The following is a 55684-nucleotide window of genomic DNA, read 5'->3' as shown; positions in this document are numbered from 1 at the left end:
TGCCGTCCTTCGAAGGATCGGCCGCACCCGCTTTCGCCGAGCGCGCGCAGGCCGCCTTCGACGTCGGTGCGCCCAGCGCGGACGTGCGGTTCGAGACGCAACCGGTCGCTGACCTCATCGATCGTCCGCTTGGCGCCGCGCGCACGCAGATCCACGAGACCTATATCGTCTCGCAGACCCGCGACGGATTGATCATCGTCGACCAGCATGCCGCGCATGAGCGCATTGTCTATGAGCGGCTGAAGGCCTCGCTGGCGGCGAACGGCGTGCAGCGGCAGATCCTCCTCATTCCCGAGATCGTCGAGATGGACGAGGCGACGGTGGAGCGCCTCCTGGAGCGCAGCGAGGAGCTCGCCTCGTTCGGCCTCGCCATCGAATCCTTCGGCCCCGGTGCGGTCGCGGTGCGCGAGACGCCCTCGCTCCTCGGCAAGACCAATGCCGGCGGCCTCTTGCGCGATCTCTCGGAGCACATGGCCGAGTGGGACGAGGCGCTGCCGCTCGAGCGCCGCCTGATGCATGTCGCGGCGACCATGGCCTGCCACGGCTCGGTGCGCGCCGGCCGAAGGCTGCGGCCGGAAGAGATGAACGCCCTGCTCCGCGAGATGGAGGAAACCCCGAACTCCGGCCAGTGCAACCACGGCCGGCCGACCTATGTCGAGCTGAAGCTCAGCGATGTGGAGAAGCTGTTCGGGCGAAGGTGACGGTGCCGTGGTGAAGGTGCCGTAGGGTGGGCAAAGGCGCAAAGCGCCGTGCCCACGATCTGCGCATGATCGAGACAGGTGGTGGGCACGCTCCGCTTTGCCCACCCTACGGCAGTAAGGCTGTTCGGCGCGATGAGCTTCGTAGGGCGGGTTAGCGTAGCGTAACCCGCCGCCTTTACCCCCGCGGAACGAGCCGACGGCGGATTACGCTTCGCTAATCCGCCCTACGCAAAAACACGAACTCCGTGTCGTCATACGCCCGCCGCTCCAATTCCTCGTATCCTTCCGGCGCCGCGAACTGCGCGGCCTTCGCCTCTTCCACCACCAGCAGCGCGCCGGGCGTGAGCCAGCCGCCATCGCGCAAGCTTGCCAGCGCCTTCTCGGCAAAGCCCTTGCCGTAGGGCGGATCGAGGAACGCGAGCGAGAACGGCTCGACGGGATGCGCCGGGCCAAGATCGGTCGCATCGCGGCGATACACTTTGGTCACGCCGCCGAGGCCGAGCGACTCGACGTTATTGCGCAGCAGCGCCCGCGCCTCGGCGCCATTGTCGACGAACAGCGTGAACTTCGCGCCGCGCGACGACGCCTCGATGCCGAGCGCCCCGGTACCGGCGAAGAGATCGAGCACGCGCGCGTCCGCAATCGGATCGTCATAGGCGTGCACGAGGATGTTGAAGACGGACTCGCGCAAGCGGTCCGCCGTGGGGCGGATGTCGCGCGAGGACGGTGAGGCGAGATTGCGCCCCTTCAGCCTGCCGCCGACGACGCGCAAGCTAGTCCTCCCGCGGCGTCAGGTCGCGCTTGCCGTGATAGCCGCGCTTGGGACGGCGCGGCGGGCCGTAGCCGTTGGCCTCTTCCTCGTTGCGCTCGCGCGCCTCCTCGCTGCCGGTGCGCTGCACCAGCACGCGGCGGCCCTTGCGGTCGTTGATGACGGCACGCTTGCTGGTGGGCTTCTTCTCGTCATCACCTGCAGAAGATTTCTGCGGCACGTCGAACTGCGCACCCGACTTCTCGATCACCTTGTCGCCGAGCTGGTCGCGCAGCACGCGCGAGCGGATCTCCTCGACCTGACCTTCGGGCACCTCGCCGAGCTGGAACGGACCGTAGGAGACCCGGATCAGCCGATTCACCTCGAGCCCGAGATGAGCGCAGACATTGCGCACCTCGCGGTTCTTGCCTTCGCGGATCGCGAACACCAGCCAGACATTGGCGCCCTGATCGCGCTCCAGCGTCGCTTCGATCGGACCGTATTTGACGCCCTCGACCTCGATGCCGTTCTTGAGCTCGTCGAGCTGCGCCTGGGTGACGTCGCCATGGGCGCGAACGCGATAGCGGCGCAGCCAGCCGGTGTCGGGCAGCTCGAGCGTGCGCGCGAGGCCGCCGTCGTTGGTCAGCAGCAGCAGGCCTTCGGTGTTGAAATCGAGCCGGCCGATCGAGATCAGGCGCGGCAGGCCTTCGGGCAGGTTGTCGAACACGGTCGGACGACCCTCGGGGTCGTCATGCGTGGTCATCAGTCCGCGCGGCTTGTGATACAGGAACAGCCGCGTGCGCTCGCGCTCCGGCAACGGCTTGCCATCGACCAGGACGACGTCGTTCTTTGTGATGTCGAGCGCCGGCGAGTTGATCACCCGGCCGTTGACGGTGACGCGGCCCTGCGTGACCATCTCCTCGGCATCGCGGCGCGAGGCAAGGCCCGCGCGGGCCAGCGCTTTCGCGATGCGCTCGCCGGCCTTCTTCGGCTTCGGCTCTTCCTCCCGGCGGGGCCGGCGGTCGAAATCGCGGTCCCGCTCGCGATAGGCGCCGCGGCCGCCGAAGGCGGGGCGTTTCTCGAAGATCCTGCTGTCGTCCTCATTGTCACGGCGCGGGCGATCGCCGAAACGGCCTTCGCTGCGCGGATGCTCGTGCCAATCGGAACGGCCTTCCGACCGCTCGCGCGGACGGTTGAATTTCGGCCGGTCGCCGCCGCGCCCGCCGCGGTCGCCATCGCCGTCGCGACGGGGCCGATCGAACTTTGGACGATCCTCGCGGGGCCGATCGAATTTGGGCCGCTCGCGGAACGGACGATCACCCGATGCGCGATCGTCGCGCGAGCGCGAGAAGCGCGGACGGTCCTCGCCGCCTTCGCGCTTTTGCCAGGGCTTGTCCTCGCCGCGATCACGGCCGCCGAAATCCTTGCGCGGGCCTTTGCCAAAATCCTTGCGCGGCGGACGATCGCCACGCGGACGGTCGTCGCGCTTCTGCCACGGCTTGGAATCACCGCGCTCGCCGCGGTCGCGATCAGGACCGCCCCGCGAAAACTTCCGCTCGCTGTCGAACTTGCGTTCCGGACGATCGCCACGCGGCGCGTAGGGCCGCTTGTCACCGAATTTCTTGTCGCCGAACCGGCCGGCGGGACGGGAATCGGCACGGTCCCGGCTGCGCGGCGGACGGTCGTCGCGGCCATAGGACGGACGATCACCACGCGGCTTGAATGGGCGCTTCTCGCCATCACGCGAAGAGCGATCGGAAAACGGACGGTCGCCGCGCGGCTTGAAGCTGCGCTCGCCACGACCCTCACCGCCGCGGTCATCGCGCTTGAAGCGGGGACGGTCGGAAAAATCGCGGCGCGGGGCATCGCCCTCCTCGCGGCGGCGGAACGGTTTACCCTCGCGGGGCGGGCGGCTGTCGCGATCGCCCCTGCCCTCGCTCTTGCCCTCAAAACCGCGCTTGGCGAACTTCTTCTCGGGGCCGCGCGCCTTGCCGGAACGGCCGCCTTTGGGCGGGCCTCGCCGGCCGCGGGAATCGTTGTCTTTGTCGCTGTCGCGAGGCATGAATGATCTCACTCAAGGGGGTGGCCGTTGAGCATTGTGCGCGCTCGTTCGGAGCCGCATGCCCAGGCAAAACCGGTAAGCACTTCTGCTGAAGGCGCAGCTACTAGCAGGTTTCTTCGGATGATACGAGGCTTGAAAGCCCCCTCTTTCATGGATTTGGCGCTTCTGGCGGCCGAAAATGCCGGAAAAGCGGGCGAAGTTCCGATCGGCTGCGTGGTGGTCCGCAATGACGAGGTCATTGCCACCGCCGCCAATCGGACGCTGACCGACCGCGACCCCACCGGCCATGCCGAAATCGTTGCGCTGCGCGAGGCGGCCAGGAAGACCGGCAGCGAGCGCCTCGTGGACTGCGACCTCTACGTGACGCTGGAGCCCTGCACCATGTGTGCGGGCGCGATCTCGTTTGCAAGGGTGAGGCGCCTCTATTACGGCGCTGCCGACCCCAAGGGCGGCGCGGTGGAATCAGGCGTGCGGTTCTTCGCCTCGCCGACCTGCCATCACGCGCCGGACGTCTATTCCGGGGTCGGCGAGAGCGAGGCGGCGCGGCTGCTCAAGGAGTTCTTTCGGGAGCGAAGGTAGGGCAGTCGTAGCCCGGATGGAGCGAAGCGCAATCCGGGACAGTGTCGCGGCGTTGACAGACCCGGATTTCGCTTCGCTCCATCCGGGCTACAAGATCGTCAGCCCGAAAAGAACTCGCGCAGCGCCTCTGCCGTCACGTCGGGATTCTCCTCGGTCAGGAAGTGCCCGGAATCCACCGGCATGCCCACCACGTTCGTCGCCCATTGCTGCCAGGTGTCGAGCGGCGTCGCCGCGGCCTGGGCCACGCCGGCATTGCCCCACAGCGCCAGCATCGGAATGGTGATCTTCTTGCCGGCTTCGAAATCGGCCTTGTCGAGGTCGTAGTCGAAATAGGCGCCGGCGCGGTAGTCCTCGCACATCGCATGCACGCGGGCGGGATCGCGGAACGGGGCGAGGTAATGTTCGAGCGCGCGCGGGTCGATGGCCTCCAGCGTCCTCGACTTGGTCTGGCTCGCCATCTTGAAGCGCAGGAAGAACTCGCCATTGCCAGAGATCAGCGTCTCCGGCAGTGGATAGGGCTGCGCCAGGAAGGTCCAGTGGTAGATCTTCAGCGCGTAGGCGCGGTTCATCCGCTCCCAGTAATTATAGGTCGGCAGGATATCGAGCACCGCGAGCTTCGACAGCCGGCCGGGATGGTCGAGCGCAAGGCGGTAGGAGACGCGGCCGCCGCGGTCGTGGCCGGCCAGCGCGAAGTGCACGTGACCGAGCCGCTCCATCACTTCCACCATCGCCTTGGCCATGGCGCGCTTGCTGTAGGGGATGTGCAGCGCATCGCTCTCGGGCATGTCGGACCAGCCGTAGCCCGGCAAATCGGCGATGATCAGCGTGAAGTGCCTGGCCAGCTCAGGCGCGACCTGGTGCCACATCACATGGGTCTCGGAGAAGCCGTGCAGGAGCAGCAGCGGCGGCCCGCTGCCGCCGACGCGGGCGAAGATGCGGCCGAAGGAGGTATTGATCCATTCGGCGGCAAAATCCGGATAGAGGTCGGCGAGATCGGACATCTTTCTGCATCCTTTAAAGGGTCAGTCGGGGCCGGCCCCGACACCTAAAATTGCGAAAACAACCCCATGCACAGTAGCGGTATCATCGGCGGGGCTATTAACCCCAACAGCTGATTGCACATTCTGGAATGTCGATATGGCGGCGCGGTGACACAAGCCCTCGAGATTCTCGGATTGGCGCGCTTTGAGCGCCGTCCGGGATCGTGAGCCGGTTCTTGTCAGCTGCTTCTCAGCCCTTGGCCTTCTCCGCCTCCACCGCCTGCCAGCCGATGTCGCGGCGGCAGAAGCCCTCGGGCCAGTTGATGCGGTCGATGGCCTGATAGGCACGGCTCTGCGCCTCCGTCACGGTCTTGCCGAGCGCGCAGACATTGAGCACACGGCCGCCATTGGCGAGGATCGCGCCGTCCTTCTCGACCGTGCCGGCGTGGAAGATCTCGACGGTGTCCACCTTCGCGGCGTCATCGAGCCCGTCGATCCGCGTGCCCTTCTGGTAGTCGCCGGGATAACCCTTCGCCGCCATCACCACCGTGAGCGCGGAGTCCGGATGCCAGCGCAGATCGAAATTCTTCAGCTGGCCGTCGCAGGCGGCGAGGAAGGCCGGCACGATGTCCGACATCATGCGCAGCATCAGCACCTGGCACTCGGGATCGCCGAAGCGGACGTTGAACTCGAACAGCTTTGGCCCCTGCGTCGTCAGCATGATGCCGGCGTAGAGGACGCCGCGGAACGGCGTGCCGCGCTGCTTCATGCCTGATACCGTCGGCAAGATGATCTTCGCCATGATCGCGTCGTGGATCGCGGGCGTCACCAAAGGCGTCGGCGAATAGGCGCCCATGCCGCCGGTGTTCGGTCCGACGTCGTGGTCGAATACGCGCTTGTGGTCCTGCGCGGAGGCCAGCGGAATGGCGGTCTCGCCGTCGCACAGCGCAAAGAAGCTGATCTCGCGGCCCGGCAAGAACTCCTCGATCACGACCTCAGCGCCGGCCTCGCCGAACGCGCCCTCGAACATCATGGCGATGGCGTCTTCGGCCTCGCGCACGGTCTTGGCGACGACGACGCCCTTGCCGGCGGCAAGGCCGTCGGCCTTCACGACGATCGGCGCGCCCTGGCTCTGGACGTAGTCGCGCGCGTCCTTGGCGTTGGTGAAGCGCTTGTAGGCGCCGGTCGGAATGCCGAATTCGGTGCACAGCGCCTTGGTAAAACCCTTGGAGCTTTCGAGCTGGGCCGGGATCTTGCTCGGGCCGAACGCCTTGATGCCGGCGGCGGTGAGGTCGTCGACGATGCCGGCGGCCAGCGGCGTCTCCGGCCCGACCACCACGAGCTCGACCTTGTTCGTCTTGCAGAACTCGATCACCGCCGCATGGTCGGCGACGTCGAGCGCCACGCATTCCGCCTCCCGCGCGATGCCGGCATTGCCGGGCGCGCACCAGAACTTGGTCACCAGGGGGGAGGCTGCGATCTTCCACGCCAGGGCATGTTCGCGACCGCCGGAACCGAGCAGGAGAATGTGCATCGAAGGCTCAGAATAAGGGGTTTGCTGGGGGCCGGAGGTCGCACGAATCGGGGCGGTTCTCAAGGGGGATGCCCAACACTCCCCGTCATTCCTATGCGCCTGCCGCTGTCGCTTCTCCCGCGAGGAAGCACGGGCTTCTATTGACGACGTTCAACTACTCGGTTGTAGTCGCGTTCCATTTCGCGTGACCATTCCAATTGTGGAGCCCAGAGTGCCAAACGTTCAGTGGAACAAGTTCATTGATACGCATAAGACACGTTTCTGCGTGACCATTTACTTCAGTGATTACCTCGAACTGCGTAAGCGCGTGAAGGGGCCGATCATGACTAAGGATGGAAAGGAATTTCCCACACCGAACGCGGTGACGAAGGCAATGGCGAAGGCCATCAAGTGTGATTACACGATCAAGAGCGGCGGGGCCGAGCAGATCGTTATGATCGCGGAAAAGGAAGAAGCAGCCGCGTTTGCCAAAGCTGTGGGGGCCAAAAGGTGGATGCAAAGTGACGGAAAACCGTGCTTAGCCACTAACAGCGCAAGGATCAGCCACGAAGTCATGGTTGGCTTGGCGAAGACGGCCAGGCTTATGTGAGCCTGTAAGCGACGCCCTCTTGCCACGACGAATCACTACATCGCGACGGCGCGCGGCATTTCGTCGAACGTGCGGCCGCGATAGTGCCTGCCGGTGCTCTTTTTGCGAACGCCGCCCCACTGCTTGAAGAAAAAGGCCGTCCGCGCCTTGCGACATGCCGCCTCAATCTCCGCGACCCACTGCTCGGCCATCGGACGGGAACGCGGTCCGCTCTCGCCACCGACTATGGCCCACTGAATGCCTTTTAGATCGGCATTAGCCACCGAACCGAGTAAGGGTTCAAATGAGACAAACCTGACGGCAGCACGGACCTTGCGAAGTTCGTCAAGGCGCCCGAGATAGTCTGCGCTCTCGACGCTCGTACCGAGCCATACGTTTGGCAGTACCGGCAATGATGCGGTGATGACGGCCATCCGATCCGGCCGTTTGGTAAGAATTTGATACGTGTGCTGCGGCGTCGCCTGCATCGTGTGCCAGACAGCCGCAACGAACTCCGGCGGCACGCCATCGTGAAACATGTCCGACATCGAGTTCACGAAAATCCGGCGCGGCTTCTTCCACCCTGCCGGGATGCCAAGCGCGGCGCGATCAAGCCTGACCCTGCCGGTCCAGACGGCGCGCTTGCCGCTCTTGCGCGTGAGACCTTGATACTTCGGCATGCCCATCGCATCCAGCCGCGCCGCCATGCGCATCGCGTAGCAGTTCGTGCATCCGGGCGAGAGCACCGTGCAGCCAGCGACTGGATTCCACGTCGCGTCGGTCCACTCGATTGAGGTGTCAGCCATCACAAATCCATCGTTGTCTGCCGCATCGGGTCGCGGATCGCCTCCCACAGCTTTCGACCAAGGCTGTGTCCGCTGACGAACACAAGCCAGTATAGCCGCTGCCGCTTTGAACCAACGATCAACTCTACGCCCTTTGCAGGCGTCGTGCCGAGCTTGCAGATTTCGTCGATCCAGTACTTCATCAGCGCCGCCCTGAACGACGCTATCGCCTGTTTTTGGTTGACGTGTCCCTTCCACCCCGGCGCAAACGTGTCAAACACGCCACCCTGTTTGCTGTATTCATCAAGGTTGCGCTGGAGGTCCTGCACGCTAACGTGAATGAGCATGTCCACCTTCAGCTTCGAGAGCTTCCTGATGATCTCGAAAGACAGGCCTTCGAGGTTGTACGGGTCCAAGAAGGCAAAGTGCAGTCCGCTCGGGTTCAGCGCTGCGACGATCTTGTCAACTGCGACATCGGCTGGGGCGCTATAGCAAACAGGTTCCCCGCGGAGTGCACGAAGGCGCTTTTCCACGGCAGCAGAGTTGCTTGGGTCGAGATCGTTGAGATGCATCTCAGTGAAGGGCACTGTCTGCTGCGCTGCCCTGTAGGCGACAAGCGGGCTCCCGTCGATGATGCGTTTGGTGCCGTTGATTAGCGAACGACCGGGGCCGGAGAACAGTTCGATGTATGCGGCCCCAGCGTGCCAGGCGGGCGGCGGGATGTACTTCTTCCGCGTCGCACTCGAAATCTCAATGTACTGCCGCACCCGTGCATGCTTTTCCGTAGCCCATGGGCCGACCTCGCTGACATTGAGCCCGTCGTCAGGATCGAGTTTGACTTCCTTTTTTGCCATGCAGTCAGCTCCCCCGCCGAACTACTAACACACCGCCAAAGGTTGAGGGTTAACGCGATAGCACTTTCTCGCAGGTTGCCTCCCGGCTCAGATCAGAGGGTAATCGGCATCGCAGGCGCTACGCCTGCTTCCCCGCAATAATCTCCTGCAACGTCGCCACATGCCGCGCGAACGCCCTGCGGCCGGCGGCGGTGGCTGTCACCGTCGTCTGCGGCTTCTTGCCCACGAACGCCTTCTCCACCGACACATAGCCCGCCTTCGCCAGGGTCTCGATGTGCGCGCCGAGATTGCCGTCGGTGGCGCCGGTCAGCTTCTTCAGACGCGCGAACTCCAGCCCCGCGGTCGCAGGCAGCGCGTTCAGCGCCGCCATGATCTTCAGCCGCAGTGGCTGGTGGATGATGTCGTCGAGCTCCGCCACGCCTAGCCCCGCCGCATCCAGAGGGTCCCCGCGACCAGCGCGCCGCCATTGACGGCTGCCATCCACGGCAACAGCGGTACACCCGGGATATAAAAATATCCGATCAGCGTCAGCGCGATGATGGTCGCGCCGAGCGGTGCAAAGGCGTAGCCGAACCGAAGCCCCGCCGTCAGGTAGACCAGCGTGATGTAGACCTGCCAAAACACCGTTTGCTGGCGCGGCGAGAACCTGCCGAAGTAGCAGCAGACGAGGCCAAAGGCGGCGATCAGCAGGAGCGCCAGCAGAGTGCGCCTGTCGAACAGGCGGATGCCGTTTCTCGAAAGATGATAGGCGCCGAGAACAACGAGGCCGAGAGCCGAGACGACGTAGAGTGCAAACCAGAAATACAGCCCGTCATTCACCACGAACCAGCTGTTCCAATAATAGGCCCCGTAGCGCGGCCAGAACCACATCAGGACATCGTCGGCAAACGGCATCACGGCCCATATCAGCAGGACGAGACCCGCGACCAGGTAGACCTGCGACCGCTGCCCACGACGAACGGCATGCTCATTGGCGTTCAGTGCTTCAGGAGACTGATGGCTGTCGATCACGGGCGCGCTCCTTCCTGGGTATTGGCTGCCGGCTGGGGAATGATGTCGTCGAGCCCGGGCATGCGCTAGATCCGCCGCATCCAGAGGCCGCCGAGGATCAGGCCACCGCCATTGACGAAGGCCATCCAGAGCGGGAACGCCTCGCCGATGTAGAAGAAGCCGAACAGCGTCAGCGCCGTGATGCCGAGGCCGATCGCCACGAAGGCGTAGCCGAACCACAGCCCAGCGAGTGTGTAGAACAGCATGAAATAGATCGGCCAGAACGTCCCCAACTGGCGCGGACCAAAATGACCGACGACGCTGGTGACGAAATAACCGAAAGCGAAGAACAGGGCGAATACCAGGAACAACCTGATGCCGACGCCGGCGCCAAAGGGGTGGCTTTTCGGATCGAGCACGCGAAGTGCAATCAGGCCGCCGACGCCGAAAACATCCGCGGCAACCCAGGCGTAGACCGCGTAGATCGGCCAAAGCCAGGTCACGAGATTGGCTGCGAACACCAAGACGCCCCACCAGACCGCGGCGAGGCTCGCCAGCTCATAGAGCTGCGATTGCTTCAGGCGCTGGACGATGTCGTCGATGTCGGCGAGGGACTCCGCAGCTTGCTTGCTATCGATCATATCGGTCCCCATCAACCCGGCATCATCGCAGCGTATGGTGAGCACAACGCAGCGGCATCGGCACTGGGCTCCCTCTCCCGCTTGCGGGAGAGGGTTGGGGAGAGGGTGCCTCCGCAACGGGACAATCCCCGGGAGGAAAGAACCGCGCAGGGACGTACTCGGTAAATTCTCGACAACCCCAACGCGGAAAAACCCTCTCCCCAACCCTCCCCCGCAAGCGGGGGAGGGAGCGCAGTGCCAATGCGGCGGCATCGTGCTCCATATGCGATTGCCCTGCCACCTGCGAGCCGCATCATGACTGACCGCCCCCGCGCGTTGCCACGTCCTCGGCGATCACCGAAATCGCCTTCGGATGGGTGACGATGCCCATATGATTGATGCCGTCAATGACCTTGACGTCGACCGACGGCTTCACCGCCTGCACGGTCTGCGCATATTTCTCCGAGATCATCATCTCGTCATCAGTGCCGCCGAAGATGGTGACCGGACGCGTGGTTGCCGGCAGATCGAGGCGATAGCCGCGCGTCGCGAAATTGCGCGTCAGGCGATCGGAATAAATGGAGACGAGGTACTTCGCCGAGCTCGGCGGCACCGCCAGGGCCAGCACCGGAAGCTGCGAACAGCAGTCGATGCCGAGCTTGCGCAGCGCCGTCAGACCGAAGAAGCGCGGGACATTGAAACTGGCCCAGCCGCCTGCGTTCGGCCGGTTGGTCGGTGCGTCATAGCCGAGATAGGGCGCGAGCAGCACGGTGCGCACGAACATGTCCTGCATGATCGGCGTCGCGGCGACGCGCAGCGAGAAACCGGCGCCGGCGGAATGGCCGATCAGAGTGAGCGGCAGATCCGGCGCGGTCTTGCGAACTTCGGCAACGAAATCGACGAGGTCGTCCTCGAGCTGGCCGACATAGCCGATATCGCCGCGGGTGCCGGAGCCGCCATGGCCGCGGATGTCGAGCGCCCAGGTCTCCACCCCGCGCGCGGCGATCGCGTGGGTCAGCGCGTGGTTGACGGTGCCGCTGGAGCCGGACGAGCCATGGATGAAGATCGCGCCGCGGCTTGCCGCCGGGCCCCCGGAGCCATTTCCGTTCCGATGGGATCGGGCTCCAGATTCTTGTTTTGACGCGTTTTCTTCACGCGAACCGGCTTCCACTTCGCTTGAAAGCGCTTTGGCCGCGTAATGGCGATAGCCGATCCAGGTGCCGTCGCGGGCCTGGAAGCGCTCCAGCGGCGGCAGGGTGGACCAGTCGATCCCCTTGGCGGAGTCGGAGACCGACCGCATCTCGGGCGGCCGCTCCAGCGGCGTTGCGATCATCGCGGTCAGGATCAGCGCCACGCCGCCGACCGCACACAGGGCCCATTTCAGGCCGCTCAAGACGCCGCGCAGCAACCGGATCGCCATGGCTCACCTCCCTCAAACTCATCAATCAACAGAGAACTCTATAATACAGAGTACTCTCCAGATCAATCCCCGGATTGGCGCCGCGCGGCGAAAATCCTTAACGTCGGGTCTGACCCCAACATGCCGAATCGCTTGCTAGATGCCGCCTGCGGAACAACTGAACAACGCGTTTGAATTCACCGTCTCCGAGCTCTCCCAATCCCTGAAGCGGACGGTGGAGGACACCTACGGCCATGTCCGGGTCCGCGGTGAGATCTCGGGGTTCCGCGGCGCCCACTCCTCCGGCCATTGCTATTTCGCACTCAAGGACGAGAGCGCCAAGATCGAGGCGGTGATCTGGAAGGGCGTGCACGGCCGGATGCGCTTCAAGCCCCAGGAAGGGCTCGAGGTCATCGCCACCGGCAAGCTCACGACCTATCCGGGCTCCTCGAAGTACCAGATCGTGATCGAGGCGCTGGAGCCGGCCGGCATCGGCGCGCTGATGGCGCTGATGGAGGAGCGCAAGAAGAAGCTCGCCGCGGAAGGGTTGTTCGACGAAGCGCGCAAGCAGCTGCTGCCGTGGTTGCCGGAGGTGATCGGCGTCGTGACATCACCGACCGGCGCGGTGATCCGCGACATCCTGCACCGGCTGGAGGACCGTTTTCCCCGCCGCGTGCTGGTGTGGCCGGTGAAAGTTCAGGGCGACGGCTCGGCCGAGCAGGTCGCGGCCGCCATCCGCGGCTTCAACGCACTGCCCGAGGGCGGCAAGATTCCGCGGCCCGACGTGCTGATCGTCGCGCGCGGTGGCGGCTCGCTGGAGGATCTCTGGTCGTTCAACGAGGAGATCGTGGTGCGGGCGGCAGCCGAGAGCATGATCCCGCTGATCTCGGCGGTGGGGCACGAGACCGACATCACGCTGATCGATTTCGTCGCCGACAAGCGCGCGCCGACGCCGACGGCGGCGGCCGAGATGGCGGTGCCGGTGCGCAGCGAATTGTTCGTCGAGGTCGCCGACCTCGGACGCCGCACCCGCGCCTATTGGCAGCGCGCCCAGGAAAGCCGTCGCAGCGAGCTGCGCGCCGCCGCCCGCGCGCTGCCGGCGGCGGGCGATCTGCTCGCCATTCCCAGGCAGCGGCTGGATTCGGCGGGCGCGTCCCTGCCCCGCTGCCTCAAGGCCAACACGCATGCGCATTTCCGCCGGTTTACCGCCGCAAGCTCAAAGCTGACGCTGCGGGTGCTGCACGGCCAGATCTCTCAGGCCGACCACCGCCTCACCGTGTGCGGCGAACGGCTTGGCCTGTCCGCGCGCTCGTTGCTGCGGCGTCGGCGCGACCGCTTTGCCGGGCTCGAGGTTCGCTTGCGTGCCTCAAAACTCTCCAATGCGCAGGCACAGCGCAACACGATCGCCCGCCAGCGCGAGCGCACGCAGCGCCTCAGCGAGCGCGCCGGCCGCGCGCTCGTCACGTTGCTGCAGCGGCTAGAGGCTCGCGTCGAGAACAGCGGCAAGCTGCTGTCCGCACTGTCCTACCGCAGCGTGCTCGCGCGCGGCTTCGCGCTGGTGCGGGACGAGGCGGGGCATCCCGTGCATGCGGCCGACAGCATCGGGCCGAATGCGCGGCTCGAGATCGAGTTTGCCGATGGGCGCGTGGGCGCAACCGCGGACGCGGATCGCCCGGCGCCAACGACGAAGCGCACGCCCGCGCAGCCAAAGTCGGCTGCGGCGGACACAAAGCCCGCGCCGAAGCGTGTGGCCAAGCCGGTGGATCAGGGCAGCTTGTTCTGAGGTGTGAGACGCCTCTGCGATCGCAGCACTCCCAATGCCAACCCGTCATCCTGAGGTGCGAGGTTTGCGATGCGGACGCATCGCAAGGTGAGCCTCGAAGGGTGTACGGCCGCGATGCAGCCGGGCCGCCGCCCTTCGAGGGCCGCTGAAGAAGCGGCCGCCTCAGGGTGACGGTGTTGGACTGATGTACTTCACCGGCACGACAATCCCGCGTCGATCGTGGTCCAGAAGCCGCAATGCTCCGGTGCGCGCTGTGGGGCGCCGGCGTGGGCTTCGTAGAGGAAGATCGCGACGGTGAAGACGGCCAGTGCGGAGGCGAAGAGGACGATACGCATGAGGACTGCGTTTAGTCGACATCGTGGTCGAACTAAGGCGCCCTCACGTGCTGAAACCGGCGCCGCGTGCGATCCGTAGATTCCGGGTCGGCCATCAAGTCCGTGCAGGGCGGTGGTCGATGCGGGGCTGTCCGCCTGAATTTGTTCCTCGGACGGCCCCGCTTTGGAAGACCCGTAGCCCGGATGGAGCGAAAGCGTAATCCGGGTTCGTGCCACGCGCTGCGCTGTCCCGGATTGCGCTGCGCTCCATCCGGGCTACGGGACTTCCTTTACCGCGCCAGCCACTGCGCGACGTCCTTTTGCGACTCCGCGCGCGCCTCGGCATCCGTGCCGAGATGGCCGCGCTCGGGCACGGCGGCATCGTTGCTGCCGCCAGCGGCGTGCAGCGGTGTGTTGGCGCGGTCGAAATCGTGATAGGCGTCGGGATAGACCACGATGCGTGCAAGCGCGCTGCGGCCATGCGCGCCCTCGACCATCTGGCGGCAGGCCGGCGGCGAGGAGACGTCGTCATTGGCGCCGATCAGCACCAGGGTCGGCACCCGCGTGCTCCAGCCGAGACCGGCGGAGATCCGGCAGTCCGGATAGAACGCGATCGCGGCGCGGAAATCCGGCCCCAGATCACGCGCCGCGCTCTGCGGCCGCACGGCCCACAGCAGCGCGCTCGCGCCGTTGGCCCAACCCATCAGGCTGACGCGATCGCGCGCCACCCAGGACTGCTTCATCAGCCAGGCGCGCGATGCTGCGACGTCGGTGACGCGCTCACGTCGCGCCTTGACGTGCATCTCCTTGACGCGGCATTGCGGCCCGAGCTCACGCGAGCCGTAGCTGTCGGGCAGCAGCACGGCATTGCCTGCCCTGAGCAAGCGCTCGGCCCAATCGCGGTAGCGCGGCAGCACGGAATCGGAATGGCTGCTGAGGCCGTCGCAACCGTGCAGCGCGATCACGGCCGGAAACGGCCCCGCCCCTTCAGGCTTGTAGAGCTGCGCATGCAGCACGCCGGACGCCAGCGGAATGTCGACCGGCTGCGGCGCCGGCGCGGCATGCGCGGCGGACATCAGCAGCGTCAGAAACAGGGCGGTCAGTCGAAGGCGCATCGGACTCTGCCACAGGAGATGCCGGAACCAGCGATCCTTCGCCCAAGCACTATCACGCGGAAACGGCGGCAAAACATCACAAACCGGTGGGTTTACCGGGCGGACAAGCCGCCCTATCTATGCTACATCCCGTCCAACACATCGCCCTCCAGGGTTTCCACGGAGCGGCCTTCCACGGAGACTTTCGACCGTGCTGAACAAGTTCGGCCCCTCGGGCCATGGCGAAGCGCAAGTGCAATATCTCGACGGCGACTTCCGCGTGATCTCGCCGGGGACCTTCGTGCGCTGTGCCATCACCGACACGCGGATTCCGCTCGACGAGCTGAAGTACTGGAGCGTGGATTTGCAGGAGGCCTACGCCACACCCGCCGCCGTGCTGCAGCGGCATTTCCCGGGCGCGCCGAAACCGCAGCAATGAGCTTTCCGCTCTCGTAACTCTCGTAGGGTGGGCAAAGCGAAGCGTGCCCACGTTGTTCGTCTTGATTGCGACGAGACCGTGGGCACGGCGCTTTGCGCCTTTGCCCACCCTACGAGACCGAACGCTTGGCGTCGTTCTGCTATTGCTGCTCGGGACCATCCGCACCCACACAAGTCTTGATCGCGCTCTTCCTGGCTTCGCCGACGACCTTCTGATCGATCGCCTGCTTCAGGCAATCGAGCCGCGCCTGCGCCATGCAGAGCTGCAGCTGGTCGCGCTTGTCCTGCCCTTTCAGGCTCGCGGTCGTCGCAAGGCACGTCACGCGCTTGGTCGCAGGAACCGGCACGGTGACGGTCGGGCTTGCTGTCGGCGCGGGAGTTTGCGCGAAGACGGGCGCAACGATCAGACACACAAGGCTGGCGGCAACGGTCGCAGACGGCAGTTTCATCGAATTCTCCTGATCGTCGGGAACCGATAGGCGTTTTGCGATGAATGTCGCCTGAATGGCAGGCTGCTGCGGGTTAGGCAAAGCGCAGCCGTGTGGCGTGGCACGAGCGGTGCAGCTTTTTTTCGCGTCATGGGATGGAGACGATGTTCGCATGCCCCTGAACCGCGAGTCTCACGGAGAAAAGATCTCCGTGGTGCCGATCCGCGTTGCATCGAAGAATACTTGCACTCCGTAGTTAGTCATTTCGCGTTGTGGTTGGATTCTTTGTTGCAATCCGGCGCCCTTAAGTTGTTTGACGAAGTCTTGTTGAAACAGAGAGCTGCTACAGTGTTCGTTAGGTAATTGGCCCTGTTCCTTTTATCGCACAGACAATCAAGTCAACCAAACAGCCATCGAGCTTTGGAATTGGCGCAGTCTGTGAACGGGCTCATATCGAAAGAGCCATCCGACGGGCTACGATCACCTCGAAAACTTGCGGTGGAATATCTGTAAATCGAGAGTCAAACGATGGGGGTGATCATGCCCACCATATTGGACTTGCTCTATCGTGAATATTGTCGCGCCCGTCTCGCTGAAATGCGCAAACAGCTTCTGATCGCAGCTGAACGCTCCGAAGCTCTCGAAGCGCTTCGTCATCCTGCGGATCAGGTTGACGACGAGAGGACGGACGCACATCGCAAGACCGTTCACGGCCTGCAGCATTGAAGTGGCCCGCGACCGGCGATCTCTCCCGCGTAGCAATTACCAAGCAATTGGCAACAGTTTGGGAGTGAGCAATGAATACACCCGAATGCTATACCGTCGCGGTAGCCTGCGTCTCGTGCCTGACCATTATTGGATTAATGGCCGTCGGGGCGTGGTGAGCACGACTGATTGCTGAATTGCGATACCGGTACGCGTGAAGACGACGCGCCAAGAACGGGAATCCAGAGCTCCGGTTCTGCTTCAATCAGAACCGAAGCTCTAAAGCATGATCCGGAAAAGTGCGCAGCGGTTTTCCGAAAAGATCATGCTTAAACAACAACCTAAAGCGCGATGACGATTCATCCTCATCGCATCGCGCTTCAGATCCTGATGTCAGCTTCCGGGCGGGGTATACGAAGAACGCAGCTTCGCCGCGTTCTGGCGGACCTGCTTGATCTCGTCCTGCGTGAACAACCTGGTCAGTTTCACATTCTGCAGGGTGCCTGCGGTGACGGTCAGGCCGGAAATGGCCGGCGCCGCACCCGGATCAGGCACATCGAAAATCACCAAAACGCCCGGGCCGTCGGCCGCAACGCTGTACATCGAAAGCAGCTTTCCGCCGGCCGCTTCGATGAGCTTTCGTGCCGCCTCCTGGCGATCGGTGGTGGGATTCTCCAAAATGGCATTGAGAGCGCGTGGGGTGTACTGTCCGGTGAGGCAAAAATGCATGGCATGTTCTCCTCTGGTTTTTGGCAATGATTTTCCCTGCCGTTCCGAACTGATCGTTACGGCCGCTGCATCTGAAGTGATGAAGGTACTGCCCGCCGTGGGCATAAACGCCGTCGATGATTTCCGGGAGGTCGGCACGTCCCGGTGACGGCTCTCATCGAAGGCTACATCAACTCCCGAACGTGCGGAAGAGAATTCATCAGCCGCGAGATGTCGCCCGATCAGTTGTCGAATACCGCATGGCGATGGATGAATTGTTTTTCCATCCTCCGCTCTTTGGCTGCGGCGGACTAGCTTACCCACCAAACGAGATCATCGCCTGCTGAACCGCCGCTCGCGCGCCTTGTAGAGATGATCGCTGATCAATTGCCGGAGCGCTGTCGGATCATCGAATTCGAGCTGCACAGCGAACGGCACGATGCTAGCAGGCAGGCCCTCGCGGCCGCGGAGGCGCGCGAGATCCTTTTCCGTCGTCACCAGCGTGTGCTGCTCGCGCTGCGCCTCCGCTGCGAGCGCTGCGATCTCGTCGTTTGAAAACATATGATGATCGGCGAAGGCGCGCGTGCGCGCGACCTCGATGCCACAGGCGCGCAAGCTGCGGAAGAATCGTTCGGGATCGCCAATGCCCGCGAACGCGAACACCGGCTTGCCCAACAGTCTTGCGACCGACCCGGCGTCCGGCCTCAGACGCGCGCGCAGCTCCGGCTTGTCGCGCTTGGCAAGCTCGGCCGCGACATCGTTGGCGGCACGGCCGTCGCCAATCAGCACCAGCGCATCGGTGCGCGCGAGCTGCGTCTTCAGCGGCGCGCGCAGCGGGCCGGCCGGAAACACCTTGCCATTGCCGAGGCCACGTTCGCTATCGATCACGATCAGCGAAGTGTCCTTGACCAGGCGCGGGTTCTGGAAACCGTCGTCCATCAGGATGACGGTGGCGCCTTGCGACTTCGCCAGCGCGATACCCTCGAGGCGATCCCGCGCGACCGCGACCGGGACGTCGCGCGACATCATCAAGGGCTCATCGCCGATGTCGGACGCGGTGTGGCGCGCGCGGTCGACCATGACCGGGCCCTGCAGACGTCCGCCATAGCCGCGACTGAGCACCACCGGGGTCTCGCCGAGCTCGCGCAGCAGCTTGGTCAGCGCCAACACGGTCGGTGTCTTGCCGGCGCCGCCGACATGATAATTGCCGACGCAGATCACGGGGATGCCGGCATCCACGCCCTTGCGCAGCATGCGCCGTTCGGTGATTGCGCCGTAGAGCGCTCCGAGCGGCCATAACACGTACGACTGGAGAGAACGTGGCCGGTACCAGAAGGCCGGCTCACGCATTGGCGGCTCCCATCTCGATCCGTAGCTGCAGCAGATACGGCTCGAGCGCGATCATGGTGCGATCGAGCGCGCCGCCGAGCTCCTCGACCACGCCGCTGCCCGCGCGCTGCATCTTGTCGCGCAAGGCGGGATCGGCCAGCAGCTGGCCGAGCTGCTTGACCAGCGCTTCCTGCGTGTCGGCCTGGCGCGCACCGCCGCTGCCGTCGAGCGCCTCATAGACATCGGCGAAGTTGAAGACGTGCGGGCCATGGACGATCGCGGCACCGAGCTTGATCGCCTCGATCGGGTTCTGCCCGCCATGGCGGATCAGCGATCCGCCCATGAACACGATCGGCGACAGCCGGTAGAACAGGCCGAGCTCGCCCATGGTGTCGGCGACATAGATGTCGGTGGTCGCGGTCGGCAGCTCCTCGCGCGAGCGCAATGCCGGCTTCAGGCCCGAGGCGGTGATCAAGCCAGCGATCGAGGAGCCGCGATCGGGATGGCGCGGCACGATCACGGTGAGGAGCTGCGGGAAGAAGCCGGCGAGGCCGCGATGCGCCGCGACCAGCATCTCGTCCTCGCCCGGGTGGGTCGAGGCCGCGACGATGATGGGGCGCCCGCGCGTCATCGCCATCAGCCGTTCGAGCTTGGCGGGATCGGCCGGCGGCGCCGGCACGTCGAGCTTGAGATTGCCTGTCGTGACGACGTCGCGGCCGCCGAGCGCGGAGAAACGCTCGGCATCGGTCTTCGACTGCGCCAGGCAAATGTCGAACCGCGACAGCAGCGCCGAGATGGTGCCGTGCATGCGGCGCCAGCGCGGGAAGGAGCGCGGCGACATCCGCCCGTTGATCAGCACCATCGGCACCCGGCGGCTAGCGCCCGCCAGGATCAGGTTCGGCCACAGATCGGATTCGATGAACAGCGCCAGCGACGGCTTCCAATGATCGAGGAAGCGCGCGACATAGCGCGGGGAATCATACGGCACGTATTGATGGATGACGTCGGGCGGAAACCGCTTTGCGACCACGGCGGCCGAGGTGACGGTGCCCGAGGTGAGCAGGATGCGCAGATTGAGATCGCGCAACCGCTCGACCAGCGCCGCAGCGGCCAGCACCTCGCCGACACTGGCGCCGTGGATCCAGACCAGCGGACCATGCGGCCGCACGTCCCTGGACAGGCCGCGCCGCTCGCCGACGCGCGCGGGATCCTCCTTGCCCTGCTTCAGCCGCCGCTTGATCAGCGCCGGCGCAAGCGGCACCAGGCCGGAGGCCAGCCGCTGATACATCCGCAGCGTCATCGGCAACGAATTAGGCATCTTCCGGTCCCGGGCGGCCGAGTTGCGCATAGGCGCGGCGGGTCGCCTCGTTCAACGTGTCTTCCAGCTCCTGCCGCAACGCTTCCATCATGGCGGCGTCGGCATCTGCGGGAACGTGGATCTCCTTGATGCCGACCAATGCGCCCCGCCCGAATGGCAAATTGATGGTGGTGCGGTCCCAGTTCTTGAGCCGGACGAAGCGGCTGGTCGCCATCGCGAAAGGCATGATCGGCCGCCCCGATTCCCGTGCCAGCATGATAATGCCTAGCCCGGCCACGCGCGAGCGCTTGGGGACATCGGCGGTCAGCGCGACATTACAACCGGTCTGGAGCGTGCGCACCATTTCCTTGAAGGCGCCGACCCCGCCCTTGCGGTGGAAGGCGCCGCCATGATCGCCGGAACCGCGGATGGTGCCGATGCCGAGCCGCTCGGCGGCGATCGCATTGAACTCGCCGTCGCGGTGGCGGGAGATCAGGACCTTGGCGCGATAGGAAGCCTTGTTCTGGTTCTTGATGAAGGGCGTGAGGAAATGCTGGCCGTGCCAGAACGCAAAGATCGCAGGGAGCTGCGGCTCAACCTGCGCATAGACGTCGGGCGGATCCAACGTGAATTTGTTGGTCCGCCAGACCAGACGCAGATATTCGGCCGCCAGGACCCCGACGGCACGCTGAACGAAGCTGCTTCGCAGCGTATTGCGAAGCAGTTTTTTCAACGCGCCGGTTCTTGATTCGGGTCGAGCAACCGGTGGAGGTGGACGATGAAATAGCGCATCTGCGCGTTGTCGACCGTGCTCTGCGCCTTGGCCCGCCAGGCGGCATGGGCGGTCGCGTAATTCGGATAGAGGCCGACGATCTCGACGTCGTCGAGATTCTTGAAGGTGTTGTGCTCGAGATCGACGAGTTCGCCGCCGATGACGAGGTGAAGCAGTTGTTGCGGGGCACTATCTGGCATGGGTTCTCTTTCTAGCGGACTGCCCGGCAGCAGTGGTCGACAAAGCACAGCGCACGCGCTTTAGGCCAAGGGGCGGTTTCGAAAATGCGCGACAATGCCCGCATGACGATCGCGTCCCGCTGCCACCAGCACCCCGTGCGCCACTTCCCGGCGGTTATAGAGGATGGGTTCTCCGGAGAGGTCGCTCATCCTACCATCGGCTTCCTGCACGATCAAATCGGCCGCCGCAAGGTCCCAATCATGGCTGTTGCCCCCCGCAAAAGCCGCATCCAGCGCGCCATGGGCGACCCGGCACAGGCGCAGCGCGAGCGAGCCGATTCGCGGATGCAGCTTGATCTCGCCGCCTGATCTGTTGAGCCGCTCGACCATCGGTTTCGGGCCTGCGATGCGGGAGAAGTCGAGCGCGGATCCGGGCGAAGCCTGCACGGCTGCGCCGTTGAGCGTGGTGCCCTGGCCGCGTGCGGCGAAGAAGAACTCGCCGCTCGTCGGCGCGAATACCGCGGCCAGCACCGGCGCGGCATCCTCGACCAGCGCGACGCTGACGCACCAATCGTCGTGGCCATTGAGGTAGTTGCGCGTGCCGTCGATGGGATCGACGATCCAGGTCAGCCGCCGCGACAGCCGCGCCGCATCGTCGGCGCTCTCCTCCGAGAGCCAGCCGTAATCCGGCGTCGCGCTGCGCAGGCGCGCTTCGAGCAGGTCGTTGACGGCAATGTCGGCTTCGGAGACCGGCGAGGATGTGCCCTTGGTCCACTTCTTCAGTTCGGTGCGAAACATCGACTGCGCCAGCGCACCCGCCTCGCGCACCGTGTCCTGCAGCAGCGCCGCATCGCGCGTCAGGATGGTTTCGCCCGGCGCGTTCGCCTCAACGTCCGCCAAGCGTCAATCCCTCGATGCGCACCGTCGGCGCATTGATGCCGTAGCGGAACTCGAGATTGTTCGCGGGCTGCATCGACTTGAAGATCTCGAACAGATGGCCGGCGATCGTCACCTCGCTGACGGGATAGGTGATCTCGCCGTTCTCGATCCAGAAGCCGGAGGCGCCGCGGCTGTAATCGCCGGTGACGCCGTTCACGCCGGAGCCGATCAGATCGGTGACGTAGAAGCCCTGCTTGATGTCGGCGATCAGCTCGGCCGGGCTCGGTGTGCCAGGCTCGAGATGCAAATTGTACGGCCCGGGCGAGGGCGAGGAGGAGACGCCGCGATGGGCATGGCCGGTGGTGGCAAGGCCGAGCTCGCGCGCAGTGGCGCAGTCGAGCAGCCAGGTCGTCAGCACGCCTTCGTCGATCAGCGCGATCTTCTTCACGGCGACGCCTTCTGCGTCGAAGGTCTGCGAGCGCAGGCCACGCTTGCGCAGGGGATCGTCGATGATGCGGATGTTCTTCGCAAACAGCTGCTGGCCGAGCTTGTCCTTGAGGAAGCTGGTCTTGCGCGCGATCGAGGCGCCGTTGATGGCGCCGACGACATGGCCGACCAGGGAGCCCGCAACGCGCGGATCGAACACGACGGGCACCTTGCAGGTCTCGACCTTGCGCGGATTGGAGCGCGCCACGGTGCGCTCGCCGGCGGAACGGCCGACGATCTCCGGCGACAACAGGTCCGCGCCATGCGGCGCCGAGGTGAAGTCGTAATCGCGCTCCATGCCGGTACCTTCGCCCGAGATGGCGGTGGCCGAGATGCCCTGGCTGGAGCGCAAATAGGAGCCGTGGAAGCCGGTCGAGGTGACCAGCACCATGCCGCCCATGCCCGCGGAGGCCGAGGCGCCGCCGGATTTGGTGACGCCCTTCACGGCGAGCGCGGCAGCTTCGGCCGCGAGTGCGCGGCGCTCGAGCTCGCTGGTGGCAGGCACATCGGGATCAAGCAGATCGAGATCGGGGAAGTCGCGCGCGAGCAGCGCGGGATCGGCGAGCCCGACATATTTGTCGTCGGGCGCAACGCGCGCCATCGCGACCGCGCGTTCGGCAAGCTTCGTCACGGCATCGCCGCTGACGTCATTGGTCGAAACCACCGCCTGGCGCTGGCCTACCAGTACCCGCAGGCCGACGTCGTCACCCTCGGAGCGCTCGGATTCCTCGACGCGTCCGTCGCGCACCTCGACGCCTTGCGAGACGCCGCGCACCGCGACCGCGTCGGCCGCATCCGCGCCGGCGCGCTTGGCCGCCTCCACCAGCCGCTGCGCCAGATCCGACAAAGCGGACTGGTCGAACAGGTCGCGGCTGGCCTTTGACCCCTTGGAGGAATCCTTGGACGAAAGCGTCGAGCTTGCGGATGGTGAAGAGTTCACGAACGAAATCCTGTTGGGGCGGGGGTTCGGGACCGGAACCCACAGATGTGCCCTGATCGCGCGGACTTCAAGCATTTTCAGCCCGCCAAAAGCTCAGATTCGCACCTTTGGCGCAACGTCTCGTCAATCATGCGCGCCAAGGTCTTGTCAATCATGAGCAGCAGTGACGGTGGGTTAACCAGCCTTTTTAAGCGGTTTCGGAAAGCGGCGCGCTAAGGTCCTCGCATCGACCGGGAACATAATCCCGGCGGGGAGAACTAAAGCCGTGAGGCGTCAAACAGCAACATGCGGGGTCGCTCCCGCCGGGTCGAGCCGCTCTCTGCGGCTCGACCCCCTTTCCCTTCCGGTCCGCTTCGATGCGCACGATCCGCGCGCCGACGGACATGTCAGGCAGATCGAGCTTCATCGCGAACGCGTCGTGCTGCGCCGTGCCGTTCGCGGCATGCAGATGGCGATCAACGTCCGCGTCAGCGACTTCACAGGCGTCGCACTGCGCGGCAATGACGAAGCGCAGGCCATCGTCCTGGTGCATCGCGATCCCTCGCTCTCCGTTCCGCTGCTCGTCGGCACCGACGGCGAGGAGCTCGTCGAGGCCTTGGCGATCTGGAGCGAGCTGTTCGCGCTTCCGCAGCTCGACGAAGGCGCGCGCAAGCCCGCGGCCCGCCGCCGCCGCGCCAATGCGATCCGCGCCCGCCGTCCGAAATTCCTGATGCGCCGCCGTGTTGCGATGGCGCGGGAGCTGTCGGTTCATCGCGAAGAACGCGAGATCATCGCGAGGAATTAAACGGCATTCACAGGTGCCGTAGGGTGGGCAAAGCGAAGCGTGCCCACCTTTTTGTCAATCATTGAGAGCTCGTGGGCACGGCGCAAGTGCGCCTTTGCCCACCCTACGGGAGCTACGCCCGCATCACCGCGTCGGCGAGCAATCCTGCAAACAGCAACAGACCCGCATCCCTGTTCGACTTGAACAAGCGCAGACACAGCTCGGGATCATCGATCCGCAAGCGCACGATCTGCGAGGCCAGGTGCGCGGCGAAGGCGATCAGCCCGAGCCAGGCCGGCCAGCGCGCATCGCCTGAGGCCAGCGCGACACCGATCAGCATCACAGCGAGCCCGTAGAACAGGATCAGCGCCTGGTGCGTGTGCGCACCGAACAGGCGCGCGGTGGACTTGATGCCGATCAGCGCGTCGTCGTCGGCGTCCTGATGCGCGTAGATCGTGTCATAGCCAATCACCCATGAAATCGCGCCGGCATAGAGCACCATCGCGGTGACGTCGATGCGGCCGAAGGTGACGGCAAATCCCATCAGGGCGCCCCAGGAAAAGGCAAGCCCGAGCACGATCTGCGGCCACCAGGTGATGCGCTTCATGAAGGGGTAGATCGCGACGATCAGGAGCGAGGCGATGCCGGTCGCAATCGCGAAGCGGTTGAATTGCAGCAACACGATAAGGCCGATCAGCGCCTGCACGACCATCCAAGCCAGCGCCTGCTTCGTGCTCACCTGCCCCGAGGGCAACGGCCGCGAGCGGGTGCGCTCGACCTTGTCGTCGAGGTCGCGGTCGGTGATGTCATTCCAGGTGCAGCCCGCTCCGCGCATCACGAAGGCGCCGATGAAGAACAGCACGATGGTGAGCGGCAGTCCGCTGAGGTCATGCGCCATGCCGCTCGCGAGCGCCGCCGACCACCAGCACGGCATCAACAGCAGCCAGGAGCCGATCGGACGATCGAAGCGGGACAATCGCAAATAGGGCCGCGCCCATGGCGGCGCCAGCGTATCAACCCAGTTGCCGGTGGAATCGGCAACGCGGGCGGATGTGCTAGTGTCCAGTTTTCGAAGTTCGTATTCCATCGCGGCGTATCCCGGTACGAACTTCGAAAACTACAAGGGCACTAGCAAGAAACTATAATTCACGTGCCGCTTATCGATTTGAAGTTCTCATGAGGGTCTCGCGGCAAACACCGTAGGAACTTCAAATCGGCGGCACGTGTATCATCGGGTCAGGACGTTGCCGTTGAGCGTGTCGAAGGTGCTGCCACCCTTCTTGCCGGCATTGGCCTCAGGCGCCGAGCCTGAACCGAGCACCTCGCTCAACGACGGGCCGGCCGGACCGCGCGGCTGGTTCTGCATCTGCTGCGCGACGTTGCAGACCTTCGTCGCCATGGCCTCGGTATTCTTGTGACCGTCCTTCATCTGCGCGCCGATCTGCGGCGGGATTCCGCATTTGGCGGCGTGGGACTCGATGTACTTGATCATCTTGGTCTCAGCCTGGCTGAAATTGCGGATCAGCTTGCAGGCTTCGTCCGGCGGCGCATGACGGTCGCTCGCGGCCTTGATCAGCTTGCCGCGCTTCTCGGCTTCCTCGCGCAGAGGAATGAAAGCCTTCATGCAGTCCTCGCCGGGGCCGCCCTGGGTCGGCGGGGCCGCGCTGAATGCGCCAGCGCCGCCGACGGGCGCGGCGCCATTCACGGGAAAGGACGATTGCGGTGCCGTGCCGACCGAAGCGGTCGGCGCCGAGCCGTTCACCGGGGGAAACGCGGAACTGGTGGCGGCCTGGTTCGGCAGCGGCGCCGGGAAGGCGCTTTGCGCATAGGCGCCCGCGGTGCTCAGGGTGACCATGGCGGCAGTGATCGGAACCATCAAATGACGGATCATCAGGATAGTCTCTCCGGCAGGAGCTACGGGGTTCAGCGTCTTCCCAATTGAAGCGCAACCAGCGTGTTCGCGTTTTTACGATTCCCGCCGGCGCTTAACAACCCGTTGAATAGGGCAATAGCGCGGCGCGGGGACGCACCGTTTCGGCAATATTTACCCCCGGAAAGGCTGCTTTCGGTTAAGAACGGCCCCAAATCGGACCCTTGAACGATGCCCTCCCACGATTTTCGCGCTCCCCGCCTGTTCGTCGACGCCCCCCTTGCCCAGGACGCCAGGATCCCGCTCGACCGCGACCAGAGCAATTATCTCGGCAATGTACTGCGGCTTGCCGCCGGGGCCGAGGTTTTGGCTTTCAACGGCCGCGACGGCGAGTGGCAGGCCGCCATCGAAGGTCGCAAGCGGCCGGACGGCCTCGTCATCCTGCAGCAGACCCGGCCCCAGGACGGGCTGCCTGACGTCGCCTACGTTTTCGCCCCGCTCAAGCATGCCCGGCTGGATTACATGGTCCAGAAGGCCATCGAGATGGGCGCCGCCGCGCTTCATCCGGTCCTGACCCGGTTCACCCAGGCCTCCCGGGTCAACACCGAGCGGATGCGCGCCAATGTCGTCGAGGCGGCCGAGCAATGCGGCATCCTGAGCATCGCCACGGTCGCCGAGCCGGTGCCGCTGGAGCGGTATCTCAGTCAGCGCCCCGCGGGCCGCCTGCTGATCTTCTGCGACGAGGCGGCGGAGGTGCAAAACCCGGTTCAAAGCCTGCAAAACGCCCGCGAGGCCGGACAGGGGATCGACGTGCTGATCGGCCCCGAAGGCGGCTTTGCCGAAGAGGAGCGCGCCCTGCTGCTGCGGCAGCCCAGGATCCTCCGGCTGGCGCTCGGCCCGCGGATCATGCGGGCCGATACCGCCGCCGTGGCCGCGCTGGCGCTGGTGCAGGCGGTGCTGGGCGACTGGGGTGGCAAGACGGCCTAGAGACAGGTGAGCGCGAACTTGAACCGGTCGTGCCGCGCCCTCAACCTCTCCCGCTTGCGGGGGAGGTCGGCGCGAAGCGCCGGGTGGGGGCTCTCTCCACTTGGCGATTTCTTGCGTAGACCTCAGACAATCCCGACGCGGACGCACCCCCACCCCGGGCCCTCCCCCGCAAGCGGGAGAGGGAGGGCAGCGGTTTCGCGGCGCATTGCCCGTCCATTAAGCGATTGATCCTTTGGAGGTCGAAACCGCGCATCGACCATGCTAAGGGCTGCGCAATTCGCTTGCCTCCCCTTGCCTGCCCGGTTCCACCGGGACGATGGACCCAGTTATGACCGCGACTGCCACCTCAAATGCTGCCGGCTCCGCCGCCTGGGCGGATACGCTGCTGTTGTCGTTCGCGCAGGCCGGTTACGTCAGGGCCGAGCCCGCCATCCTGCAACCGGCCGAGCCGTTCCTGGACCTCTCCGGCGAGGACATCCGCAAGAGCCTGTACCTGACGACGGACCTCACGGGCGAGGAGCTGTGCCTGCGCCCGGACCTGACCATTCCGGTGGCGCGCGACTACCTGAGCTCCGGTCGTGCCGGCCAGCCGGCCGGGTTCAGCTATCTCGGCCCGGTGTTCCGCTACCGCAGCGGCCAGGCCAGCGAATTCCTGCAGGCCGGCATCGAATCATTCGGCCGCCAGGACCGCGCCGCGGCCGACGCCGAGACGTTGGCGCTCGGGCTCGAAGCAACCGCGGCCTTCGGTGTCCGCGACGTCGAGATCCGCACCGGCGACGTGGCGCTGTTCAACGCGCTGCTCGATGCGCTCGACCTCTATCCGGTCTGGCGCCGCCGCCTGGTCAAGGACTTCAATCGCAAGATCAGCCTGGAAAAGGATCTGGAACGGCTGGCGGCCGCGACCACGGCGACCCGCAGCGAATATGAGGGCGTGCTCGCCGCCCTCGCCGGCTCCGACCGCAAGGCGGCGCTCGCCTTCGTCACCGATCTGATGTCGATCGCCGGCACCACCAATGTCGGGGGACGCACCACGGCCGAGATCGCCGATCGCTTCCTCGAGCAATCGACGCTGAAGGGCGGCGCGCTGCCGCGCGAGGCGATCACCGTGCTCAAGCGCTTCCTGACGATCGCAGGCAATCCCGACGATGCCATCGCCGAGCTGCGCGCGCTCACTACCGACGCCAAGCTCGACCTCACGGCTGCGATCGACCAGTTCGAGAGCCGGGTCGGCTTCATGGCGGCGCGCGGCATCGACGTGAAGCAGACGCGCTTCTCGACCGCGTTCGGGCGCGGGCTCGACTATTACACCGGCTTCGAATTCGAGCTGCACCACCGGGGCAACGGCGCCGAGCCGCTGGTTGCCGGCGGCCGCTATGACGGGCTGATGACCCAGCTGGGATCGCCTGAACCGATCCCTGCGGTCGGCTTCTCGGTCTGGGTGGACGCGCTGACGAAGATCGGCCGCAAGGTGGGAGCTTAAGTCATGAGCGCGCCATTCGTTCTGGCCGTTCCCTCCAAGGGTCGCCTTCAGGAAAACACCGAAGCCTTCTTCGCCCGTGCCGGCCTCAAGCTGTCGAAGGCCGGCGGCGCCCGCGACTATCGCGGCACGCTTGCAGGCCTCGACCATGTCGAGGTCGCCTATCTCTCGGCGAGCGAGATCGCCTCGCAACTGTCGCGCGGTCTTGCGCATCTCGGCGTCACCGGCGAAGACCTGGTGCGCGAGAACATCGCGGACGCCGACAAGCGCGTGTCGCTGATCGATGGGCTCGGCTTCGGCTATGCCGACGTCGTCGTCGCGGTGCCGCAGGCGTGGATCGACGTTCGCACCATGGCCGACCTCGACGACGTCACCACCGGCTTCCGCGAGCAGCATCACATGCGGATGCGGGTCGCGACCAAGTTCATCAACCTCACCCGCACCTTCTTCCAGAGCCACGGGATCACCGATTACCGCATCGTCGAAAGTAGCGGCGCGACCGAAGGCGCGCCGGCGGCCGGCAGCGCCGAGCTGATCGTCGACATCACCACCACGGGCGCGACGCTTGCCGCCAACGGCTTGCGGGTGCTCGACGACGGCGTGATCCTGCGCAGCCAGGCCAATCTGGTCGCCTCGAAAGAGGCCGACTGGACGCCGCAGGCGCGGGAGACCGCGCGCGTCATCCTCGATCACATCGCAGCAAGGGCGCGGGCCAACAAGTATCGCGAGGTCCGCACCCGCTTCCGGCAATGCGACGCCGCCCTGCTCGGCGAAGCCCACAGCCGGTACGGCGTCGAGGCCCCGTTCGGCGGGCCGACCTCGTCAGGCATGCTGACGCTGCACTGCCCACCGGGGCAGCTCTATGCGCTGGCAAGCTTCCTGCGCGAGCATGGCGCCGAAACCGTCTCGGTCGTTTCGCTCGACTACGTGTTCGACCGGGAGAACCCGCTGTTCGCCAAGCTCGAGGCGTTCCTGCGGCGGTGAGCCCGGGGACGTTCGGCTTTTCGTTCAGCTTTGCGACAGCAAATGGCGGCTACCATATGCTGTTGAGATGACTTTGAACGCCTCTGGAACCTTGATCGATGACGCTGGGCTCTGACGTTTCCGGCATGACGACGACCGCAGGCACCGCAGCCGCGAAGGGACTGTCGATCGTCGTCCCCGTTTACAACGAGGCGGCGGGCCTTGCCGCCCTGCACCAGCGCATCTGCGATCTCGCAAAGACCTTGCGGGAGCGCTATCGGCTGGCTTGCGAGGTCGTCTATGTCGACGACGGCAGCAAGGATGCGACGCTGGCGATCGCCCGCTCGCTGCCGGCCGACGCGATCGACGTCCAGGTGGTGTCGCTGTCGCGCAATTTCGGCAAGGAGGCGGCGCTGATGGCCGGCCTCGACCATGCCCGGCTCGGCGCCGTCATGTTCATGGACGGCGACGGCCAGCATCCGCCGGCGCTGATCGAACAGCTGGTGCGGCACTGGATCGATGACGGCTATGACGTCGTCTACACCGCCAAGGCGCATCGCGACAACGAGACCTTCCTGCGCCGGGTCGCCGTGCACGGCTTCTATGCGCTGATCAATTGGGGGGCCCGGCAGAAGATTCCCGAGGACGCCGGCGACTTCCGCCTGCTGTCACCGCGCGCGGTCACAGCGCTCAGGCAGCTGCCCGAGCGCAACCGGTTCTTCAAGGGCCTCGCCAGCTGGATCGGCTTCCGCCAGATCCGCGTCGACTACGAGCCTGCCGCACGCGCCCACGGCGTCACCACCTTCAACGCCGCAAGCCTGCTCGGCCTGTCGATCGAGGGCCTGACCTCGTTTTCGGTCGCCCCCCTGCGCTTTGCCAGCCTGCTCGGCGTCATTCTCGCCGGTGGCGCCTTCCTGTTCGGCCTTTCGATCCTCTGGGAGGTGTTCACGACCGGCAAGCAGGTGCCCGGCTATCCCTCGCTCGTGATCGGCCTGATGACGATCGGCGGCGTGCAGCTCATCATGATCGGCATCGTCGGCGAATATATCGGCAAGATCCTGTCCGAGCTGAAGGCGCGCCCGATCTACTTCGTCGCCGAGCATAGTGAAAAGCACTTCGAAGCCGACGATGCCGCGAAGAGGACGGCCGCCGAATGAGCGCGGCCGCGGGCCTGCGGCGGATCTGGCTTTGTGCCGACGATTACGGCATCAGCCCGGGCGTCAACCGCGCCATCCGCGACCTGATCGAACGCGGCCGTCTCAACGCCACCTCGGTGATGATGGTGGGGCCTGCGATCGCGCGCAGCGAGGTCGAGGCGCTCCAGGCCTCGGCGAAGACGAGTCCGCGCTGCGCGATCGGATTGCACGTGACGCTGTCGGCGCCGTTCCGCCCCCTCACCATGCATTTTCGTCCGCTCGACGGCGACATGTTCATGCCGTTTCCGAAGCTGCTGCGCGCGGGCATTTTGCGGCGGCTCGACCGCGAATTCGTCCGCAACGAGGTGAAGGCGCAGCTCGCCGCCTTTGCCGAAGCGTTCGGGTGCGCGCCTGACTTCGTCGACGGCCATCAGCATGTGCAGCTCTATCCGCAGGTGCGCGACGGCTTCGTCGATGCGGTCAGCGAAGGCGCGCCGAACGCCTGGGTGCGCCAGGGCGGCCGCGACCTGCCGCTCAGGCAGCGGCTGGCCTCACCCAAGGCCATCGTGCTCGACATCCTCAGCGCCCAATTCCGCCGCCGTGCCGGCAGCGCCGGCCTCAGCTTCAACCCGGGCTTTGCCGGCGCCTATGACTTCACGCGGGCGGCCGATTTTGGCGAGCTGATGCGGCAATTCCTGGAAGGCTTGCCGGATGGCGGCCTCGTGATGTGCCATCCCGGCTTCGTCGACGATGTCCTCGCCGGCCTCGATCCGATGACGGATGTCCGCGAACGCGAGCACGCCTATCTGGCCGGCGACGCCTTTGCGCGTCTGCTGGCGGACAGCCGCGCCACGCTGGGTTGACAGCAAGCCGCGGGGCAGCTTGTCGCATACCGAAATTTAATCCGGCCGGCACTGTTGGGGCCACAATGGAACCCTACATCTGCTTCGCGCTTGTTTTGCGCGAGGGAGACTGATCATGACGCCGCAGGAACGCCAGCTCGTCGACGACCTTTTCGACCGGCTTTCGAAACTGGAAAACGCACCGCGCGATCCCGACGCGATCGCCGCGATCTCGGACGGGCTGCGCAAGGCGCCCGGCGCGATCTATGCGCTGGTGCAGACCACGCTGCTGCAGGACGAAGCGCTGAAGCGCGCCCATAACCGCATCCAGGAGCTGGAAGCGGCCCATGGGCCCGAGCAGGCGCAGTCCGGCGGCTTCCTCGACACCATGCGCGATACCTTGTTCGGCGGAGGCCCCTCGCGCGGCTCGGTTCCGAACGTGCCGCCGCGTGACGCGCGGCCGGTCTGGAACAGCGGCGGAGCGATGCAGCAGACGCAACCGGGCTACGGTCAGCCCCCTTACGGCCAAGGTCCAGGTCAGGGCCCGGGCCAGGGTTATGGCGCACCGCCGATGGGCGGTGGCGGCGGCTCGTTCCTCGGCACCGCGGCGGCAGCTGCCGCCGGCGTCGTCGGTGGCTCGCTGCTGCTCTCGAGCATCCGCGGCATGATGGGCGGATCGCATCAGCAGGCCTTTGGCGACACCAATGCCCTCGGCGACCGCGGCGCTGGTGGAAGTCCTTGGGGCGGCAGCGATCAGTCCGGCGGCTCGCTCGCGCGCGATGCCGGCCTGAACGACATCGGCTCGAACCGCGAGTCTCGCCAGAGCTTCTCCGACCAGGCGAACAACGATCGCAACGACAACGACCAGAACTACGGCGACAACAACGACGACGGCAATATGGACGTGGCCGACGACAGCGACTTCGGCGGCGACGACGACGGCGGCAGCGATTACGCGTGAGCAATTCGCCCCGAAGATGCGAACGGCCGCCTCTCGGCGGCCGTTTTCTTTAGAGCGTGCCCCGAGCGCCTTTTGTGCGACGGCAAGCAGCCGGGACGTTCGATATAGTATGACTAATGTGCAGCGTCATTGGACTGGCTGAACGTTACCCGACGCGCCTGAATTCACCATGACAAATCAAATCGGCATCTGACACGCGCAGCCGTAGACTCCCGGATTTCCAAATGCGGACATGGGTGTTCAACTGGAAGAACACGTTGCTCATGCCACACACCGATGTGGTTGCCTCTCTTGGTTATAGTCGGGGTTTTAAAAAATGAGTCCACTTCAGCAGCGCATCGCCACCCTGACCAACGTGACAACTCATCTCATCACCGAGTTGTCGGAGTTGGAGGGACTGCACGAGCTCGTCAAGAAGGCCGAGCTGTCGGCGCGGCGATTGAAGCGCTCCGCTCGCGCATCGCTTTCCCATTCATCAACTCGTCGTCGCTGCTCTGTTGCCCCTCGTCTGGCTTCGACGGGGCATCGTCGGCCAGCCTAGACCTTAGCCGGAGGACGTACGCCGGCGGCACGCAACGCCTTCGATGCCGCGCGTCGCGAGCCGGCGCGACACGCGGAGTTGACGGCTCGCAGCGAGCGCCGGGCTACATCACCACGACCTTGGTGCCGACATTGACGCGGCCGTAGAGGTCGATGACATCTTCGTTGCGCATGCGGATGCAGCCGGAGGAGACGTTGGTGCCGATGGTCCAGGGCTCGTTGGAGCCGTGGATGCGATACAGCGTCGAGCCCAGATACATCGCACGGGCGCCGAGCGGGTTCTCCGGACCACCTTCCATGTGCCGGGGCAGATCGGGGCGGCGGGCGAGCATTTCGGCCGGCGGCGTCCAGTCCGGCCATTCGCGCTTGGCCGTGATCGCCTTCACGCCGGACCAGGTGAAGCCGGGACGCCCGACGCCAATGCCGTAGCGCATCGCCCTGCCGTTGCCCTCGACGAGATAGAGGAACTTGTTCGGGGTATCGACCACGATGGTACCGGGACTTTCCTTGCCGCTATAGTCAACAGATTGCTTCTCGAACCTCGGATCGAACGGCCGCTGCCGCGGGTCGACCGTCTCCTGCTGAACCGCGCCTTGCTGATATCCACCCTGCTGCGGCTCGCCCATCGGCGGCAGGCGGCGCTGGTCGTAATAGCCGGGCTGCTGTTGATAGACCGGTCGCTCGGGCGCGTAGGCCGGACCGCGGCCGGGACCGTCGCCGAACAGGAACTCGATGAAGCCGCCGCCCATGTTCGCATTGGAGGCGACGCGCACCGGCGCCGGCGGCACCTGCGGCTGGTAGAGCACCGCGGGCGGATCGTTCGGCACCGAATTGTCGAAGGCGCTGGCACTGTTTGCGCCGGCAATGAAGGTGCAAGCGCTGCCGAGCAGCGCGACAGACATTTTCTTGAACATCGACGTACTCTGTACTGTTTCGTCTAGATCACATGCGCCGTGGAGAGCTGATGGCTTTCCGCGCCCCTCGACGTGGTCAATAAAAGGCAAAAGCCGTTTTGTTTGGTAAACAGAAACGGCGTTTGGATTCACCACGTCGTCAGCAGCGGGGCAATTTGGCGATCAGCGTTTATTTTCGATGAACGCCGCGCGCGCATGGTTAATCGCTTCTTTGCGCGCCGTCGCGCGCAGCCGCACAACAGTTCCTGCCGTGAACTTCGTGTTAAATCGCTTCTGCCTACAAAGACGCGTGAGTGAGGTGGGGGGAGTATCCTGATGGCTGTTCACCGCAAACGTTTTCGCGTCGAGGATATCGCTGGTGGCGAGATGCCGATTTTGGACGTAACCGAAGAGGCAATCCCGATGCATAGCGAGATCATGGCCGAGCTACGTGCGATCCGTGCACAGATGGCGAAAGGCGCTGCGCCCTTGCCCTTGTCCGGCAGCGCAGCCATGGCGGCGATCGACGCCTCCACCGCCCACGAGCTCTCCGAGGCTCGTACCATGCTCGAAACCTATCGGGCCCAGATCGAGCAGTGCGAAAAGCTGAAGGTCGAGCTCGACCTCATCCATGACGCCATCGACCGCACCAAGCGCGAAATCGCGACGCTGCACGGCAAGAGCTTTGACGGCGGCGAAATGGCCAAGGTCAATGGCGAGCTCGGCGCGGTGGTCGGCGGCACCGAGCAGGCGACCCAGCAGATCCTCGAAGCCGCGGAATCGATCGACCAGGCCGCCAGCGCAATGTCCAAGGTGGACTCGATCGACCAGCAGAAGCGGCTCGCCGACGACATCCAGGAACGCGTCATCTCGATCTTCGAGGCCTGCAACTTCCAGGACCTGACCGGCCAGCGCATCAGCAAGGTCATGACCACGATGAAGTTCATCGAGCAGCACATCAATGCGATGATGGAGATCTGGGGCGGCGTCGACGCCATCAAGTCCCACGTCGTGCCGCCGGTCGACAATCGCAGCGAGGACGACAAGCTTCTCAACGGCCCCAAGCTCGCCGGCGACGTCGGCCACGCCTCGCAGGACGACATCGACGCGCTGTTCGACTGAGCGGACGCCAGATAGAGAAAAACAAAACGCCGGCCTTTGGCCGGCGTTTTTGCTTTTTGGGACCATCCTCTCCGCTGTCATCGTCCGGCTTGACCGGACGATCCAGTATTCCAGAGGCAGCAGTGATTGAACCGAGAAGCCGCGGCGTACTGGATGCCCCGCTGTCGCGGAGCATGACGTAGGCGAGAAGCTACGCCCGCGGCGCGCAGCGGACGTAGACCATGTTGCCGTAGCGGGTGGCGGCGTCCTTGTCGATGAAGCGGGTGATCAGGACGCGGCCGTCGAAGGAGATGATTTCGCGGTCCTGCTCGCCGGGGGTCGGACCGGCCGGTCCGATGTAGTTCTTGCCGCTCGGCGAGCCCTTCAGCCGCAGCTCCTGCGGCGTCGCCTGGTCGGCCAGATGCATGATCACGCCGCCGGAGGAGCCGGCGGTGATCACGTAGGGATTTTTGCACTGGGCCCGGGCGGCAGCCTCGGTGCGGGCGCGGTCGGCCGGGTTCTGGAACGAGGCGAGGCCCCAGCGGCCGACGATCTCGTCGGCGCGAATGGTCGCAGGCATTTCGGGCGCGACGCCCGGCTCGGCTTCGGGCGGCGGCGAGGACGACGAGAAGGACGGCAGGCTCATGCCGCCGCCGCAGGCGCCCAGCAGCAGCGCCAGACAAGAGGCGGCGGCCAGATTGGCAACCGTGCGCGCGTGAGCTGAACTGATCATGGCATTCCCCCGAACAAGACCATGGCCGCACCCCTCCTGCAGCCAAGCGCAAAACCGCTGCCGGAGCAATGACGTCCTTTAATACGTCGGCGCCCCGAACAAGTTTCCAGTGCCACCATCCTATATCCGCCTCACCAATCGCTTAACCACCTTTGCTTGACAGGATCGCGGCCAAGCCATATTTCCGAGCCCACTATTAGCACTCGGAAAGCCCGATTGCTAAGCACGCCGTTCGATCCTCGGGATAGGGGGCGGACGGAAGCGCCGCCCCACCCACTTCACTACTTCCGAAGCGAGCCTCCAAAGGGAAACGTCATGGCTAAATCCAAATTTCGTCCGCTGCATGACCGTGTCGTGGTCAAACGTATCGACGCCGAGGAAAAGACCAAGGGCGGCATCATCATTCCGGACAGCGCCAAGGAAAAGCCGTCCCAGGGCGAGGTCGTCGCCGTCGGCCCCGGCGGCCGTGACGAGACCGGCAAGCTGACCCCGATCGACCTCAAGGTCGGCGACCGCGTGCTGTTCGGCAAATGGTCGGGCACCGAGGTCAAGATCGACAACGAAGAGCTCCTGATCATGAAGGAGTCGGACATCATGGGCGTACTGGCCTAAGGCCATCCGCCTGAACAGCCGCTGAATGTCATGCCCGGATCCAGGCGATCCGGGCATCCATCATTCCGCCGGGTTCGGTCCCCGAATCCCGGAATTGATGCGACGGGCGAGCGGCAGACACATCACCACACACGAGGGATTGCTAAAATGGCTGCCAAAGACGTCAAGTTTTCCGGAGACGCGCGCGATCGCATGCTGCGCGGCGTCGACGTTCTTGCCAACGCCGTCAAGGTGACGCTCGGCCCGAAGGGCCGCAACGTCGTCATCGAGAAGAGCTTCGGCGCACCCCGCATCACCAAGGACGGCGTCACCGTCGCCAAGGAGATCGAGCTCGAGGACAAGTTCGAGAACATGGGCGCCCAGATGGTGCGTGAGGTCGCCTCCAAGACCAACGACCTCGCCGGCGACGGCACCACCACCGCCACCGTGCTGGCCCAGGCCATCGTGCGCGAAGGCGCCAAGGCCGTTGCCGCCGGTATGAACCCGATGGACCTCAAGCGCGGCATCGACAGCGCGGTTGCTGCGGTCATCAAGGACATCGAGAAGCGCGCCAAGCCGGTCGCCGCCTCCTCCGAGGTCGCGCAGGTCGGCACCATCTCCGCCAACGGCGATGCCGCCATCGGCAAGATGATCGCCCAGGCGATGCAGAAGGTCGGCAACGAAGGCGTCATCACCGTCGAAGAGAACAAGTCGCTCGACACCGAAGTCGACATCGTCGAGGGCATGAAGTTCGACCGCGGCTATCTCAGCCCCTACTTCGTCACCAACCCCGAGAAGATGACCGCCGAACTCGAGGATGCCTACATCCTCCTGCACGAGAAGAAGCTCTCGGGCCTGCAGGCCATGCTTCCGGTGCTGGAAGCCGTGGTGCAGTCGGGCAAGCCGCTCGTCATCATCGCCGAGGACGTCGAGGGCGAGGCGCTGGCCACCCTGGTCGTCAACCGCCTCCGCGGCGGCCTCAAGGTCGCCGCCGTCAAGGCGCCGGGCTTCGGCGATCGCCGCAAGGCCATGCTCGAGGACCTCGCCATCCTCACCGGCGGCCAGCTCATTTCCGAGGACCTCGGCATGAAGCTCGAGAACGTCACGGTGAAGATGCTGGGCCGCGCCGGCAAGGTCGTGATCGACAAGGAGAACACCACGATCGTCAAGGGCGCCGGCAAGAAGCCGGACATCGAGGCCCGTGTCGGCCAGATCAAGGCGCAGATCGAGGAGACCACCTCGGACTACGACCGTGAGAAGCTCCAGGAGCGCCTCGCCAAGCTGGCCGGCGGCGTCGCGGTGATCCGCGTCGGCGGCGCCACCGAGATCGAGGTCAAGGAGAAGAAGGACCGCGTCGAGGACGCCCTCAACGCCACCCGCGCCGCGGTGCAGGAAGGCATCGTTCCCGGCGGCGGCGTCGCGCTGCTCCGCGCCAAGAAGGCGGTGGGCCGTCTCACCAACGCCAATGCCGACGTCCAGGCCGGCATCAACATCGTGCTGAAGGCGCTGGAGGCTCCGATCCGCCAGATCTCCGAGAACGCGGGCGTGGAAGGCTCGATCGTCGTCGGCAAGATCCTGGAGAACAAGTCCGAGACCTTCGGCTTCGACGCCCAGAACGAGGACTATGTCGACATGGTCGAGAAGGGCATCATCGATCCCGCCAAGGTGGTGCGCACCGCGCTCCAGGACGCCTCCTCCGTGGCCGGCCTGCTGGTCACCACCGAGGCCATGGTCGCCGAAACGCCGAAGAAGGAAGCCCCGCCCGCGATGCCCGCCGGCGGCGGCATGGGCGGCTTCTAAGCCTCCGTTCCGTTACAGTGTTGCGAAGGCCGCCTCCGGGCGGCCTTCTTTTTTGCCGACCCTGCCCCTCCGCTTTCCGATTCAACCGTCGGCCAAAACCCACTACGGTGACGCGCCGATTCGAATTGTTTGGGCATGATCCTCTCGGAAAACCGCTTCACACCTTTCCGGATCATGCCCGTTGCGCGAGGATTTCATCGATGCGTGCGCTTCTGGTTTGTTCGACAGCCGTTTTGGCGGCTCTGCTTGCAGCTTCTCCGCATCCCGCCTCCGCCCAGATGAAGCTGTCGCCGAAGGCCACGATGCCCGGCGGTCCGGAGACGCGCTATTTCACCTCGATCGACGGGCTGATGGACGGCAATGCCGACGTGATCCTGAAGGAGACGCGCCAGGGCAAGACGGTGACGGCGGCCGTGCTCGACGTCTGCTATCCCGTCGCAAAGAATTCCGACCGCAAGGACCGCTTCGTCGTCAATCTCCAGGTCGCGGGCCAGACCCTGACCGGCACCACGCAGAGCATCAGCGAGAAGTCGCCCGTCAGCGTCAAGCTGCTGCGCAAGCAAGCCGGGGACACCTTCGAATTCCGCGGCCAGATCAGCATTGGCCAGGTGGTGACCGAGGTGACCTCGCCCGACAATTCCGATCTCAGCGAGAAGGAATTTCAGGACAACCAGACCTCCGACGACGGCATCACGCCGCAGCCGAAGGATTTCACCGACGTCTCGCCGGAGGCGATCGCGGTCAAGGTCAAGCTCGACGCTGCAACCGACTTCCTGAGGAGCCTGAAGGGCCAGGCGGTCGAGGTGACGCTGGCGAGCCTCACGGTTGGCTGCGATGCCCTGCGCGCAGGCGAGCAGACCATCAACATGTCGGTCGATCCCGAGCGCGCCGGCGCGCTGCTGGCGAAATTCAAGGCGACGCCGGGCGTCACCGCCGCGGGGTGGACTGCGGGCATGACCGAGATGGACCGCACCATTCGCTTCGCCGCGGCCGACTGGCGCGACGGCGACAAGATCAGCAAGGACAAGCTCGCGGCGGCCGTTTCGAACGTTTTGAGCCGGACGCTCGCGGCAAAGCCGGTCTCGCAGAGCTTCAACCCCGCCACGGGCAAGCTCAAGCTGGTCTTCAAGCGGCCGAACCCGGACTTCCCCGCGCTCGATCTCACCGACACGATCGAGGTCGCAGGACTCGTCTCGCCCGACAAGCCGGGCACGACCGACAAGCTCATGCTCTGGATCGGCAGTCCCGCGACGACGACCGCCGACGAGAGCAGCGGCGCCAAGCTCAATCTCTCCGACGACACCTCGGTCGACGAGGAAGGCGAGCAGCCCGACGACAACGGCTCGATCGAGGCGCTCGCGAAGGAGTTGAGGGGGCAGCGCTGGGACGCCGACAAGTCGGTGTGGAAATGACGTCGCCACCAACTCGGTGTCATCGCCCGCGAAGGCGGGCGATCCAGTACTCCGAGACGACTTTAGTTGAATCGAAAAGCCGCAGAGTACTGGATTCCCCGCCTTCGCGGGGAATGACACCGAGCAAGACCTAATTCCCGGTCGTTCTGAACCGCAGCGGCTTGGGGCCGATCAGCGTCAGCACGTCGCCCTGACGCTTCCAGGTCTCGACACTGCTCAGTGCCGCGACCAGATCGTCGTCGGCCTGCGCCCTTGCCGCCGGGCAGGAGCGATCCTGGATCTGGCCGGGGACGAAGATCACGGTGTTGCCGGCGACCGAGAACTGGCCCTTGCCGCCCTTGCACCAGAGCTCGAGCACGACCTCGCCATGGTCGCCGATCTCGATGTTCGGAATTCGCTTCGAGCCTGCTTGCGGCAGCGCTTCCAGCGTCATCTCGGTGCCGAACGGGAAACCGTCCTCGGCACGCGCGACAATGGACATCGCGAGCATTGCAACCGCAGCACACACCAATCGCTTGAGCGAAACCATGAGACCTCTCGTCCGACCTGAGTTGCCGCACCTTCTATAAGACGGCGGCGCCATTGAGAAGATTCGCGCCACCTGGAGCGCGATGAGATTTGATTGGACGCAAAAATCCCCGCGGGGCGGAACCTCGCGGGGATTTGCGTTCGAGCCGGAGTTGGCCTGCTACTTCAGGACCATTGCCGTGAACGGCCAGACATAGGCCTGCAACGTCACGAGCACGCCGACGAGACAGGCCAGCACGATCGAGTGCCAGAACACGAAGCGCAGGATCGTGCCCTCGTGGCCGTACCAGTTGGTGGCAGTGGAGGCGACCACGATCGACTGCGCGTCGATCATCTTGCCCATCACGCCGCCGGATGAGTTCGCCGCGGCCATCAGGACCGGCGACAGGCCGAGCTGCTCGGAGGTGATCTTCTGCAGGTTGCCGAACAGCACGTTGGAGGCGGTGTCCGATCCCGTCAGCGCCACGCCCAGCCAGCCGAGCAGCGTGCCGAAGAAGGGATAGAGCACGCCGGTTGCGGCGAAGGCGAGGCCGAGCGTCGCGTCGACGCCGGAGAGCCGCGTCAAGGTGCCGATCGCCAGCATCGCCGAGATCGTGATCAGCGAGATCGCGCAGAGCCGGATGGTGCGGCCGTACTCGGTTACGAGCTTGCCGGGACCGACGCCCATCAGGACACCGGAGATGATCGCCGCGATCAGCATGCCGGTGCCGGTGAAGGACAGGTAGGTGAAGCCGAACACCGCGCTCTCTTTCGTCGGCGCTGGCGCGACAGGCGGCATCTTGTTGATCATCTGGTGCAGCTCGGGCACGGGATAGTTCCAGACGAAGATCGAATTCGCCCAGGCCTTGAACGCCCCGTTGCCCCAGATCAGCATCACGATGCAGACGATGATCCACGGCAGCAGCGCGCCGAACAGTTCGCTCTGCGTCAGCGGCGTCTTGTCGAGCGGTTTGGCCGCCGCCATGGTGGCTGCCGATTCATCGCGGCCGCGCAGCGCCGGCGACAGCCAGAGCTGCCTGGGCTGCCAGACCTTGAGGAACAGAATCAGCGCGCCCATCGAGATCAGCGACGCACCGATGTCGACGATCCAGGGGTTGATGAAGTTCGAGATCACGAATTGCGGAATCGCGAACGACACGCCGGTGACCAGGATCGCCGGCCAGACATCCTTCATGCCCCTCCAGCCCGCGAACGCCCACACCACCCAGAACGGCACGATCAGCGAGAAGACCGGCAATTGCCGGCCGACCATCGCGCCGAGGATGTAGGGATCGAGCCCGGTGACCGAGGCAAGGCCCTGGATCGGCGTGCCCAGCGCGCCATAGGCGACCGGCGCGGTGTTGGCGATCAGCGACAGGCCGGACGCCGCGAGCGGCGAGAAGCCGAGGCCGATCAGCACGGCACCGGTGATGGCGACCGGCGTGCCGAAGCCCGAGGCGCCCTCGAAGAACGCGCCGAAGGAGAACGCGATCAGCAGCAATTGCAGCCGCCGGTCCTCGGTGACGCCGCCGATGGCGCGCTTGAGCAATTCGAAGCGTCCCGTGCTCACCGTCACCTGGTAGAGGAAGATGACGTTGAGCACGATCCAGCCGATCGGGAAAAAGCCGGTGACGATGCCCAGCACCGAGGCGCGGATCGACATGTTCGCCGGCATGGTGAAGACGAAGATCGTGATCAGATTGGCCACGATCACGGCGATGACCGCCGCGATATGCGCCTGGACGCGGCCGCTCGCGATCAGAACCAGCAGCGTGACGACGGGCACCGCCGCCGCAATCGTCGACAGCACCGGGCTGTTCAGCGGATCATAGACTTGATTCCACATGGTCTTCCTCCCCACGCATGTTTGCGGCAGACGGCCCGCGTGGAGAGCCGGTCCTGCTTGACGCTGGAAGCGATAACCCCCGAGCTGGACGCGAATTCCTCGCGAATGCGGCGGTTCCCGTCCCGCTCACAAGCTCGCGAAATCCCCGAGCACCCCTACCCCGCGCCGTCGAACCCCATGCTAGGGTTGCGGGGTGCGACAAGACAACGCAAATTGCAGACCTTGCGACTTTAGTCTAAGCGCGCCGCTTTTCGCCATTGCCTCAAGTGGTTGGCTCAGGGCATTTGTGCACATCCCCCCAGGAGACCCCGCTCTGTGAAGAACATCAGCGCCACGCTCGCGATCGTCTGGCGAATCGCCGTCCCCTATTTCCGGTCGGAAGACAAATGGGCCGGCCGCGGCCTGCTCGCCGTCGTCGTAGCGATGGAGCTGGTGCTGGTCGCGATCAATGTGCTGCTCAATCAATGGCAGAACCGGTTCTACAGCGCTTTGCAGGCCTACGATCTGCCCGAATTCGTCAAGGAGGTCTGGATCTTCCTTGGGCTTGCCTTCACCTTCGTCGCGCTGGCCGTCTACAAACTCTACCTGAACCAGTGGCTCCAGATCCGCTGGCGGCAATGGCTGACTCAGCACTATCTCGGCGAATGGCTCGAGGGCGCCACGCATTACCGCATGCAGCTCAAGGGCGATGCCGCCGACAATCCGGACCAGCGCATCACCGAGGACGTCAAGAATTTCGTCGAGCAAACGCTGACCATCGGCCTCGGCCTGTTGTCGTCGATCGTGACGCTGGCCTCGTTCGTGGTCATCCTCTGGGGCCTGTCCTACAAGGCCCCCTTGTACATTTACGGCACCGATATCCTCGTGCCCGGTTTTCTGGTCTGGTGCGCCCTGGCCTACGCTATTCTGGGTACCGCGCTGACCCACTGGATCGGCGCCCCGCTCATCAATCTCAATTTCGAGCAGCAGCGCTTTGAGGCCGACTTCCGCTTCAACCTGATCCGCGTGCGCGAAAATTCCGAGCAGATCGCCCTTTTGAAAGGCGAGAACGCGGAGCGAGGGCATCTCTTGCGACGCTTCGGCTTCGTCATCGGCAACTGGTACGAGATCATGGGCCGGACCAAGCGCCTGACCGCCTTCACGGCAAGCTACGGTCAGGCCGCGACGCTCTTTCCCTATGTGGTGGTGGCGCCTGCCTACTTCGCCAAGCGCATCCAGCTCGGCGACATGATGCAGACCGGCTCGGCGTTCGGCAGCGTGCAGGATGCGCTGTCCTTCTTCGTCACCGCCTATCGCTCGCTCGCAGAGTGGCGCGCGGTGATCGCCCGCCTCGATGGCTTCGAGATGTCGGTCAGCTCCGCCGCCTACGGCGCAGCGCTCGAACCGACCATCGACATCGCACCAGCGAACGGCAAGGCCATCGCGCTCGAGCAATTGCTCGTCAAACTGCCGAACGGCGCGCCTCTGGTCGCAGCCGATGCCTTCACGATCCAGCCGTCGGAGCGGGTGCTGGTGACCGGCCCGTCGGGCTCCGGCAAGTCGACACTGTTCCGGGCCATCGCCGGCGTCTGGCCGTTCGGCACCGGCACGATCGCCATTCCCGAGACGTCGAAGCTGATGATGCTGCCGCAGCGGCCGTATTTCCCGATCGGCGCGCTTGGCGACGCCGTCATCTACCCGACCGAGCACGGCTCGGTCCAGCCCGAGAAGATCCGCGACGCCTTGATTGCCGTCGGCCTGCCGCGACTGGCGGACCGGCTCGACGAGCACGGCCACTGGAACCGGACATTGTCGCTCGGCGAACAGCAACGCCTTGGGCTTGCTCGTGCGCTGCTGCACATGCCGGACTATCTCTTCCTCGACGAGGCGACCGCCTCGCTGGACGAGCCGTCCGAGGACCGGCTCTATCGGCTGCTGACGGAGAAGCTGCCGCAGGCCACCATCGTCTCGATCGGTCACCGCTCGACGCTCGACGCCTTCCACACCCGGAAGGTGGCGTTGGTGGAGGACGGCGAGATCCACGTCCTCGGTAAAGCCGGCGAGCCGGCCCGGGCGGAGCCGACCGCAGCGCGCTGAGGGGCCGGCCGGCATCTCGAACTACCAGGGCGGGCCCGCGGGCCCAAAGCAAAAGGGCGGCAGATTGCTCTGCCGCCCTCGTAGATGGTCTCGGGAACAAACTTACTTCAGGTTGGTCATCGCCGTCAGGTCGAACGAGAGCTTGGCGATGCCAGTCGCGCCGCACCACTTGGAGCCGACGCCCGACGGATTGATGCTGCTGTAGCTGCTGCTGAAGGTGGCAGTGTTGTCGCTGGTGAAGGCGTTGCAGTTAGCCTTCGAGAGATCGGTGTCGGAGTAACGGAGATCCAGGGTCATCACCTTGTAGGTGAAGCCGACGCCGACGTTCCAGGTGTTGTAGTCAGCGTATTTGATGCCGTTCGGGAACGGGCCGCCGCCGAGCGGGCTGGCGATGCCGGTGCCGTAGAACGAGTCGGAGGTGCCGAACCACTGACGGCCGAATTCGCCCGACACATACATGCCGACGCCGCTCGAACCGAACGTCGTGCTCGGCGCCGTCCACTTGGCCGTGACCGAGGTGTAGTTGCCCCAGGCGCCGGTGTTGAGGAAGTTCGGCGAATAGAACTCGTTGATGCCGAACGCCCAGTTGTCGTTCACCGTGTAGGTCATCTTGCCGTAGACTTCGAAGAAGCTGACGTCCTTCTTCATGACGTTTCCGTTCGCCAACGCGTTGGCGGCGCATTCTGCGCTGAGCGGATTGCCGGCGGTGTCGAAGCCGGCGCCGTAATAGCAGGTCCCACCCGGATACAGGTAACCCCAGACGCCGATGTCGAAGGCGAAGGCACCGAAGGTCGGGCGGATACCGCCGTAGATGTCGATCTCGGCCGCGGCGCGGTTCGGGAAGGAGATGCTCTCACCGGCCACGCCGACATAGAGCTGGAGGTCCTTGGTGACGTTGTAGCGCGGCTCGAAATAAGCCGCGACCGACGGCTTGTTGTTCGACTGGGTGATACCGCGGAAGACGTAGTTGCTCATGATCGCGCCGCCGAAGGCGATATCCCAGGGGTCGAAGGCGGGTGGCGGCGGGGCTTTCAACGCCTTCACGCGCAAGTCTGCCGCGAAAGCCGAGCCCGTCGTCACCATTGCCAGCGCCGTTGCCAACAAAGCCACTTTTTTCATTTCGATCCCCATCGTCAGTTCTTACCCAGTCGGATCCCGGAAGCCCCCCGGGGCAAACGACTTGTCTGCAAAATTGCGTTACTGCGACAATCTGGATTGAGGGATGGGGACCGTGAAGCAAAAATCACGGGCATCTGCCGACTTTTTGGGCGTTTTGACGATTCCACGAAAGGTTATCGCCCTGTGTGTCTTCTCGATCACATTATTTGCATTGCAAAGTGCACGAAGGGACCGTGCAAGTACGGGGAAGGCAGCTAGCGTGGCAACCGGGCTACGAATCAGGCTGGCGGGGGGAAGAGACGGCTTCGGGAGGTACTTGCGGCGATGCAAAAAGGCCGCGGCGTCACCGCAGCGGCCTTCCCTGTTGGCGATCGCGGTCGCAGGACGGGAGCTAGCTTTGCCCCTCGGCCGGTGCCGCTTCCGCAGAAGACGAAGGCATCGCCCAGCTCGTCTCGGCGGCCGGCTCGGGAGCCGGAGCTGGCGCCGGCGCTGACGGCTTCGGCGCGGGAGCTGCCTTCGCCTTCTTCGGTGCCGCTTTCTTCGCGGCCTTCTTCGGTGCAGCCGGCTTGGCTGCTTTCTTGGCTGCCTTCTTCACAGCCTTCTTGGCGGCCTTCTTTGGGGCGGCCTTCTTCGAAGCTTTCTTGCCAGCTTTCTTGGCAGATTTCCTGGCAGCTTTCTTCGTGGATTTCTTGGCAGACTTCTTCGCGGACTTCTTCGCCGCTACAGCCTTCTTCGCCTTTTTGGCCTTCTTGCTTTTTTTCTTCTTCGCTTTCGCCATCGTGGTCCTCCTGTTGCCGACGAACAATGGTCGATCGGGCGTCGTTCTACCGTCGCCTCCGGAGGAAAGCTCAGGCCTGAAAGCTCAAACTTGCGCGTTCAATGCCGGCCGCGACCCGCCCGTAGCCCAATCGAGAAGCTCAATCGTGTGTACGACCGGAACTGACGTGCCACTGGCAATCTGCACCATGCAGCCGATATTGCCCGCGGCAATCATGTCCGGCTTGACGCTTGCGATGTTGGCGACCTTGCGATCGCGCAACCGGCCCGCAAGCTCGGGCTGGAGAATGTTGTAGGTCCCCGCCGAGCCGCAACACAAATGGCTCTCGGGTACATCTTTCACCACGAATCCATTCTTGGAAAGCAATTCTTTCGGAAGGCCCGTGATTTTCTGCCCATGTTGCAACGAACACGCCGAGTGATAGGCGACGACGATGTTGTCATGTCGCGCAGTCGGCTCGAGTGCGAGGCCGGCGATGTATTCGGTGATGTCCTTGGCGAGCGCGGACACCTTCGCCGCATCGGCGGCGAACGCAGCATCCTCGCGCAGCAGATAGCCGTAGTCCTTGATCACTGTGCCGCAGCCGGACGCCGTCACCAGGATGGCGTCGAGCCCCTCGCCGGCCGCTTCCTTCCGCCAAGCCGCAACGTTGGCTCGCGCCCGCGCCAATGCATCCTGATCGTTGCCGAGGTGATGGGTCAGCGCGCCGCAGCACTGCTCGTCCCGGACCAGGACAACCTCAACGCCGTGGCGGGTGAGAAGACTGATGGCCGCCTGGTTGATGCGCGGCGCCAGGACCTGCTGGGCGCAACCCTGGAGCAGCGCGACCCGGCCGCGCTTCTTGCCGAGCGCCGCGAACACGCTGCCGGCGGCGGGGCCCGGCGGCGGCAGCCGGTGCGGGGCCAGCGCCAGCATCGCCTTGATGCGCTGGATCAGGCCGGGCGTCGCCGAAGGCCGCGGCGTCGGCAGGAACACGGCAAGCGGACGGGCCAGCCGCGCCAGCACCATGCTGATGCGGAAACGCTGCGGATCCGGCAGGACGAAGGCCAGCACCTGACGCAGCAGCCGCTCAGCCAGGGGCCGCTCATAACGCTGCTCGATCCTGACCCGGGCCTGGTCGACGAGATGCATGTAGTTCACCCCTGAGGGGCAGGTCGTCATGCAGGCCAGGCACGACAGGCAGCGGTCGACGTGCTTGACCACCTCCGCCGTCGGCGCCTGGTCCTTCTCCAGCATCTCCTTGATCAGGTAGATGCGGCCGCGCGGACTATCGAGCTCGTCGCCGAGCAGCACATAGGTCGGACAGGTTGCGGTGCAGAAGCCGCAATGGACGCAGGCGCGCAGGATCTTGTCGGCTTCCGCGATGTCGGGATCGGCAAGCTGGGCGAGTGAGAATTCGGTCTTCATGCCACAGCGCCTCGGCTCAAGCGGCCCCGGTTGAGAACGGCCTTTGGATCGAAACTGGCGCGCACCCGCTCGCTCAGGGCGGCAATGCCCGGCGCCTGCGGATGAAAGACGTCGACCTCGCGCCTGACGTCCTCGGCCGCCCGGATCAGCGTGGCGTGACCGCCGACGGCGTTGGCACGCATCCGAACAGCCGGAGCATGCGCGTCGCCCTTTGGCGGCAATGCCGCCCAGATCAGACCGCCGCCCCAATCATAGATCACGTCGCCGCCGGTCTCGCGCGCCAATTGCGAGCCGAGCGCAGCGCCTGAGGCCGGCGGGCAGACGATCCGCCAGACCGGCCAGGCGCCGAGCGCGCCGCTGGCCGCGAACGGCAGCACGTCGCGGATCGTGGCCCACAGCGCGGCAGACGCCGCGTCCTCGATCAGCGTCGCGGTTCCGAACGGCGTCAGCAATTCCCGCAGCGAGTTGGCGCGGTGGGCGGCCGAGGCCGTGATGCCCTCGAGCCGCAGCACTGTCAGCGACTCGTCCTGGCCTGCGAGATCACCAAGCCCGTCGGTCTTGGCCCGGAACGCCGATTTCGGCAGATGCGCGGCACCGGAAACGTCGAAGGGCGAGCCGAGCGCCGCGGTCATCGCCTTGTTGGCGGCGGCATCATCTAACCCGCGCAGCAGCAGCGTCCGCTCGGCCTCGGGCTTGGGCATCACCTTCAGCGTGACCTCGGTCATGACGGACAGCGTGCCCCAGGACCCCGCGAGCAGCTTGCAGAGGTCGTAGCCGGTGACGTTCTTCACCACCTTGCCGCCGGTCTTGAAGCTGTCGCCGAAGCCGGAGACGGCGTGCGCCCCGAGCAAATGGTCGCGCGCCCCGCCCGCCCTGATCCGCCGCGGCCCGGCCAGCCCAGCCGCGATCATGCCGCCGATGGTCCCGAGCGCGGGCGTGCCGAGCAGCGGCGCGGTGTTGACAGGCTCGAACGCGAATTGCTGGTTCTTGGTATCGATCAGCGCCAGCACATCGGCCAGCGGCGCGCCGGCCTGGAGCGTGATGATCAGCTCGTTCGGCTCGTAGGAGGTGACGGCGTTCAGCGCGGAGAGGTCAAGCACGGCATTGGTCGCCATGGCATGACCGATGCCGCGCTTGGAGCCGTGACCGATAATCTCGAGCGGCTGCTCATTGGCAATCGCCGCGCGCACCACCTCTTCGACGTCTTTGGCGTCTCTGACCTTAAGCGTATCCACGACTGAGCCGGTATCCAAGTTTAGAACGGAAAGCAAATTTGGCGGTTGCAGCGAAGGCGCAGCGACCGACGCTAGAACCGCGGGAGATCCGGAAACGCCAGCTTGCCGGCATGCACATGCATGCGGCCGAGCTCGGCGCAGCGGTGCAGAGTCGGAAACACTTTTCCGGGATTGAGCAGGCCTTGCGAATCGAAGGCGCATTTCAGCCGCTGCTGCTGGTTGAGGTCGATCTCGCTGAACATGTCGGGCATCAGGTCGCGCTTCTCGATGCCGACGCCGTGCTCGCCGGTGAGCACGCCGCCGAACTCGACGCAGGCGCGCAGGATATCGGCGCCGAAGGCCTCGGCGCGCTCGATCTCGCCGGGCTTGTTGGCATCGTACAGGATCAGCGGGTGCAGATTGCCGTCACCGGCGTGGAACACGTTGGCGCAGCCGAGCTGGTATTTTTCGCCGAGCTCGCGGATGCGCGCCAGCGCCTTCGGCAGCGCGCCGCGGGGAATGGTGCCGTCCATGCAGAGATAGTCCGGCGAGATCCGGCCGACGGCGGGGAACGCAGCCTTGCGGCCGGCCCAGAACAGATTGCGCTCGGCTTCCGAATTGGAGATCTGCAGCGTTACCGAGCCGCAGCCGCGTGCGATGGTCTCGACGCGCGTGATCAGCTCGTCGACCTCGATCTTGGGCCCGTCGAGTTCGATGATGAGCAGCGCTTCGACATCGAGCGGATAGCCGGCATGGACGAAGGCCTCGGCGGCGTGGATCGCGGGCTTGTCCATCATCTCCATGCCGCCAGGAATGATGCCGGCGCCGATGATCCGCGCCACGCATTCGCCGGCGGCCTCGACCTCGGCGAAGCCGACCATCAACGCACGCGCCGTCTCCGGCTTCTGCAGGATGCGCACCGTGATCTCGGTGATGACGCCGAGCAGCCCTTCCGAGCCGGTGATGACGCCCATCAAATCGTAGCCCGGGTTCTCGCACCCCTTGCCGCCGATGCGCAGGATCTCGCCGCTCATCAGCACGATCTCGCAACCGAGCACGTTGTTGGTGGTCATGCCGTATTTGAGGCAGTGCACGCCGCCGGAATTCTCCGCGACATTGCCGCCGATCGAGCAGGCGATCTGCGAGGACGGGTCGGGCGCGTAATAGAAGCCGGCATGAGCGACCGCCTGGCTGATGGCGAGGTTGGTGACGCCGGGCTCGGTGACGACGACGCGATTGTCGAAATCGATCTCGCGGATGCGCTTGAACTTGCCGAGCCCCAGCAGCACGCCGTCTTCGAGCGGCAGCGCCCCGCCTGAGAGCGATGTGCCGGAGCCGCGGGGCACCACCTTGATACCTTGCCCTGCACAATATTTCAGGATGAGGGAGACCTGCTCGGTCGTATCGGGCAGCACCACGACCATCGGCGGCTGCCGATAGGCCGTCAGCCCGTCGGATTCATAGGCCCGCATCTCCGCAGGCGTATCGATCACGCCTTCGCCGGGCACGATCGCGCGCAATGCAGCAACGATCTCGGCACGCCGCGCGAGCACGGCCTGGTCGCTTGCGGGCATCATGATGGCCATTTTATGGAGCCTTCGTCCGACGGATGGAATTGTTTCGGCAAATCAATCATGTCTTGCCGTCTTTGGGTAGGTCCTCCGAAGGTCTCATTGCTTTGTTGCAGCGCAAGTTCTCTCTGGGGCAAGTCTGCTATCAGGAAACCTGTCAAAGTTTCGCGGCTTGTCCACTTGCATCGAACCTGCCAAAACCACGACCCTCCATCTGACCCGGGAAGAGACGAAGAGCACACTTATGACAAAACTGACTTTCGGCGCGCTGACGATCCTCACCGTCATTGCCACCGCACCCGCCGCGATGGCGCAGGATGTCGCGGCCGGCAAGACATCGTTCAACAAATGCCTGGCCTGCCACGCGATCGGCGAAGGCGCCAAGAACAAGGTCGGCCCCGAGCTCAACGGTCTCAACGGCCGCAAGTCGGGCACGGCTGAGGGCTACAGCTACTCGGACGCGAACAAGAATTCCGGCATCACCTGGGACGAGGCCGTGTTCAAGGAATACATCAAGGACCCCAAGGCCAAGATCCCCGGCACCAAGATGGCGTTCGCCGGCATCAAGAACGAGACCGAGATCAACAATCTCTGGGCCTATGTCTCGCAGTTCGACAAGGACGGGAAGATCAAGCAGTAAGCACGGATCGGTCGACAGCTTCGGCTTCGGTTCTGACCGAGTCAGAACCGAAGCTGCGGCTTTTTGTTTGGCGCGTTTTTTTTGCGCCGTCATTGCGAGCGCAGCGACTTGTCCGCCGAAGCCTTGGCGAAGGCGGAAGCAATCCAGAATCATTCCTCCGAAAGACTCTGGATTGCTTCGTCGCAAGCGCTCCTCGCAATGACGGAGCCAGGGGCGGCATCGCGATGCTCCAATGCATATCCCAGCTGCAGTGCCGTAGGGTGGGCAAAGGCGCATAGCGCCGTGCCCACGACTCTCTCCATGAGCAACAAGGCCTGGGCACGCTGCGCTTTGCCCACCCTACGAGATTGAGATTGTGGCACGCAGCTCAAGTTGCAGACGCGGCATCGCGGCCTCGCGGCGCATTTCGCCCGAGCTTTGCTTGGTCTCGCGACCCTCTAAATCCAAGAGGGCGCAGGGAAGGCCGGGTGCCGGCTGGCACCCGCGGTCTGCTGCGCAATAGGCACACGCAGAAGAACCGCACAGCAGCATACAGGTGGTGCCGATCACTCGGCCTTCCCTGCGCGATGGTTGGACGGCTTATGCCGTGATCTCCCGGGAGCCGACCATTCCTTCTGGCCTCCCTCGCCCCGCGAATTGGATGATGCAGTCTGCCCGGTTGGGCTCGCTCGCATCTTCGCAAGGACTTGACCGTAGCAACGACGGCCAGGACCACACGGTTTTGCCGTACGCGCGGCCCGCCATTTCGCCGCAGTTTTCCCGAGCCCTGTCGACAAAGCCGGAAACTTACAGACGAGACGAAGCCTGGCAGCGCCGCTCGTCCGCACGAAGCCTCGGGCTCACAGGGACTACCCGCCCTGCCCGCGCCTCTCGTGCCGACGCTGCCGCGTCCACCGCAGGCCCGGCTCGCGATGCGTGACGACCACATCGTCGCCCCTCTTGGGTGAGCCGGGATGGGCAACACATACGCCGAAACCGAATTTCGGTAAAGTGGAATATTTTTAGCGAAGCGGATTGACAGCGGGCGACACAGGCACGGTGCCGTAGGGTGGGCAAAGCGAAGCGTGCCCACGTATCTTTCGCGACCGAGAGAGCTCGTGGGCACGGCGCAAATGCGCCTTAGCCCACCCTACGAGAGCTCTACGGGTGCAGCCACTTCGCGCGAAAAAGCTTAATCAGCCGCCGCCTGTGCCGGGGCGATGCTACCGATCATCGTCTCGATTTCCGTCTTCACGAGCTCCGGCACGGCGTTCTGCACCATGTGGCCGAGCTCGGGCAGCACGATCAGCTTCGCATGCGGCACCATGGCCGCGAATGGGCGCGCGTGGATGTTGGTCTTCACCGTCTTGTCGGGCTCGCCGGCAATGATCGTGACCGGCGCAGATATCTCGCCATAGCGCGCGGCTTGCGCAGTCACCGCCTCCTTCAGCGTCACCAGATCATAGGCATTGGCGATGAACTCGCGCGGGCGCAGCAGCAGCGGCGTCGCGGAGTCCTGCACGAATCCATCCGGCATCATCTGCGGCAGGAACACGTTACGCGCGCCGGGCTCGGCCAGAAAGTAGCCGAGCGGCAGGGTGATCGTGTAGGCGAGCAGCGGACCGATCACCGGCGTTGCGATGATCTCGTTGTAACGGCCGACACCGCCGCGCCAGGGATGGGTGACGGGGGCGAGCATGACCAGGCCGGCGACGCGGCCGGGATGATCGAGCGCGATCCGCGCGCCGAGCGCGCCGCTCCAGGAATGCACGACGAAGACCGCGCGATCGATGCCGAGCTTGCCAAGCGCCTCATCGATCATCCGCGCCTGGACCTGCGGCGTCGAATCCTCGCGCCGCGCGCGTGTGCTCCAGCCATGGCCGGGACGGTCGACCAGGATGACGCGATGATCTTTGGCGAGCAGGTCCCCGAGCGGGCGCCGCATCGCTTCGAGATTGGAGCTGGCGCCGTGCAGCATCACGATCGGCAGGCCCGCATCGCGCGGACCGATATCGACGACGTGAAGCGTCGCGCCATCGACCTCGACCATCCCGCCCTGCGGCGGAAAGGCGCGCTGCACGGCGACGATTCCAGCCTGCGTGACCAGCGCCAGCAGAACCAGCGCCGTCACGACTGACATCACGATCATGGAGAGAATCCGGGTGATCCTGGGCACAGGGCAGTTACGGGCGTTATGGGCGGCAGTTTCGCTCCGCCAGCCTTCCGCGCTTGCGCCGAAACTGCCGGGGCTGTGGATATGTGCATAATTGAAGAACGTGAAAACTCAATAGAATCAACAATATTCCAGGAGGACACGCAAGCCTCGGAACAGCTTCATGGGGCCGTCATCGCGGCCTCCATATAATCGCCATGGTCGGTTCCGCCATCTAGGCGCGGGTGGGCGCCGATCCTCCTCGCAGGCCCCGGGGCAACCTCAGGGGATGCGGGAAAGACCGGCAGGATTTGTCCTGATTTGAACCGGAGGATTTTCGATGAGCTTCAGATCGAACGACACTGCGATCGACGAGATCGTGGCGAGCTGCAACGGCGATCTGCGCGGTGCCGTGCGGGCGCTGCTGCTGATCAACGAGCACCTGGAATCGGAGCTTGCAAAGGCTTACGCCGCAGCCGCCGATCGCGGCCTGGTCGAGCGCGGCGGCAACGCCCTGCACTAGATGCAGGCTAGTTCGTGCCGTCCTCGGCTTTTTCCTCGTCCGGCGTAGGCACGGGACAGGCACGGATCGTCGAACGGGCAAGCTTGGCATCGGCCCTCGATTTGTAGGGACCGTCGCCGAACCAGATATCGCCGATGATGACCGGGTTGCTGGTCACGATGTTGCATTTTCCGGTGGCGCGGTTGCCGACCACCCAGAAAAGTCCGTCGGCGAAGCTCACCGTCCCCGACGCGAGCAGCAAGCTACCCGCAAAGATCAAACGCTTCATGGCTTTTGCTCCTGCCATGCAGGTAGGCCTGCGGCGGCGCCGGCAATAGTGCTCACGATGCCGCGCTTCCGATCGTGGTTAATCGGCGCAGGCGGCCATCACTCGGAAGATGATCAAACTATCCGCGTCCGGATCGTGCGCTAGATATCCCGTCCCTCGACCTTCTCGGTCAACGCCTTGACCTGGTCGGGAATCTTTTCGAGATGCGGATTGACGGCGAGCGCCTTGCGATAGGCCTCGAGCGCGCGCTTCTCGTCGCCGACCTCCTGCATGATCATGCCGAGGCCAGCGAGCGCGCCGAAATGGCGCGGCTCCCGGATCAGCACCTGCTGGATGTCCGCGAGCGAACGGCCATAGTCGTTCTGCATGTAATAGAGTGTGGCGCGCCGGTTCCAGGCCTCGATGTAGTCGGGCCGGAGCTTGATGACCGAATCCAAGAGCTTGATCGCGACCTCGATCTTCTTGGCGTCGACCGCGGTCTTGGCGCGTGCCATCAACAGCGCAGCGGTGTCGCTCGGGGTCTGCAGCCAGATCGCCCAGATCCGCGCCTCGACATGCTTGGCGCTGGCCTCGTCGGGCGCCGCCTTCAGCGCGCCGAACAGGAATTCGAGATTCTTGTTGCGATCGACCTTGGGCAGCTTGGCCGGCGCCTCGGGGAGCTTCTTCTGCTTGCCGGGCGGCTCAATCTGCTGTGCCAGGGCCGGGGCAAGGCCGCAGGTTCCCAGCACAAGGGCCAGACACAGGGTGCGCGCGAAGAGGAATCTCACTGCCATGGTCAAAGTCTAAACGCGCAAAGCCGCCCTTGCAAAGCAAAGGCGGCGTCAAACTCGTGTGAGACCGTGGTCTTGCGGGGCGCGCGCGGGCGTCCGGCAGGGCAATATCAGCCCTGACGAGCCTTGAAGCGGCGCTGCACCTTGTTGATCACATAGACCCGGCCCTTGCGGCGGACCAAGCGGTTGGCGCGATGGCGACCGCGCAGCGATTTCAGCGAGTTACGGACCTTCATGGCGGAATCCTGAACGTTCGAAAGGCCGTGTTCGGCACTACCGTTTCGGCACGCGCGAATGTGGCAAAATGAGATTTTTCCCGCCGGCGGACGACCGCCCGGGACGGGGCGGTTCTTAAGGCATGGCGGGAGGTCATGTCAATGTTAACTGCCCCGTTCCGAACCGGCAAATTCGTGAAAACAACCCCATGCACCGTAGGACCGGCCGGATCGGCCCGATTTATCGCAAGGGAATCAGACCTTTCGACGACGTCTTGCCAAATTCGTTATATGATATAATCAATTCGGCAACCCGTCGGGAGGAAACCCATGCCGAAGCTGAAGCTGCCCAATATCGACGATGTCGTCGCCATCGACATCCACACCCACGCCGAGGAGCCCTGCGGCTGCCATCCCGACGACGGCTATGACGATTTCCAGGCGCAGATGGCGGAGTATTTCAAGTCGCCGAACAAGCATCCGCCGACGGTGCCGGAGACCGCGGCCTACTACCGCTCCAAGAACATCGCCGCGGTGATCTTCCCGGTCGATGCCGAGCGCGAGACCGGCTTCCGCCGCTACAACAATTACGAGATGATCGAGGCCGCCTCCGACCATCTCGACGTCCTCATCCCCTTCGTCTCGATCGACCCGCACAAGGGCAAGCTCGGCGCGCGCGAGGCGCGCAAGCTGATCGAGGAATACGGGGTGCGCGGCTTCAAATTCCACCCGACCATGCAGGGCTTCTACGCCAACGACCGCATGGCCTATCCGCTCTATGAAGAGATCAACAATGGCGGCGCGGTCGCGCTCTTCCACACCGGCCAGACCGGCGTCGGCTCGGGCATGCCCGGCGGCATGGGCATGCGGCTGAAATATTCCAACCCGATGTACATGGACGACGTCGCGGCCGATTTCCCCGACCTCAAGATCATCCTCGCCCACCCCTCCTTCCCCTGGCAGGAAGAGGCGCTGTCGGTCGCGACCCACAAGCCGAACGTCTATATCGACCTCTCGGGCTGGTCGCCAAAATACTTCCCGCCGATCCTGGTCCGCTACATCAACTCGATCCTGCAGGACAAGATGCTGTTCGGCTCGGACTGGCCGGTGATCACACCGGACCGCTGGCTGTCGGACTTCGCCAAGATCGAGATCCGCGACGAGATCCGGCCGAAGGTGCTGAAGGCGAACGCGCGGAAGCTGCTGGGGATCTGAAGCGGGTGGGCTGACGTCGGATCGAACTCGGACAATAGCAGCGCTCTCTCCGTTCCCTCCCCCCTTGTGGGCAGGGGAATCGCATATGGGTTTTGTCTAGCTATTGCATTGGAAGGCAAGACGGATTCTGAAGACGACTCCCGGAAGACGGAGGGGGTCGGAT

56 protein-coding genes (1 of these 56 cut by a window edge) are annotated in these 55684 nt (G+C 64.7%); 21 read left to right on the top strand and 35 right to left on the bottom strand.

The features are described 5' to 3' along the window. Positions 1-701, top strand: partial view of a DNA mismatch repair endonuclease MutL gene (gene mutL, locus GGD62_RS29225; protein WP_179731624.1) — the final stretch only. Its footprint begins 1114 nt before the window's first position; the window shows 701 of its 1815 coding nt (coding positions 1115-1815); its start codon lies off the left edge, out of view; its stop codon occupies positions 699-701. Positions 702-915: 214 nt separating this feature from the next. On the opposite strand, the gene rsmD is transcribed toward mutL, so the two are convergent. Together rsmD and GGD62_RS29215 are read right to left on the bottom strand one after the other, a co-directional pair. Next, positions 916-1473, bottom strand: coding sequence for a 16S rRNA (guanine(966)-N(2))-methyltransferase RsmD (rsmD, locus tag GGD62_RS29220; RefSeq protein ID WP_183711616.1), 558 nt, complete (start codon positions 1471-1473; stop codon positions 916-918). A gap of 1 nt (position 1474) precedes the next feature. Continuing rightward, positions 1475-3511, bottom strand: a complete 2037-nt coding sequence (locus GGD62_RS29215; protein ID WP_183711613.1) for a pseudouridine synthase — start codon at positions 3509-3511, stop codon at positions 1475-1477. A gap of 120 nt (positions 3512-3631) precedes the next feature. Between GGD62_RS29215 and GGD62_RS29210 the strand changes: the two genes are divergently transcribed. Then, complete coding sequence (locus tag GGD62_RS29210) at positions 3632-4090, top strand: nucleoside deaminase (protein WP_179731627.1); 459 nt, start codon at positions 3632-3634, stop codon at positions 4088-4090. Positions 4091-4188: 98 nt separating this feature from the next. Here GGD62_RS29210 and GGD62_RS29205 read toward each other — a convergent pair whose 3' ends face one another. Both GGD62_RS29205 and purD read right to left on the bottom strand, forming a co-directional pair. Next, positions 4189-5091: an alpha/beta fold hydrolase gene (locus GGD62_RS29205; protein WP_018321938.1), complete on the bottom strand. Its 903-nt coding sequence runs from the start codon at positions 5089-5091 to the stop codon at positions 4189-4191. Between the two features lie 229 nt (positions 5092-5320). Continuing rightward, entirely contained in the window at positions 5321-6604 is a 1284-nt protein-coding gene (gene purD / locus GGD62_RS29200; RefSeq protein WP_183711611.1) for a phosphoribosylamine--glycine ligase, read from the bottom strand. Between the two features lie 211 nt (positions 6605-6815). Here purD and GGD62_RS29195 point away from each other — a divergent pair, with 211 nt between their 5' ends. Then, positions 6816-7193, top strand: a complete 378-nt coding sequence (locus GGD62_RS29195) for a hypothetical protein (protein ID WP_183711609.1) — start codon at positions 6816-6818, stop codon at positions 7191-7193. A 35-nt stretch (positions 7194-7228) separates the two neighbouring features. Here the strand turns inward: GGD62_RS29195 and GGD62_RS29190 are convergent, their stop codons facing one another. From GGD62_RS29190 to GGD62_RS29165, 6 genes are all read right to left on the bottom strand, one after another. Beyond that, complete coding sequence (locus GGD62_RS29190; protein WP_183711608.1) at positions 7229-7978, bottom strand: DUF5131 family protein; 750 nt, start codon at positions 7976-7978, stop codon at positions 7229-7231. Next, positions 7978-8811 carry a three-Cys-motif partner protein TcmP gene (gene tcmP, locus GGD62_RS29185; RefSeq protein ID WP_183711607.1) on the bottom strand — a complete coding sequence of 278 codons (834 nt, stop codon included), beginning with the start codon at positions 8809-8811 and terminating at the stop codon, positions 7978-7980. Before tcmP ends, GGD62_RS29190 begins: the two co-directional genes overlap by 1 nt. Positions 8812-8929: 118 nt before the next feature. After that, on the bottom strand, positions 8930-9229 hold the full coding sequence (locus tag GGD62_RS29180; protein WP_183711606.1) for a transcriptional regulator: 300 nt from the start codon (positions 9227-9229) through the stop codon (positions 8930-8932). A 2-nt stretch (positions 9230-9231) separates the two neighbouring features. Then, complete coding sequence (locus tag GGD62_RS29175; protein ID WP_183711605.1) at positions 9232-9822, bottom strand: hypothetical protein; 591 nt, start codon at positions 9820-9822, stop codon at positions 9232-9234. Positions 9823-9887: 65 nt separating this feature from the next. Beyond that, the gene (locus tag GGD62_RS29170; protein WP_183711604.1) at positions 9888-10442 is read right to left on the bottom strand and encodes a hypothetical protein; all 555 of its coding nucleotides are present in this window, start codon (positions 10440-10442) and stop codon (positions 9888-9890) included. A 292-nt stretch (positions 10443-10734) separates the two neighbouring features. Continuing rightward, positions 10735-11841 (bottom strand): alpha/beta hydrolase, encoded by a 1107-nt coding sequence (locus GGD62_RS29165; RefSeq protein WP_183711602.1) that lies wholly within the window; start codon positions 11839-11841, stop codon positions 10735-10737. Positions 11842-11980: 139 nt separating this feature from the next. Here GGD62_RS29165 and xseA point away from each other — a divergent pair, with 139 nt between their 5' ends. Continuing rightward, positions 11981-13603, top strand: a complete 1623-nt coding sequence (gene xseA / locus GGD62_RS29160; RefSeq protein WP_183711600.1) for an exodeoxyribonuclease VII large subunit — start codon at positions 11981-11983, stop codon at positions 13601-13603. 191 nt (positions 13604-13794) lie between these two features. Here the strand turns inward: xseA and GGD62_RS29155 are convergent, their stop codons facing one another. Next, positions 13795-13938 carry a hypothetical protein gene (locus tag GGD62_RS29155; protein ID WP_018321928.1) on the bottom strand — a complete coding sequence of 48 codons (144 nt, stop codon included), beginning with the start codon at positions 13936-13938 and terminating at the stop codon, positions 13795-13797. Positions 13939-14207: 269 nt separating this feature from the next. Further along, the gene (locus GGD62_RS29150; protein WP_183711598.1) at positions 14208-15032 is read right to left on the bottom strand and encodes a dienelactone hydrolase family protein; all 825 of its coding nucleotides are present in this window, start codon (positions 15030-15032) and stop codon (positions 14208-14210) included. A 190-nt stretch (positions 15033-15222) separates the two neighbouring features. Here GGD62_RS29150 and GGD62_RS29145 point away from each other — a divergent pair, with 190 nt between their 5' ends. Continuing rightward, positions 15223-15450: a DUF2093 domain-containing protein gene (locus GGD62_RS29145; RefSeq protein ID WP_018321926.1), complete on the top strand. Its 228-nt coding sequence runs from the start codon at positions 15223-15225 to the stop codon at positions 15448-15450. Between the two features lie 139 nt (positions 15451-15589). Here the strand turns inward: GGD62_RS29145 and GGD62_RS29140 are convergent, their stop codons facing one another. Further along, positions 15590-15898, bottom strand: coding sequence for a hypothetical protein (locus tag GGD62_RS29140; RefSeq protein ID WP_026202638.1), 309 nt, complete (start codon positions 15896-15898; stop codon positions 15590-15592). Between the two features lie 507 nt (positions 15899-16405). On the opposite strand from GGD62_RS29140, the gene GGD62_RS29135 reads away from it, so the two are divergent. Then, positions 16406-16603, top strand: coding sequence for a hypothetical protein (locus GGD62_RS29135; RefSeq protein ID WP_183711596.1), 198 nt, complete (start codon positions 16406-16408; stop codon positions 16601-16603). 372 nt (positions 16604-16975) lie between these two features. Here the strand turns inward: GGD62_RS29135 and GGD62_RS41730 are convergent, their stop codons facing one another. Genes GGD62_RS41730 through GGD62_RS29100 form a run of 7 tightly spaced genes read right to left on the bottom strand, consistent with a single transcriptional unit; the run spans position 16976 to position 23172 of the window. Continuing rightward, positions 16976-17614 carry a GYD domain-containing protein gene (locus GGD62_RS41730; protein WP_312014306.1) on the bottom strand — a complete coding sequence of 213 codons (639 nt, stop codon included), beginning with the start codon at positions 17612-17614 and terminating at the stop codon, positions 16976-16978. A gap of 9 nt (positions 17615-17623) precedes the next feature. Next, positions 17624-18640: a tetraacyldisaccharide 4'-kinase gene (gene lpxK / locus GGD62_RS29125; RefSeq protein WP_183711594.1), complete on the bottom strand. Its 1017-nt coding sequence runs from the start codon at positions 18638-18640 to the stop codon at positions 17624-17626. Further along, positions 18633-19967, bottom strand: a complete 1335-nt coding sequence (locus tag GGD62_RS29120) for a 3-deoxy-D-manno-octulosonic acid transferase (RefSeq protein ID WP_018321921.1) — start codon at positions 19965-19967, stop codon at positions 18633-18635. Before GGD62_RS29120 ends, lpxK begins: the two co-directional genes overlap by 8 nt. Continuing rightward, positions 19930-20649 carry a lysophospholipid acyltransferase family protein gene (locus GGD62_RS29115; protein WP_018321920.1) on the bottom strand — a complete coding sequence of 240 codons (720 nt, stop codon included), beginning with the start codon at positions 20647-20649 and terminating at the stop codon, positions 19930-19932. The genes GGD62_RS29120 and GGD62_RS29115 overlap by 38 nt, the downstream gene beginning before the upstream one ends. Continuing rightward, positions 20646-20888 (bottom strand): DUF4170 domain-containing protein, encoded by a 243-nt coding sequence (locus tag GGD62_RS29110; RefSeq protein WP_018648410.1) that lies wholly within the window; start codon positions 20886-20888, stop codon positions 20646-20648. The genes GGD62_RS29115 and GGD62_RS29110 overlap by 4 nt, the downstream gene beginning before the upstream one ends. A gap of 60 nt (positions 20889-20948) precedes the next feature. After that, positions 20949-21767 carry a 3'(2'),5'-bisphosphate nucleotidase CysQ gene (locus GGD62_RS29105; protein ID WP_183261620.1) on the bottom strand — a complete coding sequence of 273 codons (819 nt, stop codon included), beginning with the start codon at positions 21765-21767 and terminating at the stop codon, positions 20949-20951. Continuing rightward, a complete protein-coding gene (locus GGD62_RS29100; protein WP_177237061.1) occupies positions 21754-23172 on the bottom strand; it encodes a TldD/PmbA family protein in 1419 nt (472 codons plus the stop codon). Before GGD62_RS29100 ends, GGD62_RS29105 begins: the two co-directional genes overlap by 14 nt. Before the next feature lie 265 nt (positions 23173-23437). Between GGD62_RS29100 and GGD62_RS29095 the strand changes: the two genes are divergently transcribed. Further along, positions 23438-23956 (top strand): DUF6101 family protein, encoded by a 519-nt coding sequence (locus tag GGD62_RS29095; protein WP_183711593.1) that lies wholly within the window; start codon positions 23438-23440, stop codon positions 23954-23956. Between the two features lie 112 nt (positions 23957-24068). Here GGD62_RS29095 and ubiA read toward each other — a convergent pair whose 3' ends face one another. Beyond that, positions 24069-25022: a 4-hydroxybenzoate octaprenyltransferase gene (ubiA, locus tag GGD62_RS29090; RefSeq protein WP_183711592.1), complete on the bottom strand. Its 954-nt coding sequence runs from the start codon at positions 25020-25022 to the stop codon at positions 24069-24071. Positions 25023-25163: 141 nt separating this feature from the next. Beyond that, positions 25164-25826 (bottom strand): hypothetical protein, encoded by a 663-nt coding sequence (locus GGD62_RS29085; protein ID WP_018321914.1) that lies wholly within the window; start codon positions 25824-25826, stop codon positions 25164-25166. A gap of 210 nt (positions 25827-26036) precedes the next feature. Here GGD62_RS29085 and GGD62_RS29080 point away from each other — a divergent pair, with 210 nt between their 5' ends. The 6 genes from GGD62_RS29080 to GGD62_RS29055 all read left to right on the top strand — a co-directional run bounded on the left by GGD62_RS29080 (position 26037) and on the right by GGD62_RS29055 (position 32171). Further along, positions 26037-26792, top strand: a complete 756-nt coding sequence (locus GGD62_RS29080) for a 16S rRNA (uracil(1498)-N(3))-methyltransferase (RefSeq protein ID WP_183711591.1) — start codon at positions 26037-26039, stop codon at positions 26790-26792. 328 nt (positions 26793-27120) lie between these two features. Then, positions 27121-28272, top strand: coding sequence for an ATP phosphoribosyltransferase regulatory subunit (locus tag GGD62_RS29075; protein ID WP_183711590.1), 1152 nt, complete (start codon positions 27121-27123; stop codon positions 28270-28272). A 3-nt stretch (positions 28273-28275) separates the two neighbouring features. Beyond that, positions 28276-29253, top strand: coding sequence for an ATP phosphoribosyltransferase (gene hisG / locus GGD62_RS29070; protein ID WP_018321910.1), 978 nt, complete (start codon positions 28276-28278; stop codon positions 29251-29253). Positions 29254-29351: 98 nt separating this feature from the next. Then, positions 29352-30389: a glycosyltransferase family 2 protein gene (locus GGD62_RS29065; RefSeq protein WP_018321909.1), complete on the top strand. Its 1038-nt coding sequence runs from the start codon at positions 29352-29354 to the stop codon at positions 30387-30389. After that, entirely contained in the window at positions 30386-31231 is an 846-nt protein-coding gene (locus GGD62_RS29060) for a ChbG/HpnK family deacetylase (protein ID WP_183236784.1), read from the top strand. Before GGD62_RS29065 ends, GGD62_RS29060 begins: the two co-directional genes overlap by 4 nt. Positions 31232-31346: 115 nt before the next feature. After that, a complete protein-coding gene (locus GGD62_RS29055; protein WP_018321907.1) occupies positions 31347-32171 on the top strand; it encodes a DUF2076 domain-containing protein in 825 nt (274 codons plus the stop codon). 644 nt (positions 32172-32815) lie between these two features. Here the strand turns inward: GGD62_RS29055 and GGD62_RS29050 are convergent. Beyond that, entirely contained in the window at positions 32816-33625 is an 810-nt protein-coding gene (locus GGD62_RS29050) for a L,D-transpeptidase (protein ID WP_092255294.1), read from the bottom strand. Between the two features lie 315 nt (positions 33626-33940). On the opposite strand from GGD62_RS29050, the gene GGD62_RS29045 reads away from it, so the two are divergent. After that, on the top strand, positions 33941-34726 hold the full coding sequence (locus GGD62_RS29045) for a protein phosphatase CheZ (RefSeq protein WP_026202637.1): 786 nt from the start codon (positions 33941-33943) through the stop codon (positions 34724-34726). Between the two features lie 190 nt (positions 34727-34916). Here the strand turns inward: GGD62_RS29045 and GGD62_RS29040 are convergent, their stop codons facing one another. Beyond that, positions 34917-35438 carry a hypothetical protein gene (locus GGD62_RS29040; protein ID WP_026202636.1) on the bottom strand — a complete coding sequence of 174 codons (522 nt, stop codon included), beginning with the start codon at positions 35436-35438 and terminating at the stop codon, positions 34917-34919. A gap of 315 nt (positions 35439-35753) precedes the next feature. On the opposite strand from GGD62_RS29040, the gene groES reads away from it, so the two are divergent. The 3 genes from groES (at position 35754) to GGD62_RS29025 (ending at position 39241) form a co-directional block, all read left to right on the top strand. Continuing rightward, positions 35754-36050: a co-chaperone GroES gene (gene groES / locus GGD62_RS29035; RefSeq protein WP_018321905.1), complete on the top strand. Its 297-nt coding sequence runs from the start codon at positions 35754-35756 to the stop codon at positions 36048-36050. Positions 36051-36197: 147 nt separating this feature from the next. Continuing rightward, a complete protein-coding gene (groL, locus tag GGD62_RS29030) occupies positions 36198-37829 on the top strand; it encodes a chaperonin GroEL (RefSeq protein ID WP_018321904.1) in 1632 nt (543 codons plus the stop codon). Positions 37830-38029: 200 nt separating this feature from the next. Next, positions 38030-39241: a hypothetical protein gene (locus tag GGD62_RS29025; RefSeq protein WP_183711589.1), complete on the top strand. Its 1212-nt coding sequence runs from the start codon at positions 38030-38032 to the stop codon at positions 39239-39241. A gap of 130 nt (positions 39242-39371) precedes the next feature. Here GGD62_RS29025 and GGD62_RS29020 read toward each other — a convergent pair whose 3' ends face one another. Together GGD62_RS29020 and GGD62_RS29015 are read right to left on the bottom strand one after the other, a co-directional pair. Next, the gene (locus GGD62_RS29020) at positions 39372-39770 is read right to left on the bottom strand and encodes an META domain-containing protein (protein WP_183711588.1); all 399 of its coding nucleotides are present in this window, start codon (positions 39768-39770) and stop codon (positions 39372-39374) included. A gap of 159 nt (positions 39771-39929) precedes the next feature. Beyond that, positions 39930-41594 carry an L-lactate permease gene (locus GGD62_RS29015; protein ID WP_018321901.1) on the bottom strand — a complete coding sequence of 555 codons (1665 nt, stop codon included), beginning with the start codon at positions 41592-41594 and terminating at the stop codon, positions 39930-39932. Between the two features lie 315 nt (positions 41595-41909). On the opposite strand from GGD62_RS29015, the gene GGD62_RS29010 reads away from it, so the two are divergent. Continuing rightward, entirely contained in the window at positions 41910-43670 is a 1761-nt protein-coding gene (locus tag GGD62_RS29010; protein ID WP_183711587.1) for an ABC transporter ATP-binding protein/permease, read from the top strand. Positions 43671-43772: 102 nt separating this feature from the next. Here the strand turns inward: GGD62_RS29010 and GGD62_RS29005 are convergent, their stop codons facing one another. The 5 genes from GGD62_RS29005 to GGD62_RS28985 all read right to left on the bottom strand — a co-directional run bounded on the left by GGD62_RS29005 (position 43773) and on the right by GGD62_RS28985 (position 49774). Continuing rightward, positions 43773-44789, bottom strand: a complete 1017-nt coding sequence (locus GGD62_RS29005) for a TorF family putative porin (protein WP_026202635.1) — start codon at positions 44787-44789, stop codon at positions 43773-43775. Positions 44790-45180: 391 nt separating this feature from the next. Continuing rightward, complete coding sequence (locus GGD62_RS29000; protein WP_183711586.1) at positions 45181-45567, bottom strand: hypothetical protein; 387 nt, start codon at positions 45565-45567, stop codon at positions 45181-45183. Between the two features lie 84 nt (positions 45568-45651). Next, positions 45652-46974, bottom strand: a complete 1323-nt coding sequence (gene glcF, locus GGD62_RS28995; protein WP_183711584.1) for a glycolate oxidase subunit GlcF — start codon at positions 46972-46974, stop codon at positions 45652-45654. After that, a complete protein-coding gene (locus GGD62_RS28990; protein ID WP_183711582.1) occupies positions 46971-48209 on the bottom strand; it encodes an FAD-binding protein in 1239 nt (412 codons plus the stop codon). Before GGD62_RS28990 ends, glcF begins: the two co-directional genes overlap by 4 nt. Before the next feature lie 71 nt (positions 48210-48280). Further along, positions 48281-49774 (bottom strand): FAD-linked oxidase C-terminal domain-containing protein, encoded by a 1494-nt coding sequence (locus tag GGD62_RS28985; RefSeq protein ID WP_018321895.1) that lies wholly within the window; start codon positions 49772-49774, stop codon positions 48281-48283. Positions 49775-50003: 229 nt separating this feature from the next. Here GGD62_RS28985 and cycA point away from each other — a divergent pair, with 229 nt between their 5' ends. Then, positions 50004-50399, top strand: coding sequence for a cytochrome c-550 CycA (gene cycA, locus GGD62_RS28980; RefSeq protein ID WP_018321894.1), 396 nt, complete (start codon positions 50004-50006; stop codon positions 50397-50399). 1171 nt (positions 50400-51570) lie between these two features. Here the strand turns inward: cycA and GGD62_RS28975 are convergent. Further along, positions 51571-52527, bottom strand: a complete 957-nt coding sequence (locus GGD62_RS28975) for an alpha/beta fold hydrolase (RefSeq protein WP_183711580.1) — start codon at positions 52525-52527, stop codon at positions 51571-51573. Positions 52528-52870: 343 nt separating this feature from the next. Here GGD62_RS28975 and GGD62_RS28970 point away from each other — a divergent pair, with 343 nt between their 5' ends. Further along, complete coding sequence (locus GGD62_RS28970) at positions 52871-53053, top strand: hypothetical protein (RefSeq protein ID WP_038972834.1); 183 nt, start codon at positions 52871-52873, stop codon at positions 53051-53053. A 7-nt stretch (positions 53054-53060) separates the two neighbouring features. Here the strand turns inward: GGD62_RS28970 and GGD62_RS28965 are convergent, their stop codons facing one another. From GGD62_RS28965 to ykgO, 3 genes are all read right to left on the bottom strand, one after another. Continuing rightward, positions 53061-53321, bottom strand: a complete 261-nt coding sequence (locus GGD62_RS28965; RefSeq protein ID WP_026202573.1) for a hypothetical protein — start codon at positions 53319-53321, stop codon at positions 53061-53063. A gap of 140 nt (positions 53322-53461) precedes the next feature. After that, positions 53462-54094 carry a tetratricopeptide repeat protein gene (locus GGD62_RS28960; RefSeq protein ID WP_183711578.1) on the bottom strand — a complete coding sequence of 211 codons (633 nt, stop codon included), beginning with the start codon at positions 54092-54094 and terminating at the stop codon, positions 53462-53464. 107 nt (positions 54095-54201) lie between these two features. Then, entirely contained in the window at positions 54202-54327 is a 126-nt protein-coding gene (ykgO, locus tag GGD62_RS28955) for a type B 50S ribosomal protein L36 (RefSeq protein ID WP_006611362.1), read from the bottom strand. A 309-nt stretch (positions 54328-54636) separates the two neighbouring features. On the opposite strand from ykgO, the gene GGD62_RS28950 reads away from it, so the two are divergent. Continuing rightward, a complete protein-coding gene (locus tag GGD62_RS28950; RefSeq protein ID WP_018321552.1) occupies positions 54637-55521 on the top strand; it encodes a 4-hydroxyphenyl-beta-ketoacyl-CoA hydrolase in 885 nt (294 codons plus the stop codon). Positions 55522-55684: the final 163 nt, after the last annotated feature.

The sequence above is a fragment of the Bradyrhizobium sp. ERR14 genome (assembly GCF_014198235.1).
In the GTDB taxonomy this organism is placed as follows: domain Bacteria; phylum Pseudomonadota; class Alphaproteobacteria; order Rhizobiales; family Xanthobacteraceae; genus Bradyrhizobium.
This window is presented reverse-complemented; position numbering and strand designations above follow the sequence as displayed.

Excerpts from the sequence above, each read along its gene's own strand:
- GGD62_RS29215 (WP_183711613.1), bottom strand. The coding sequence starts at position 3,511 with ATGCCTCGCGACAGCGACAAAGACAACGATTCCCGCGGCCGGCGAGGC.
- GGD62_RS29210 (WP_179731627.1), top strand. The coding sequence starts at position 3,632 with ATGATACGAGGCTTGAAAGCCCCCTCTTTCATGGATTTGGCGCTTCTG.
- GGD62_RS29205 (WP_018321938.1), bottom strand. The coding sequence starts at position 5,091 with ATGTCCGATCTCGCCGACCTCTATCCGGATTTTGCCGCCGAATGGATC.
- purD (WP_183711611.1), bottom strand. The coding sequence starts at position 6,604 with ATGCACATTCTCCTGCTCGGTTCCGGCGGTCGCGAACATGCCCTGGCG.
- GGD62_RS29190 (WP_183711608.1), bottom strand. The coding sequence starts at position 7,978 with ATGGCTGACACCTCAATCGAGTGGACCGACGCGACGTGGAATCCAGTC.
- tcmP (WP_183711607.1), bottom strand. The coding sequence starts at position 8,811 with ATGGCAAAAAAGGAAGTCAAACTCGATCCTGACGACGGGCTCAATGTC.
- GGD62_RS29170 (WP_183711604.1), bottom strand. The coding sequence starts at position 10,442 with ATGATCGATAGCAAGCAAGCTGCGGAGTCCCTCGCCGACATCGACGAC.
- GGD62_RS29165 (WP_183711602.1), bottom strand. The coding sequence starts at position 11,841 with ATGGCGATCCGGTTGCTGCGCGGCGTCTTGAGCGGCCTGAAATGGGCC.
- xseA (WP_183711600.1), top strand. The coding sequence starts at position 11,981 with ATGCCGCCTGCGGAACAACTGAACAACGCGTTTGAATTCACCGTCTCC.
- GGD62_RS29155 (WP_018321928.1), bottom strand. The coding sequence starts at position 13,938 with ATGCGTATCGTCCTCTTCGCCTCCGCACTGGCCGTCTTCACCGTCGCG.
- GGD62_RS29150 (WP_183711598.1), bottom strand. The coding sequence starts at position 15,032 with ATGCGCCTTCGACTGACCGCCCTGTTTCTGACGCTGCTGATGTCCGCC.
- GGD62_RS29140 (WP_026202638.1), bottom strand. The coding sequence starts at position 15,898 with ATGAAACTGCCGTCTGCGACCGTTGCCGCCAGCCTTGTGTGTCTGATC.
- GGD62_RS29135 (WP_183711596.1), top strand. The coding sequence starts at position 16,406 with ATGGGGGTGATCATGCCCACCATATTGGACTTGCTCTATCGTGAATAT.
- lpxK (WP_183711594.1), bottom strand. The coding sequence starts at position 18,640 with ATGCGTGAGCCGGCCTTCTGGTACCGGCCACGTTCTCTCCAGTCGTAC.
- GGD62_RS29120 (WP_018321921.1), bottom strand. The coding sequence starts at position 19,967 with ATGCGCAACTCGGCCGCCCGGGACCGGAAGATGCCTAATTCGTTGCCG.
- GGD62_RS29110 (WP_018648410.1), bottom strand. The coding sequence starts at position 20,888 with ATGCCAGATAGTGCCCCGCAACAACTGCTTCACCTCGTCATCGGCGGC.
- ubiA (WP_183711592.1), bottom strand. The coding sequence starts at position 25,022 with ATGGAATACGAACTTCGAAAACTGGACACTAGCACATCCGCCCGCGTT.
- GGD62_RS29085 (WP_018321914.1), bottom strand. The coding sequence starts at position 25,826 with ATGATCCGTCATTTGATGGTTCCGATCACTGCCGCCATGGTCACCCTG.
- GGD62_RS29080 (WP_183711591.1), top strand. The coding sequence starts at position 26,037 with ATGCCCTCCCACGATTTTCGCGCTCCCCGCCTGTTCGTCGACGCCCCC.
- GGD62_RS29075 (WP_183711590.1), top strand. The coding sequence starts at position 27,121 with ATGACCGCGACTGCCACCTCAAATGCTGCCGGCTCCGCCGCCTGGGCG.
- hisG (WP_018321910.1), top strand. The coding sequence starts at position 28,276 with ATGAGCGCGCCATTCGTTCTGGCCGTTCCCTCCAAGGGTCGCCTTCAG.
- GGD62_RS29065 (WP_018321909.1), top strand. The coding sequence starts at position 29,352 with ATGACGCTGGGCTCTGACGTTTCCGGCATGACGACGACCGCAGGCACC.
- GGD62_RS29060 (WP_183236784.1), top strand. The coding sequence starts at position 30,386 with ATGAGCGCGGCCGCGGGCCTGCGGCGGATCTGGCTTTGTGCCGACGAT.
- GGD62_RS29055 (WP_018321907.1), top strand. The coding sequence starts at position 31,347 with ATGACGCCGCAGGAACGCCAGCTCGTCGACGACCTTTTCGACCGGCTT.
- GGD62_RS29050 (WP_092255294.1), bottom strand. The coding sequence starts at position 33,625 with ATGTTCAAGAAAATGTCTGTCGCGCTGCTCGGCAGCGCTTGCACCTTC.
- GGD62_RS29045 (WP_026202637.1), top strand. The coding sequence starts at position 33,941 with ATGGCTGTTCACCGCAAACGTTTTCGCGTCGAGGATATCGCTGGTGGC.
- GGD62_RS29040 (WP_026202636.1), bottom strand. The coding sequence starts at position 35,438 with ATGATCAGTTCAGCTCACGCGCGCACGGTTGCCAATCTGGCCGCCGCC.
- groES (WP_018321905.1), top strand. The coding sequence starts at position 35,754 with ATGGCTAAATCCAAATTTCGTCCGCTGCATGACCGTGTCGTGGTCAAA.
- groL (WP_018321904.1), top strand. The coding sequence starts at position 36,198 with ATGGCTGCCAAAGACGTCAAGTTTTCCGGAGACGCGCGCGATCGCATG.
- GGD62_RS29025 (WP_183711589.1), top strand. The coding sequence starts at position 38,030 with ATGCGTGCGCTTCTGGTTTGTTCGACAGCCGTTTTGGCGGCTCTGCTT.
- GGD62_RS29020 (WP_183711588.1), bottom strand. The coding sequence starts at position 39,770 with ATGGTTTCGCTCAAGCGATTGGTGTGTGCTGCGGTTGCAATGCTCGCG.
- GGD62_RS29015 (WP_018321901.1), bottom strand. The coding sequence starts at position 41,594 with ATGTGGAATCAAGTCTATGATCCGCTGAACAGCCCGGTGCTGTCGACG.
- GGD62_RS29005 (WP_026202635.1), bottom strand. The coding sequence starts at position 44,789 with ATGAAAAAAGTGGCTTTGTTGGCAACGGCGCTGGCAATGGTGACGACG.
- GGD62_RS29000 (WP_183711586.1), bottom strand. The coding sequence starts at position 45,567 with ATGGCGAAAGCGAAGAAGAAAAAAAGCAAGAAGGCCAAAAAGGCGAAG.
- glcF (WP_183711584.1), bottom strand. The coding sequence starts at position 46,974 with ATGAAGACCGAATTCTCACTCGCCCAGCTTGCCGATCCCGACATCGCG.
- GGD62_RS28985 (WP_018321895.1), bottom strand. The coding sequence starts at position 49,774 with ATGGCCATCATGATGCCCGCAAGCGACCAGGCCGTGCTCGCGCGGCGT.
- cycA (WP_018321894.1), top strand. The coding sequence starts at position 50,004 with ATGACAAAACTGACTTTCGGCGCGCTGACGATCCTCACCGTCATTGCC.
- GGD62_RS28975 (WP_183711580.1), bottom strand. The coding sequence starts at position 52,527 with ATGATCGTGATGTCAGTCGTGACGGCGCTGGTTCTGCTGGCGCTGGTC.
- GGD62_RS28970 (WP_038972834.1), top strand. The coding sequence starts at position 52,871 with ATGAGCTTCAGATCGAACGACACTGCGATCGACGAGATCGTGGCGAGC.
- GGD62_RS28965 (WP_026202573.1), bottom strand. The coding sequence starts at position 53,321 with ATGAAGCGTTTGATCTTTGCGGGTAGCTTGCTGCTCGCGTCGGGGACG.
- GGD62_RS28960 (WP_183711578.1), bottom strand. The coding sequence starts at position 54,094 with ATGGCAGTGAGATTCCTCTTCGCGCGCACCCTGTGTCTGGCCCTTGTG.
- ykgO (WP_006611362.1), bottom strand. The coding sequence starts at position 54,327 with ATGAAGGTCCGTAACTCGCTGAAATCGCTGCGCGGTCGCCATCGCGCC.
- GGD62_RS28950 (WP_018321552.1), top strand. The coding sequence starts at position 54,637 with ATGCCGAAGCTGAAGCTGCCCAATATCGACGATGTCGTCGCCATCGAC.